General features: G+C 64.3%; 51 protein-coding genes, 1 tRNA gene and 2 pseudogenes (2 of these 54 only partly in view). 25 read left to right on the top strand and 29 right to left on the bottom strand.

The window, feature by feature from the left end:
• Together QQK95_RS22735 and QQK95_RS22730 are read left to right on the top strand one after the other, a co-directional pair.
• Positions 1-679, top strand: the 3' portion of a protein-coding gene (locus QQK95_RS22735; RefSeq protein WP_284276648.1) for an HlyD family secretion protein. Its footprint begins 617 nt before the window's first position; the window shows 679 of its 1,296 coding nt (coding positions 618-1,296); its start codon lies beyond the left edge, outside the window; the stop codon is at positions 677-679.
• Positions 676-2,221, top strand: a pseudogene (locus QQK95_RS22730) (DHA2 family efflux MFS transporter permease subunit). Before QQK95_RS22735 ends, QQK95_RS22730 begins: the two are co-directional and overlap by 4 nt.
• Before the next feature lie 206 nt (positions 2,222-2,427).
• Here QQK95_RS22730 and QQK95_RS22725 read toward each other — a convergent pair.
• The 4 genes from QQK95_RS22725 to rpmH all read right to left on the bottom strand — a co-directional run bounded on the left by QQK95_RS22725 (position 2,428) and on the right by rpmH (position 5,483).
• A complete protein-coding gene (locus QQK95_RS22725; protein ID WP_284276647.1) occupies positions 2,428-2,988 on the bottom strand; it encodes a fasciclin domain-containing protein in 561 nt (186 codons plus the stop codon).
• Positions 2,989-3,154: 166 nt separating this feature from the next.
• Positions 3,155-4,966: a membrane protein insertase YidC gene (gene yidC, locus QQK95_RS22720; protein WP_284276646.1), complete on the bottom strand. Its 1,812-nt coding sequence runs from the start codon at positions 4,964-4,966 to the stop codon at positions 3,155-3,157.
• 14 nt (positions 4,967-4,980) lie between these two features.
• Positions 4,981-5,334, bottom strand: coding sequence for a ribonuclease P protein component (rnpA, locus tag QQK95_RS22715; protein ID WP_095203792.1), 354 nt, complete (start codon positions 5,332-5,334; stop codon positions 4,981-4,983).
• Positions 5,335-5,348: 14 nt separating this feature from the next.
• Complete coding sequence (rpmH, locus tag QQK95_RS22710; protein ID WP_008833937.1) at positions 5,349-5,483, bottom strand: 50S ribosomal protein L34; 135 nt, start codon at positions 5,481-5,483, stop codon at positions 5,349-5,351.
• Positions 5,484-5,763: 280 nt separating this feature from the next.
• On the opposite strand from rpmH, the gene QQK95_RS22705 reads away from it, so the two are divergent.
• Positions 5,764-7,251 carry an ATP-binding protein gene (locus QQK95_RS22705; protein ID WP_284276645.1) on the top strand — a complete coding sequence of 496 codons (1,488 nt, stop codon included), beginning with the start codon at positions 5,764-5,766 and terminating at the stop codon, positions 7,249-7,251.
• 256 nt (positions 7,252-7,507) lie between these two features.
• Positions 7,508-7,584, top strand: a tRNA-Arg gene (locus QQK95_RS22700).
• Between the two features lie 244 nt (positions 7,585-7,828).
• Here the strand turns inward: QQK95_RS22700 and QQK95_RS22695 are convergent.
• Entirely contained in the window at positions 7,829-8,545 is a 717-nt protein-coding gene (locus tag QQK95_RS22695; protein ID WP_409371710.1) for a DUF3313 domain-containing protein, read from the bottom strand.
• Positions 8,546-8,758: 213 nt separating this feature from the next.
• Positions 8,759-9,901: a serine hydrolase domain-containing protein gene (locus tag QQK95_RS22690; RefSeq protein WP_284276643.1), complete on the bottom strand. Its 1,143-nt coding sequence runs from the start codon at positions 9,899-9,901 to the stop codon at positions 8,759-8,761.
• A gap of 66 nt (positions 9,902-9,967) precedes the next feature.
• Here QQK95_RS22690 and QQK95_RS22685 point away from each other — a divergent pair, with 66 nt between their 5' ends.
• Positions 9,968-10,597 carry a TetR/AcrR family transcriptional regulator gene (locus QQK95_RS22685; RefSeq protein ID WP_284276642.1) on the top strand — a complete coding sequence of 210 codons (630 nt, stop codon included), beginning with the start codon at positions 9,968-9,970 and terminating at the stop codon, positions 10,595-10,597.
• Positions 10,598-10,696: 99 nt separating this feature from the next.
• Here QQK95_RS22685 and QQK95_RS22680 read toward each other — a convergent pair whose 3' ends face one another.
• From QQK95_RS22680 to QQK95_RS22665, 4 genes are all read right to left on the bottom strand, one after another.
• Positions 10,697-11,221, bottom strand: a complete 525-nt coding sequence (locus QQK95_RS22680; RefSeq protein ID WP_284276641.1) for a GNAT family N-acetyltransferase — start codon at positions 11,219-11,221, stop codon at positions 10,697-10,699.
• 13 nt (positions 11,222-11,234) lie between these two features.
• Complete coding sequence (locus QQK95_RS22675; protein ID WP_284276640.1) at positions 11,235-11,792, bottom strand: helix-turn-helix domain-containing protein; 558 nt, start codon at positions 11,790-11,792, stop codon at positions 11,235-11,237.
• A gap of 143 nt (positions 11,793-11,935) precedes the next feature.
• On the bottom strand, positions 11,936-13,789 hold the full coding sequence (locus tag QQK95_RS22670) for an ABC transporter ATP-binding protein (RefSeq protein ID WP_284276639.1): 1,854 nt from the start codon (positions 13,787-13,789) through the stop codon (positions 11,936-11,938).
• A 189-nt stretch (positions 13,790-13,978) separates the two neighbouring features.
• Positions 13,979-14,509 (bottom strand): dihydrofolate reductase family protein, encoded by a 531-nt coding sequence (locus tag QQK95_RS22665; RefSeq protein WP_284276638.1) that lies wholly within the window; start codon positions 14,507-14,509, stop codon positions 13,979-13,981.
• A gap of 170 nt (positions 14,510-14,679) precedes the next feature.
• Between QQK95_RS22665 and QQK95_RS22660 the strand changes: the two genes are divergently transcribed.
• The 6 genes and pseudogenes from QQK95_RS22660 to QQK95_RS22635 all read left to right on the top strand — a co-directional run bounded on the left by QQK95_RS22660 (position 14,680) and on the right by QQK95_RS22635 (position 20,094).
• Positions 14,680-15,363, top strand: coding sequence for a glutathione S-transferase family protein (locus QQK95_RS22660; RefSeq protein ID WP_284276637.1), 684 nt, complete (start codon positions 14,680-14,682; stop codon positions 15,361-15,363).
• Between the two features lie 21 nt (positions 15,364-15,384).
• Positions 15,385-15,720 (top strand): annotated as a pseudogene (locus QQK95_RS22655) (ketopantoate reductase C-terminal domain-containing protein); the annotation flags it as partial.
• Positions 15,721-15,809: 89 nt separating this feature from the next.
• The gene (locus QQK95_RS22650) at positions 15,810-16,202 is read left to right on the top strand and encodes a lysozyme inhibitor LprI family protein (protein WP_284276636.1); all 393 of its coding nucleotides are present in this window, start codon (positions 15,810-15,812) and stop codon (positions 16,200-16,202) included.
• 227 nt (positions 16,203-16,429) lie between these two features.
• Positions 16,430-17,305, top strand: coding sequence for a glycosyltransferase family 2 protein (locus QQK95_RS22645; protein WP_284276635.1), 876 nt, complete (start codon positions 16,430-16,432; stop codon positions 17,303-17,305).
• Between the two features lie 22 nt (positions 17,306-17,327).
• Positions 17,328-18,614, top strand: coding sequence for a rhamnan synthesis F family protein (locus QQK95_RS22640; RefSeq protein ID WP_284276634.1), 1,287 nt, complete (start codon positions 17,328-17,330; stop codon positions 18,612-18,614).
• Between the two features lie 97 nt (positions 18,615-18,711).
• Entirely contained in the window at positions 18,712-20,094 is a 1,383-nt protein-coding gene (locus QQK95_RS22635) for a glycosyltransferase WbsX family protein (RefSeq protein WP_284276633.1), read from the top strand.
• Here QQK95_RS22635 and QQK95_RS22630 read toward each other — a convergent pair.
• From QQK95_RS22630 to QQK95_RS22595, 8 genes are all read right to left on the bottom strand, one after another.
• Positions 20,091-21,893, bottom strand: a complete 1,803-nt coding sequence (locus tag QQK95_RS22630) for an ABC transporter ATP-binding protein (RefSeq protein WP_284276632.1) — start codon at positions 21,891-21,893, stop codon at positions 20,091-20,093. The genes QQK95_RS22635 and QQK95_RS22630 overlap by 4 nt on opposite strands.
• On the bottom strand, positions 21,890-22,834 hold the full coding sequence (locus tag QQK95_RS22625; protein ID WP_284276631.1) for an acetamidase/formamidase family protein: 945 nt from the start codon (positions 22,832-22,834) through the stop codon (positions 21,890-21,892). The genes QQK95_RS22630 and QQK95_RS22625 overlap by 4 nt, the downstream gene beginning before the upstream one ends.
• On the bottom strand, positions 22,824-24,467 hold the full coding sequence (locus QQK95_RS22620) for an ABC transporter substrate-binding protein (RefSeq protein ID WP_284276630.1): 1,644 nt from the start codon (positions 24,465-24,467) through the stop codon (positions 22,824-22,826). Before QQK95_RS22620 ends, QQK95_RS22625 begins: the two co-directional genes overlap by 11 nt.
• A gap of 34 nt (positions 24,468-24,501) precedes the next feature.
• Positions 24,502-25,422, bottom strand: a complete 921-nt coding sequence (locus QQK95_RS22615; RefSeq protein WP_284276629.1) for an ABC transporter permease — start codon at positions 25,420-25,422, stop codon at positions 24,502-24,504.
• Positions 25,419-26,327 (bottom strand): ABC transporter permease, encoded by a 909-nt coding sequence (locus tag QQK95_RS22610; RefSeq protein WP_409371706.1) that lies wholly within the window; start codon positions 26,325-26,327, stop codon positions 25,419-25,421. The genes QQK95_RS22615 and QQK95_RS22610 overlap by 4 nt, the downstream gene beginning before the upstream one ends.
• Entirely contained in the window at positions 26,305-26,913 is a 609-nt protein-coding gene (locus QQK95_RS22605) for an ANTAR domain-containing response regulator (RefSeq protein WP_284276628.1), read from the bottom strand. The genes QQK95_RS22610 and QQK95_RS22605 overlap by 23 nt, the downstream gene beginning before the upstream one ends.
• Positions 26,910-28,004, bottom strand: coding sequence for a transporter substrate-binding protein (locus tag QQK95_RS22600; RefSeq protein WP_284276627.1), 1,095 nt, complete (start codon positions 28,002-28,004; stop codon positions 26,910-26,912). Before QQK95_RS22600 ends, QQK95_RS22605 begins: the two co-directional genes overlap by 4 nt.
• A 151-nt stretch (positions 28,005-28,155) precedes the next feature.
• Positions 28,156-29,025, bottom strand: coding sequence for a helix-turn-helix domain-containing protein (locus tag QQK95_RS22595; RefSeq protein ID WP_284276626.1), 870 nt, complete (start codon positions 29,023-29,025; stop codon positions 28,156-28,158).
• A gap of 93 nt (positions 29,026-29,118) precedes the next feature.
• Between QQK95_RS22595 and QQK95_RS22590 the strand changes: the two genes are divergently transcribed.
• Positions 29,119-30,663 carry a 4-hydroxyphenylacetate 3-hydroxylase N-terminal domain-containing protein gene (locus QQK95_RS22590; protein WP_284276625.1) on the top strand — a complete coding sequence of 515 codons (1,545 nt, stop codon included), beginning with the start codon at positions 29,119-29,121 and terminating at the stop codon, positions 30,661-30,663.
• A gap of 6 nt (positions 30,664-30,669) precedes the next feature.
• A complete protein-coding gene (locus tag QQK95_RS22585) occupies positions 30,670-31,179 on the top strand; it encodes a flavin reductase (RefSeq protein WP_284276624.1) in 510 nt (169 codons plus the stop codon).
• A 31-nt stretch (positions 31,180-31,210) separates the two neighbouring features.
• Here the strand turns inward: QQK95_RS22585 and hpaR are convergent, their stop codons facing one another.
• On the bottom strand, positions 31,211-31,687 hold the full coding sequence (gene hpaR, locus QQK95_RS22580) for a homoprotocatechuate degradation operon regulator HpaR (protein ID WP_409371705.1): 477 nt from the start codon (positions 31,685-31,687) through the stop codon (positions 31,211-31,213).
• A 133-nt stretch (positions 31,688-31,820) separates the two neighbouring features.
• Between hpaR and QQK95_RS22575 the strand changes: the two genes are divergently transcribed.
• The 5 genes from QQK95_RS22575 to hpaH are packed head-to-tail and all read left to right on the top strand — an operon-like array spanning position 31,821 to position 36,405.
• Positions 31,821-32,207 (top strand): 5-carboxymethyl-2-hydroxymuconate Delta-isomerase, encoded by a 387-nt coding sequence (locus QQK95_RS22575; RefSeq protein ID WP_284276623.1) that lies wholly within the window; start codon positions 31,821-31,823, stop codon positions 32,205-32,207.
• A gap of 12 nt (positions 32,208-32,219) precedes the next feature.
• Entirely contained in the window at positions 32,220-33,737 is a 1,518-nt protein-coding gene (gene hpaE, locus QQK95_RS22570) for a 5-carboxymethyl-2-hydroxymuconate semialdehyde dehydrogenase (protein WP_284276622.1), read from the top strand.
• A 15-nt stretch (positions 33,738-33,752) separates the two neighbouring features.
• A complete protein-coding gene (gene hpaD, locus QQK95_RS22565) occupies positions 33,753-34,733 on the top strand; it encodes a 3,4-dihydroxyphenylacetate 2,3-dioxygenase (protein ID WP_284276621.1) in 981 nt (326 codons plus the stop codon).
• Between the two features lie 8 nt (positions 34,734-34,741).
• A complete protein-coding gene (locus QQK95_RS22560) occupies positions 34,742-35,608 on the top strand; it encodes a fumarylacetoacetate hydrolase family protein (RefSeq protein WP_284276620.1) in 867 nt (288 codons plus the stop codon).
• Complete coding sequence (hpaH, locus tag QQK95_RS22555; protein ID WP_284276619.1) at positions 35,605-36,405, top strand: 2-oxo-hept-4-ene-1,7-dioate hydratase; 801 nt, start codon at positions 35,605-35,607, stop codon at positions 36,403-36,405. The genes QQK95_RS22560 and hpaH overlap by 4 nt, the downstream gene beginning before the upstream one ends.
• Here the strand turns inward: hpaH and QQK95_RS22550 are convergent.
• The 6 genes from QQK95_RS22550 to QQK95_RS22525 are packed head-to-tail and all read right to left on the bottom strand — an operon-like array spanning position 36,386 to position 42,849.
• Complete coding sequence (locus QQK95_RS22550) at positions 36,386-37,414, bottom strand: phosphotransferase enzyme family protein (RefSeq protein ID WP_284276618.1); 1,029 nt, start codon at positions 37,412-37,414, stop codon at positions 36,386-36,388. The genes hpaH and QQK95_RS22550 overlap by 20 nt on opposite strands.
• On the bottom strand, positions 37,411-38,733 hold the full coding sequence (locus QQK95_RS22545; protein ID WP_284276617.1) for an aminotransferase class III-fold pyridoxal phosphate-dependent enzyme: 1,323 nt from the start codon (positions 38,731-38,733) through the stop codon (positions 37,411-37,413). Before QQK95_RS22545 ends, QQK95_RS22550 begins: the two co-directional genes overlap by 4 nt.
• A gap of 29 nt (positions 38,734-38,762) precedes the next feature.
• Positions 38,763-40,112 carry an aminotransferase class III-fold pyridoxal phosphate-dependent enzyme gene (locus tag QQK95_RS22540; RefSeq protein WP_284276616.1) on the bottom strand — a complete coding sequence of 450 codons (1,350 nt, stop codon included), beginning with the start codon at positions 40,110-40,112 and terminating at the stop codon, positions 38,763-38,765.
• Between the two features lie 21 nt (positions 40,113-40,133).
• Positions 40,134-40,802: an HAD family hydrolase gene (locus QQK95_RS22535; protein WP_284276615.1), complete on the bottom strand. Its 669-nt coding sequence runs from the start codon at positions 40,800-40,802 to the stop codon at positions 40,134-40,136.
• Positions 40,799-42,079 carry a Tm-1-like ATP-binding domain-containing protein gene (locus tag QQK95_RS22530; protein WP_284276614.1) on the bottom strand — a complete coding sequence of 427 codons (1,281 nt, stop codon included), beginning with the start codon at positions 42,077-42,079 and terminating at the stop codon, positions 40,799-40,801. Before QQK95_RS22530 ends, QQK95_RS22535 begins: the two co-directional genes overlap by 4 nt.
• Positions 42,079-42,849, bottom strand: a complete 771-nt coding sequence (locus QQK95_RS22525; protein ID WP_284276613.1) for an IclR family transcriptional regulator — start codon at positions 42,847-42,849, stop codon at positions 42,079-42,081. The genes QQK95_RS22530 and QQK95_RS22525 overlap by 1 nt, the downstream gene beginning before the upstream one ends.
• Before the next feature lie 187 nt (positions 42,850-43,036).
• Between QQK95_RS22525 and QQK95_RS22520 the strand changes: the two genes are divergently transcribed.
• The 5 genes from QQK95_RS22520 to QQK95_RS22500 all read left to right on the top strand — a co-directional run bounded on the left by QQK95_RS22520 (position 43,037) and on the right by QQK95_RS22500 (position 48,933).
• A complete protein-coding gene (locus QQK95_RS22520) occupies positions 43,037-44,488 on the top strand; it encodes an APC family permease (RefSeq protein WP_284276612.1) in 1,452 nt (483 codons plus the stop codon).
• Positions 44,489-44,543: 55 nt separating this feature from the next.
• Positions 44,544-46,031: an aldehyde dehydrogenase gene (locus tag QQK95_RS22515; RefSeq protein ID WP_284276611.1), complete on the top strand. Its 1,488-nt coding sequence runs from the start codon at positions 44,544-44,546 to the stop codon at positions 46,029-46,031.
• Between the two features lie 241 nt (positions 46,032-46,272).
• Positions 46,273-47,127: a MetQ/NlpA family lipoprotein gene (locus QQK95_RS22510; protein ID WP_284276610.1), complete on the top strand. Its 855-nt coding sequence runs from the start codon at positions 46,273-46,275 to the stop codon at positions 47,125-47,127.
• An 86-nt stretch (positions 47,128-47,213) separates the two neighbouring features.
• Positions 47,214-48,296, top strand: a complete 1,083-nt coding sequence (locus QQK95_RS22505; RefSeq protein WP_284276609.1) for a methionine ABC transporter ATP-binding protein — start codon at positions 47,214-47,216, stop codon at positions 48,294-48,296.
• Positions 48,277-48,933 carry a methionine ABC transporter permease gene (locus QQK95_RS22500; RefSeq protein WP_172371425.1) on the top strand — a complete coding sequence of 219 codons (657 nt, stop codon included), beginning with the start codon at positions 48,277-48,279 and terminating at the stop codon, positions 48,931-48,933. The genes QQK95_RS22505 and QQK95_RS22500 overlap by 20 nt, the downstream gene beginning before the upstream one ends.
• Positions 48,934-49,081: 148 nt before the next feature.
• Here the strand turns inward: QQK95_RS22500 and QQK95_RS22495 are convergent, their stop codons facing one another.
• Positions 49,082-50,212, bottom strand: coding sequence for an aminomethyltransferase family protein (locus QQK95_RS22495; protein WP_322791225.1), 1,131 nt, complete (start codon positions 50,210-50,212; stop codon positions 49,082-49,084).
• A 54-nt stretch (positions 50,213-50,266) separates the two neighbouring features.
• Positions 50,267-51,040, bottom strand: coding sequence for an ABC transporter substrate-binding protein (locus QQK95_RS22490; RefSeq protein ID WP_284276607.1), 774 nt, complete (start codon positions 51,038-51,040; stop codon positions 50,267-50,269).
• Between the two features lie 270 nt (positions 51,041-51,310).
• Here QQK95_RS22490 and QQK95_RS22485 point away from each other — a divergent pair, with 270 nt between their 5' ends.
• Positions 51,311-52,195, top strand: coding sequence for an SGNH/GDSL hydrolase family protein (locus tag QQK95_RS22485; RefSeq protein ID WP_284276606.1), 885 nt, complete (start codon positions 51,311-51,313; stop codon positions 52,193-52,195).
• Between the two features lie 83 nt (positions 52,196-52,278).
• Here the strand turns inward: QQK95_RS22485 and QQK95_RS22480 are convergent, their stop codons facing one another.
• Both QQK95_RS22480 and QQK95_RS22475 read right to left on the bottom strand, forming a co-directional pair.
• A complete protein-coding gene (locus QQK95_RS22480; RefSeq protein WP_284277045.1) occupies positions 52,279-53,961 on the bottom strand; it encodes a hydantoinase B/oxoprolinase family protein in 1,683 nt (560 codons plus the stop codon).
• 16 nt (positions 53,962-53,977) lie between these two features.
• Positions 53,978-56,062, bottom strand: a complete 2,085-nt coding sequence (locus QQK95_RS22475; protein WP_284276605.1) for a hydantoinase/oxoprolinase family protein — start codon at positions 56,060-56,062, stop codon at positions 53,978-53,980.
• A 220-nt stretch (positions 56,063-56,282) separates the two neighbouring features.
• Between QQK95_RS22475 and QQK95_RS22470 the strand changes: the two genes are divergently transcribed.
• Positions 56,283-56,314, top strand: partial view of a ferredoxin--NADP reductase gene (locus tag QQK95_RS22470; RefSeq protein WP_284276604.1) — the beginning only. It continues 796 nt past the right edge of the window; the window shows 32 of its 828 coding nt (coding positions 1-32); the start codon lies at positions 56,283-56,285; its stop codon lies beyond the right edge, outside the window.

Here is a 56,314-nt window from a genome sequence, read left to right as displayed (position 1 = left end):
GCAGCAGGACCTGCTCAAGACCTCCACCGCCTCCAAGGCGTCTTTCGACAGCGCCCAGCACGACCTCGTCGCGGCGCGCCAGAAAGTGGATGTCGCCAAGGCGCAGGCACAGGCCACACTTGCCCAACTGGGCGGCGATGCCAACCAGCCGGTGGAGAAGAACCCGTTCTACCTGCAGGCCCAGTCGGGCGTTGACGATGCGCAGCGCAACCTCGCCGATTCCGTCGTCAAGGCGCCGTTCGACGGTGTCGTCACCAATGTCGACGCGCTTCAGGTCGGCAAATATCTGCCGGCTTCGCAGCCGGCCTTCAGCCTGGTGTCGTCGACGGATCTGTGGATCGAGGCGGAGCCGAAGGAAACCGAGTTGACCTATGTGCGGCCGGGACAGACGGCGACGATCAGCGTCGACACCTATCCGGGCGCCGTCTGGCACGGCACGGTCGCCTCGATCAGCCCGGCCTCGTCGTCGAGCTTCTCGCTGCTGCCGGCGCAGAACACCACCGGCAACTGGGTCAAGGTCGTGCAGCGCATCCCGATGCGTGTGACGGTCGACGATACCAAGGGCAGACCGCCGCTGCGCGGCGGCATGAGTGTGGTGGTCGATGTCGAGACCGGCCATGCGCGCGGCCTGCCGGACTTCGTCACCAACCTCATCGACCGGTTCGGACAGAAGTCATGACCGGCGCGACCGCGGCAGGTGCCACACCGGTGGTCGCCAATCGCGGCGCCATCACGGCTTGCGTCATCCTGGCCGTCATCATGCAGGCGCTGGACACGACCATCGCCAATGTGGCGCTGCCCTACATACAGGGCAGCGTTTCGGCCAGTGCCGACCAGATCAACTGGGTGCTGACCTCCTATATCGTCGCGGCGGCGGTGATGACGCCGCCTTCGGGCTATCTTGCCAATCGTTTCGGCCGCAAGCGCATCCTGTTGACCTCGATCACCGGTTTCGTCGTCGCCTCGGTGCTGTGCGGCTTCGCGCAGTCGCTGCCGCAGATCGTCGGCTTCCGCCTGCTGCAGGGCCTGTTCGGCGCCGCCCTGGTGCCGCTGTCGCAGAGCATCCTGCTCGACATCTACAGCGTGGAGGAGCGCGGCTCGGCCATGGCGCTGTTTGGCGTGTCGGTGATGGTCGGTCCGGTGCTGGGTCCGGTCATCGGCGGCTGGCTGACCGAGAACGTCTCCTGGCGCTGGGTGTTCTACATCAACGTGCCGATCGGCGCGCTGGCTTTCGCCGGCGTGTCCCTGTTCGTGCTGGAAACCAAGCTGGACATCAAGGCCAGGCTCGACTGGCTGGGTTTCGGCATGCTCAGCATTACCATCGCGGCGCTGCAGATGTTTCTCGACCGCGGCGAGCAGCTCAACTGGTTCTCCTCATCCGAGATCATCGTCGAGGCGCTGATCTGCGCGTCGGCCTTCTACATCTTCCTTGTCCATACCTTCACCGCCAGGAACACCTTCGTGAACCCTCGGCTTTTCCTGGACCGGAATTTCGCCGTCGGCATGATCTTCATCTTCATCATAGGCGTCACCTATCTCGCCTCGCTGGCGCTGATGACGCCCTATCTGCAGACGCTGATGGGTTATCCGGTGGTGACGGCCGGCATCGTCATGGGCCCGCGCGGGCTCGGCACGATGGCGTGCATGTTCCTGGTCGGCAGGCTGATCGGCAAGGTGGACACTCGCTGGCTGCTGCTGATCGGCCTGCTGATCACCGCCTGGGCGATGTACGACATGACCGGGTGGACGCCCGACGTCTCGCAATGGACCATCATCAGCACCGGCTTCGTCCAGGGCGCGGGGCTCGGCTTCCTCTTCGTGCCGCTGACGACCATCACCTTCGCCACGCTGGCGCCGGAACGGCGGGCGGAAGGCACCGGGCTCTACAATCTCGCGCAACATCGGCTCCAGCGTCGGCATCTCGGTGGTCACCGCACTGCTGACGCAGAACGTGCAGATCAACCATGCCAACATCGCCACCTATGTGACGCCCTTCAACCAGGCATTCAGCAATCCGGCGATCGCGCAGGCGATGAACCCCTACACCGCCGCCGGTCGCGCGGCACTTGACGGCGTGGTGACGCTACAGGCGACAATCATCAGCTACATGAACGACTTCAAGCTGATGATGATCCTGTCGCTGGCCGCCATCCCGCTCGTGCTCTTGCTGCGCAAGCCAGGCGCACCGGCCAAGGTCGACCATAGCGCCGTGATGGAGTGATGCGCTGGAAGCGGTCGAAGTTCGATCGCTGAAGTCCAGCCATCTTCACGATACGCAAAAAGAAACCGGGGCCCTGTGAGGGACTCCAGGACCCCGGCCTCGCCGATAACGACTTCCCCAAGAAACATGGCACCTCGTCATGAGGCGGGGATGGCAGACCGAGAAAGCCCCAACGACCTGCCACTGCCCCCTTTCGCCGGAAGCCGTTACTTCGGCAACAGCACCTTGTTGACGACATGGATGACGCCGTTCGACTGGTTGACGTCGGCGATGGTCACCTTCGCCTCGCCGCCGGACTCGTCCATGATGTAGAGCTTGCCCTTCTTGACCTCGGCGGTGAGCGTGTCGCCGGAGACGGTCTTCATCTCGTATTTGCCGCCCATCGCCTTGGCCTGCTTCATCATCTCGGCGCCTGAAATCTTGCCGGCCACGACATGCGCGGTCAGCACCTTGGTGAGCTTGTCCTTGTTCTCGGGCTTGAGCAGCGTGTCGACCGTGCCGGCCGGCAGCGCCGCGAAGGCCTCGTTGGTCGGCGCGAAGACGGTGAACGGACCGGCGCCCTGCAGCGTGTCGACCAGGCCGGCCGCCTTGACGGCGGCGACCAGCGTCGTGTGGTCCTTCGAATTGACGGCGTTCTCGACAATGTTCTTGGTGGTGTACATCGGCGCACCACCGACAACAGGGTTCTTGGCGTAGGCGGGGGCGGCAATCGCCACGCCGGCGACGAGGGCGGAAATGGCGATGATCCTGAATGACGGCAAGCGCATGTGGTCTTCCTCCGGGTGAGGGCTGATCGGAATTGATAGCCTTTGGAAATGCACACGCAGTCACGCCCCGCGACCGCTTGCAGTTTCGCCGATCACGGGAACGTGAACGAATACTCGCGCAAAGAAAAAGCCCGGACGAGCCGGGCTTTTTCGAGAGAGGGAGTTTCTATTCCGCCGGTGACGGTTTCTTTTTGAACAGGGCCGTCAGATTGTCCCATAGCTCGATCTTGGCGCCCTGGCGCTTCATGATCACGCCCTGCTGGAGGATCGACAGCGTGTTGTTCCAGGCCCAGTAGATGACCAGGCCGGCCGGGAAACCCGCCATCATGAAGGTGAAGATAACAGGCATCCAGGTGAAGATCGCGGCCTGCGTCGGATCCGGCGGCGTCGGGTTCATGCGCATCTGCAGGAACATGGTGACGCCCATGATCAGCGGCCAGACACCGATCATCAGCATGTGCGGCAGCGTGATCGGAACCAGGCCGAACAGGTTGAAGATCGAGGTCGGGTCGGGCGCGGCCAGATCCTGGATCCAGCCGAAGAACGGCGCGTGGCGCATCTCGATGGTGATGTAGAGCACCTTGTAGAGCGAGAAGAAGACCGGGATCTGCAGCGCCACCGGCCAGCAGCCGGCAAGCGGATTGATCTTCTCGGTCTTGTACAGCTCCATCATCGCCTGCTGCTGCTTCATCTTGTCGTCCGCGTACTTCTCGCGGATCTCCAGCATCTTGGGCTGCACCTTCTTCATGTTCGCCATCGACGCGTAGGACTTGTTGGCGAGCGGGAAGAAGATGGCCTTGACGATGACGGTGGTGGCGAGGATCGCCAGGCCGAAATTGCCGAAGAATTTGTAAAGCGTGTCGATCAGCCAGAACATCGGCTTGGTGATGAAATAGAACCAGCCCCAGTCGATCACCAGATTGAACTGGCGAATATGACGGTCCGCCTCGTAGGCATTGATCTTTGCGACTTCCTTGGCGCCGGCGAAGATCTCGGTCTCGACCGTCGCGGACTGGCCGGCATCGACATTGATCGCGTCGGTCAGGAAGTCGGACTGGTAGCGGTGGCGGCCATCCTCGAAAAAGGCGTAGCGCGGCTGGAAAGGCTGCTTTTCGGTCGGCACCAGCGTGACGGCCCAGTATTTGTCGGTGATGCCGAGCCAACCATCGGTCGACTTGCCGGGCGTAATCTGCTTGTCGGATTCGATCTTGGCGTATTTGTACTCGGCCAGGCCCTCTGTACCGGTAACGCCGATCAGACCTTCATGCAGCACATACGTGCTGGCAACGGCCGGCTTGTCGTAACGGGTGACGCGGCCGTAATTGAACAGCGAAACCGCGCTCGTGCCGGAATTCTGCACCGTGTCCGTGACCGTGAACATGTAGTTGGCATCGACCGAGAAGATGCGCTTGAAGGTCAGGCCCTTGTCGTTGGTGTAGGTGAGCGTCACCGGCGTCGACGGGCTCAGCGTCGGATTGCCGTCGACGCTCCACACCGTTTCGGCACCCGGCACCGTGCCGGTCTTGTCGTTGCCGACGAAGCCGATTTCGGCGAAATAGCCGGTCGGCAGCGCCTGCGGGTTCAGCAGTTCGATCTCGGGCGAATTCTTGTCGACGGTCTCGGTGTAGTGCTTGAGCTTGAGATCGTCGAGGCGTGCGCCGGTCAGGTTGATCGAGCCCTCGAGGCTCGGCGTGTCGATCTTGACGCGCTTGGAAGCGGCCAGCGCCTGATCGCGGCTGGCCGCGGTGACGGTGCCACCGCCGGGCGCGTTGGGAATGGCGCCTGGCGCCGGAGCCGGTGTTCCAGCACCCGGATTGGCCGCTTCGGCCGCCTTCTTCTGCTCTTCCACCCGCTGCTGCTCGATCTTGGCGGCCTCGCGCTGCTGCTCGACGCGCGGGTTCATGTAGAAAACCTGCCACAAAGTCAGGATCAGCACCGACAGCGCGATGGTGATGAAGAAGTTCCGGTTGTTTTCCATCGAGAGCCCTTGGCCTATCGTGTTCCGCGAAGTCGGCGGGAGAGTTCGGCCTTCAATTGGCCGAAGGGGGCGCGCAGCGCATCATCGCGCCCGACGATGACATAATCATTGCCGGGCACCATGTCATCTGCGGCATGGACGCGGACGGCCTCTTTAAGCCGCCGCCTGACGCGGTTGCGCACAACAGCGTTGCCGACCTTCTTGGTGACGGTGTAGCCGACGCGCGGCACCCCGCCATCGCCGCGGTCGAGGACCTCGACGAGGAAAAACCGTCCGCGTCGCTTTTCACCACGACGGACGGCCAGGAATTCCGCGCGTTTCAGAAGCCGCTTGGGATCTTGCCCCACTGGCTTGCCGGTTGCGGGCAACGATATCGTCTCGCTTAGGCGCTGAGCCGCTTGCGGCCGCGGTTGCGGCGAGCTGCGACGACGCCACGGCCACCCTTGGTGGCCATGCGGGCACGGAAACCGTGCCGGCGTTTGCGGACGAGTTTGGACGGTTGGTAGGTACGCTTCATTTGTTTTAATACCGCGGGGTGCGGCCCTTCTTGATTCTGTCACTCTGTAACAGGAGCTTTGCCGGGCCGGCTTTGGCGCGATCGAAACCGCGCCGGGACGAGTGGCCCGAGCGTGAGCGGGCTTATAGAAAGAAGGGTTTTGGAAGTCAATCCGGCGTCGGCGCGGCATGGACGCGGGCTTCATGACGGTAATTTAATGTTCCGGCCAAAGGATGAAATTGGCAAAAAAGCCGTTATCGCCTAATCTTGGCCGATCAAGTGTTCGTGAAGACAGAGTCGCATGAGCGAAACCAGCCAAGCGGGGGAAGGGAACGGAACGGCGCCCGCCGCCGTCCGCACGGTACCCCTGTCGCGCGGTCTGTCGACGAAACTGCTGCTGCTGACCATCGTTTTCGTGCTCCTGGCCGAAGTGCTCATCTTCCTGCCCTGGATCGCCAGCTACCGGCTGAGCTGGCTCAAGGAACGGCTGAGCACGGCGGCTGCGGTGTCGATCGTACTGGTGCAGGGCGAGTCGACCTCGCTATCGCGCACGGCCCAGAATGACGTCCTGATGGCGATCGGCGCCAAGGCGATCGCGGTGCGCGACGGCGGCGTCTCGCGGCTGCTGGTGGTGGCGGACATGCCGCCGCAGGTCGACGAGCACATCGACCTCGCCAGCGTCGGCATGATCAAGGGCATGACCGGCGCGCTCGACACGCTGTTCTTCGGCGGCAACCGGATGCTGCGCGTCTTCGGACCGGTCGGCGACAGCGACAAGGAGTTCGAGCTGATCATGCCGGACTACTCTCTGCGCAAGGCCATGCTCATCTATTCGCGCAACGTCGCCTTCGTCTCGCTGCTGATCTCGCTGTTCACCGCCATGCTGGTCTATGCCGCGATCGACCTGATCATGATCGGCCCGATCCGCACCATGACGCGCTCGATGCTGTCCTTCTCCGAAGCGCCCGACGACCCCGGGCGCATCATCCATCCCGCCGCCCGCTCCGACGAGATCGGCGTTGCCGAACGCGAGCTGTCGCAGATGCAGGAACGGCTGCAAAAGATGCTGTCGGAGCAGAAGCACCTTGCCGATCTCGGCCTGGCGGTTTCGAAGATCAACCATGACATGCGCAACATCCTGGCCTCGGCACAGCTGATGTCGGACCGACTGCGCCAGGTCCGGGATCCGACCGTACAGGCCTTCGCGCCGAAGCTTTTGCGCGCGCTCGACCGTGCCGTCTCTTATTCGGAAGGCGTGCTTCACTATGGCCGCACGCAGGAGCCGCCGCCTTCGCGCCGCCGGGTGCGGCTGCGCCAGCTGGTCGAGGACGTGCACGGCCTGCTCGACATCGAGGAAGGCATCGAGTTCATCAACGCCGTCGAGGCGGCTTTCGAGGTGGACGCCGATTCCGACCAACTGTTCCGGGTGCTCACCAATCTATGCCGCAACTCGGTGCAGGCGATGGCGGCCGACACCGAGAGCGCCGTGGTGCGGCGGCTGGCGGTCTCGGCCGAGCGCATGGGCAGCGTCAGCCGCATCGCCGTCACCGATACCGGCCCCGGCCTGCCGCCGAAGGCGCGCGAAAACCTGTTCGCGGCGTTCCGCGGCTCGGCGCGCAGCGGCGGCACCGGCCTTGGCCTGGCGATCGCGCATGAACTGATCCGGGCGCATGGCGGTACGGTGGAACTGGTCGAATCGATTGGCGGGCGCACCACTTTCGCCGTCACCATCCCCGACCAGCCGGTGCGGCTCGACCAGGCCCGCGGCAGCCTGCGCCGCCCGGCGTGACGGATTCGGCGCTGTTTTTCCCGAAGCTCCCTGCCTACAGGCCTGACCTTTCGCGACTTTCCCATCTCGGCCTGAAACGAGGCTCTGGCAGCGCCAAAGCCTTGGGATCCGGGCTGTCGTGATCGGATGACACATTCACGGCAAAACTTTTGCCGGATCGACTTGCTTTTCCCAAATTCAGTCGTTAGGGAACTGCACACATCGCGGCCGGTCCCAGGGATCGGATTGCGGGGCCGTCGAAAACATGGCCTGATGCGCGCCCGTAGCTCAGCTGGATAGAGCACCAGACTACGAATCTGGGGGTCAGGAGTTCGAATCTCTTCGGGCGCGCCACTAACCTCATTTATATCGTCAGGTATCTGGATCGGGCGTCTCCGTCGGAAGCCGCACGAGAGTCGATCTGTCACACCAAGGCGGATGACAAATCGTTTTTTGCGCGCCTGACGAGAGAGCCGCCATCCTGAGTCAGAACAGTTCGTCGAGCGGCACGCATGTGTCTGAGCGGCTACGGTGAGGTCGACACCGTCAATAGCCCCCTGCTTGCTCCGAGGCAGCAGAGCGCCGCTTTCCGCGGCATCTATCGGGAAACCACCGCGCCCTTGTCGGTCCAGGCGGGCGGCAGGCCAAACCGGGCGGCGACGATCCCCGGAATTCCCGGGGCCGTTCCGAACGCCTTGCAGGCGTCGTATTTCGGATTGCCGCCCAGCGAGGCCCGCAGCCTTTGCATCGATGGTATCGCCGGCATTCCCTTGAACGGGTCCTTGCCCGTGACCACCATGCGGCTGAAGTCCGAGGCGAAGGCCGAGGAGAGCGAGTATGCGTCGCCGACAGCGGACACCCTCGCCCTTGTCATGATCATGTTGGCACCGCGCGACCAGAGCATGGCTGCCCTCTGCGAACCATCCTTGTCGACCGCTTCTGCCTCGATGGCCAGGCCGCCAAGGCCGATCGGAAGGCGCGGGATTGGGACCCCAAGCCCCGCCACCGCGCCGCCGAGCGACGCAACGACGGAACCCGCCGCCGCCGTACGGTTCGTCGCAACGATGTTGGTAACCGTCGCTTGGACGATGAGGTCCGCCGGCTGGCTCGTGGCCACGACCTTGAAGCGGTCGGCAAGGTCAGTGCAGAGCGCCCGGTCGATCGCGTTGGTCACCAGCGCCAGGTCGTTGGGATCGAAGCCACGACTGCCGACCTGCGTCGAGGTCGGTACAATGCGGACCGTCTGCGCGGCGAGCACCGGCGCCGAATCCACGCGCAATCTTGCTTGCGTGAGCATGCCGCCCGATGGGCGCATTCCGGCCTGGGAATCGAGGGACGTGCCCTCGGGCAAGGATTTTACCCAGCTTAACACAACTTGACCGCGCTTGAGGTCCACCCGGCTACGCATGGACCGGCGCCGTCGCGCCCGACGCCGGCGCCATCGAGCTGTTGAGCAATTCTTACGATGTAGGCCGCCGGACACGCCGGCGGTGAACAGGACGAGCAGATGCAGTCGCCATCGGCCGCGTCATCCATAAACCGCGTTCCTGATCTCCGTCGGAAACGCGCCGGACATGCCTTCGAAAGCGGTGTTGGTGAGCGCGACGACGCAAAGACCATTCGCACGGTCGATGAACCAGCTATGGCCGTAGGCGCCGCCCCACTGCAGCGTGCCGGGCGCCTGCGGCGTGCCGGTCGGCGCAGGATCCGCGAGCACGGCCCATCCGTAACCGAAACCCCAACCGGGACCCTGCGTCTCGGCTTGGATGCCGACATGGTCGGCGGCCATTGTCTCGACCGTCCTTGGATCGAGGATCGGCGCGCCGCCCCCGCGGATCGCTTCCAGAAAGCCCAGAACGTCGCCCGCCGTTCCCGCCATGCCCGCGCCGCCGGATGGGTAGGACCTTGCGTCGAGGATACGAGAGGGAGCGAAGGATGCGGTCGCGCCAAAAATCGGCACTTGTGTCCCATCGGTCATCCGTACCGGCTCGGGGTTGCCGTCCGCATAGGCTTCGGCCAGCCGCGCGCTATCCCTGACGGTAAAATCCATGTCTACGAGGCCAAGCGGGGCCGTCACCTTGTCGCGAACGATGTCCGCGAGGCTTCGGTTCTCCAGCCTCTCCAATATGCCCCCAAGCACATCGAGGCCGAGGGAATAGCGCCAGCCCGCACCGGGCGCGAATGCCAGCGGTGCGGCGCCAAGACGCGACAGGTTCGCCTGCAGCGACAGGCCCGGCTGGTGGAGGCCGTCCGAAACGTTCAGCCTGTGATAAGGCCCATCGGACGGCTCGAGAAAGCCGTAGCCGAGGCCGGACATATGGGTCAGCAGATGATGGATGGTGATCCGCGGCCTCGTGCCGTCGAGCAGCGCGGGTCGAAAATCCGGCAGCCATCTCGTCACCGGCGCATGGAGGTCCAGCCGACCTTCTTCCACGAGCCGAATGGCGGCCGCGGTCACGATGGGCTTGGTGACGGAGGCAAGCCGGAAGATCGCATCTTCGCGCATCGGTGTCCGGGCTTCGCGATTCGAATGGCCGGCAGCGCGGCGATGGATGATCTCGCCGCCACGGGCGACGAGCACCACCGCCCCGACGAGGCGCTTGCCGGCGAGCGCCTTGTCAATCACGGCGTCGACGCGGGCAGGCGCATTGGAAAAATCAGGGAGACTCATGCTGTGCGGTCCTTTATAATCACAATGACCATTCCCGAATAACCCGTTCGGGGCGATATTTCTAGAGTGATCACTGTGGAAAATAACAAGACCGTTTCCCGGCCGCGCGGACGGCCGCGCGCCTTTGACCGCGACGAGGTGCTGGAGAAGGCCGCCGAGACGTTCTGGCGGCTCGGCTATGAAGGCGCGTCCATTTCGGATCTCACCGCGGCGATGGGGATTACGCCGCAAAGCCTCTATGCCGCCTTCACGTCGAAGGCCGATCTTTATCGTGAGGCGTTGGCCTGGTATCAGGCTCATATCGGCGCTTCGACGGCGCGCGCCCTTGAAGAGAGCGATGTGGTGTCGGCACTTGCGCGCGTGCTTCGCGAGTCCGCGCGGGAATTCACCCGGCCCGGCCGGCCGCATGGTTGTATGGTCTCGACGGCTGTGCTGACCTGTGCCGTGGAAAACGAGCCCGTCGCGCATCATGTCTCAAGTCTGCGCGGAGAAACGCTCGATGCCTTGAAAGCGCGCATCGAGCTTGGCGTTGCCGAGGGCCAGTTGAAGGGTGCGAGCAACGCGGCTGCCCTTGCTCGTTTTGTCGGTGCGATGATCCAGGGCATGTCGGTGCAGGCGCAGGACGGTGCGTCCAGGGCGACCCTCTTGGAAGTGGCGGATATTGCGATTGCCGAGATAGAACGCCACCGCCTTTGAGGCCAGCGTCAGACGCGCGCAATCGGACCTTGCGCGGCAACCAACATTCCGCCGATCACCGCGCTCATGCCGGCAAGAATCAGACCCGCCGGCACCCGGCTATATCCGCCTGAACATGTAGGTCGTCGCGTGCAGCGCCTTGCCGTCCGGGTCCCAGGCGAAGTCAGGGATCACACCAGCCACCTCGAAGCCAACGGAAGCGTATAACGGCTCCGCGGCGTCCCCGGTTCGCGTGTCGAGGGTTACGAGGGTTTTCCCCAGTTCGCGCGCGCGATCCAGCGCTTCAGTCATCAGGGCTCGCCCGATGCCGAGCCTGCGTGCTTGCGGATGGACGACCATCTTGGCGATCTCGCAGCGATGGGGCTGGTTGGGCGGCATGGCGGTGAGAAGCTGGACGGTTCCGACGATCTCGCCGTCCCGCTCCGCGCCGAAAAGCACTCTGCGTCCTGCGGCGACCTCACGCTGAACATCGCCTGACCAGAACCGAGCCGCGTCCTCGTAGGGCATGGGCGCCATGAAGCTGATAGCCGCTCCATCGGCTACGCTGTCTGCGAGAACCCTGGAAAGCTCGCCCAACCTTTTTTCGATGGCGGGACCGTCGAGTTCAATGATCTGCGCTTCCATGTATGGCGACTCCTTAAGCCATGGCGATGATGTAGCGGGCCGATTGTTCGCCGGTCTCGAAGGAAGAGGAGCCGCGCAGCCGATAGCGCAGGCAGTCGCCGGGACGCAGGTCGCGCCGAACGCCATCGACGATCAAAACAAGCGCACCCGTCAAAAGCACCAAATGGTGTTCGTGCCCCGGAAAAGCGGGCCGCTCGTAGACGATGCGCTGGTTGGGCGCGATCTCGCACTCGATCATTTCGAGCTTCAGTTGTCCGCTGGGCGGCGAAAGGGCACGGCGAGTGAAGCCTTTCTCCTGATCCGACCATATGCTCTGGTCGGCGTGGCGGACAAGCGGGGGAAAGTCCGGCTCAAGCGGTGCCAGAAGCTGGGAAAGCGGCAACGCGAAAGCCGATGCCAGACGACCAAGCGTTTCCGCTGTGGGGCTGACTTCGCCATTCTCAATCCGAGACAACGTCGCCCGACTGACCCCGCTGCTTGCCGCGAGCTCCTGAAGGGTAAGTCCACGATCTGCGCGAAGCAGACGAAGATGGTCGGCCAAGGCTTTGAAGTGGTGTGAAGCTGTTTCCATATATGGGACAATATCCCAAATCAGGGACATCGCAAGCGGATGAACCCTTGCCATCTGCAAAAAGGAAGACCCAGAGAGCGGACGGCGTAGCCAAGTCATATCCAGTGGGGCACCCACACGGAAATTCGGGGGGCGTCTCCAGGCTAGCCGATCTCTTCAGGGAGAAAACCACCTGTCTGGCGCTTCCACAGCCGTGCAAACAGGCCGTCCTGCTTGACCAGTTCGTCCGGCTTCCCTTCTTCGACGATACGGCCCCGCTCGAGCACGACGATCCGGTCCATCATGGCAATCGTCGAGAGGCGGTGTGCGATGGCGATCACCGTCTTTCCCGCCATCACGAGGTTGAGTCTCTCCTGGATGGCAGCCTCGGACTCGCTGTCGAGGGCCGAGGTTGCCTCGTCGAGCACCAGGATCGGCGCGTTCTTCAACAACACGCGGGCGATGGCGACGCGCTGGCGCTGGCCGCCCGACAGCTTGATGCCGCGGTCGCCGACGAAGGCTTCATAGCCCTTGCGGCCTTCGGCGTCCGAAAGATCGGTGATGAAGGCATCGGCGGCGGCCATCTTCGCCACCGCTTCTATCTCCTGTTCGCTCGCCTCCGGCCGGCCATAGCGGATATTGTCGCCGACCGAACGATGCAGCAGCGCGACATCCTGTGCGATGACGCCGATGGCGCGCCGAAGGCTTGCCTGGCTGACGACACGGATGTCCTGCCCGTCGATCAGGATCGCGCCATCCCTGACATCGTAGAAGCGCATGAGCAGGTTCGCGAGCGTGGTCTTGCCGGCACCCGACAGGCCGACGAGGCCGATCTTCTCGCCGGGACGGACCCTCAGCGACAGATCCTCGATGACAGGCTTTCCGGCCTTGTAGGCGAAGCGCACGTTTTCGAAACGGATCTCGCCGGTCCCGACCTTGAGATCGACCGCATCCAACTGGTCGGTGATGGTGGGCGGGGTCGTCATGACCGGCATGGCGTCCTTGATCGTGCCGATCGCCTGGAAGATCTGCTGGCCCATCTGCAGGAACGTGAAGATCTGTGTCGACAGGCGCTGGAGGATATAGATGGCGCCGACAAACTGGCCGATGGAGAGAAACCCGTTGACGAGACCGGAAAATCCGATCGAAAGCATGGTCAGCCACAGCGTCATATTGAGGACGACGACAGTCAGTTCCGAGGTGCGATAGATGCGTTGTTCGCTGTGTTGGGTGTGTACGGCCTGCTGGATGATGCGACGGATGGCGCCTGCCTCGCTGTCCTCGGCGGCGAACTGCTTGATCATCTGCATGTTGGTGTAGAGATCGGTGATGGCGCCGGCCACCATGCTACGCTGCTTGGCGGTGCGGCGCGAGCGCTCGGCAAAGGTGGGAACGACCCTGACGGTGAATGCCACGTTCAGCGCGATCCAGACGACGACCGGCAAGGCAAGCTGCCAGGACAGCGCGCTGAGCAGGACCACCGAACCAATCAACTGCAGCAGGAAGCGTGGAATGGACTGGAAGCCGGCAATGATCTGCTGCTGGACGGCGGATGCCACCTGCTGCAGGCGCGAGGCGACCTGACCGGCATAAAGGTCATGGAAGAAGGCGAGATCCTGCCGCTCCACCGCCTTGTGGCCCTGCCACTGGATAGCGGCCGGCATGCCGACGCCGAGCGTGTGCGAGGTCAGCGTGTTGAGCAGGAACGAGACGATAGGCATGGCCGGAAAGATCAGCAGGCCGAGGAATGTCAAAAGCGGCCATTCGTTGTGCAGGAAGGCGGAAGCGCCCTGTTGCGTGACGCCATCGACGATGACCGAAAGCCCCCAGACAATCGTCAGATTGATGGCTTCCATCGCCATTGAGGAAAGCGCCAGCGCAATCAGCACGCCGCGAAACATCGAAATGAAGTGCAGGAGGACGGCCACGGGCCCCTTGGAGGGCAGCGGCCGGTAGGGAATATCCAGCGGCCGGATCAGGTTTTCGAACGGACGGTAGATCGCATCTGGAATCGACATGGTGCGCTTGAGCTCAGGATGAATCGAGGGCGAGGACTCAACTGCCGCAATAGGATCACCTACCGGCCGCAACCTCAACTAGAACATCTCCGGCAAATGTCATGAAAGGGCGGCTGCTTTTTCAACAACGAGCGACCGCCCCTGCGGCAGCACAGCGCCGCCATGCGCGACATCGTCCGAGGCGCGCGCTTATGCAGGAACGTAGGTCAACCTGATCACATCCTCGCCGATCCGATCGTTGGTCATAAGGCGCAGCGGTGGCCGGGGGCCGGCGAAGTATGGCTTGCCGTGACCGAGCACGACGGGGTGCAGGTAAATCCGATACTCGTCGATCAGGCCTAGTTCGGTGAGGCTTTGCGCCAGGGTCGGGCCGGCAACTTCGATCTCCCCGTCGCGCTCGGCCTTCAACACCCGGATCGCGCGCTCAAGATCACCCTCAACGAGCCCGGCGTTGGGGCCAACCGACTTCAGCGAGCGCGAGACGACCCATTTCGGCTGGTTCCGCCACGCCGCCGCGAAGGCACGTTCCTCTGCATTCCATTCGGGATGATCGTCGTCCCAGTACCGCATTATTTCATACATCCGGCGACCATAGACACTGCCCGCCTGCGCCTGGGCCTCCGCGATGAAGTGGCGGAAGAGCGTCGGGCCTGGCGCGAATCCCGTATGGTCGACATAGCCGTCCAGGGACTGGTTCATTCCGAATACGAGCTTGGCCATACCTCTTCCTTCCTCGCCGCGCGATCCTGGTTGCGTGATGCAATCGGTTATAGGCTAAATCGACCGATTGCATTACGCAATTGGTTTTTGCAGCCACCGCTTGCAAAGCAGGATCAGTCCGCGGTTAAATAACCGCCTGCCAGCTGCAATCGGTTGGAAGGAGCGTGCGGATGATCACGGTCTTCGGGGAAGGCAGAGGCTTCCGGGTTGTCTGGCTGCTGGAGGAGATGGGGCTCGATTACCGTTTGAGGCCCGTGGACCTGGCGGCCGGCGTCCAGGACGACACGGAGTTCCTGGCCATCAACCCTGGAGGGTTCATCCCGGCTATTCGGGATGGCGACGTCGTCATGGTCGAGTCGATTGCGATCATGGAGTATCTGATGGCGCGTTATGGGCCGACGCCGCTCGCGCCAGGCCCGCAGGATCCTGCATTTCCCGCGTACCAGCAGTTCCTCCACCTCGGCGAAGCCGGCCTCGCGGCTCCCATTTATTTCGTCGGCGGCGCCCGCAATTTTGCACCCGACGTGGAGCGAAGGAACTGGAGCGCCGGCCAGGCTCTCCGCGTGTTGACCGAGGCCGCGCACCAGATGGCGTCGAACCGGCTGGCGCCGGGCCTGCACAAGCCGGGCAGCGTCGGGACTTCCGCCGGGCCGGAGGTCGCGGTGATGGCGCCGGACGGCCGGCTGCTGACAGCCGGCGAGACCGGCGAGATCGTCATTCGCGGACCCAATGTGACCGCAGGCTATGAGAAGAACCCGGATGCCAATGCCACGGCCTTCGCGCATGGCTGGTTCCACACCGGCGATCAGGGCGTGCTCGACGAGGACGGCTATCTCGTGTCACCGGCCGGCTGAAGGAGATCATCAACCGCGGCGTCGGCGCTGACCGGCTCCACGCTGGCCGCAATCGTCGCCGACGAGGGCACACGCACGCTCGCCCGCACGATGATGCTGGAGGCGCAAGCGATCGGCGAAAGCCTCGGCGTCCGTTTCCCCATCGGGGTCGACCGCCGCATCAAGGGCGCCGGCGATGTCGGCGAGCACAAGACCTCGATGCTGCAGGACCTGGAACGCGGCCGGCCGATGGAAATCGACGCGCTGGTGAGCGCGGTGCAGGAGCTTGGCCGCCTGACGGACAAGCCGACGCCGACCATAGATGCGGTGCTGGCGCTGGTGCGGCGGCTGGCGGTGGAGCGCGGATGTTACGGGTGAGGCAAACCTTGACGCGCTCACGCCCTGCCCCACCATATCGTGGGCAAGGTGCCGACAGTCCCGCCCAACCTGCGTCAAGGAACCGCCTCATGCTCCGAAATGCCTGCCTCCTCGCAATTCTGGCCATGACAGCGGCTCATCCCGCGATGGCGCAGAGCGATGCCGAAATGAAAGCGTGCGTCGACCGGTCCGGCGGCGTCACCTCGCAAATGCTGGATTGCGGGAAGACCGAGATCGACAAGTTCGATGCCAGGTTGAACGCGGCCTACAGCACCTTGATGCATCGCGAGCATGGCCCTGAACGTGCCCGGTTGCAGCGCGAGCAGCGTGCCTGGCTGAAGCATCATCTGCGGGAAACGCACCGTCTTGCCGCCGATCCCAACAACGGTTCGGCCGCCTTCCTCACTTCTCAAGGGTTTGAACTGGACGATTTGAGCGCACGCACGGCCGAACTGGAAAAGCGGGTCCGGCAAAACCCGTAGTGGCCCCCCTGTCGGCGCTTGTGCTGTGGCCGCGCGGGCCGATCTCGCGGCGGGATGCGCCTTGTCGCGCAGCCCCCGCCTGTCGGGACAGCCGCGCCGGTCATCCACTCCTTAGCCGATGGTCCCAGGAGTATTGACTCGACCACCGGAGGAGCAACGCTTAGATTGCGACGGATCACTAGCCTTTCCACGGGGAAGCCAACTGAGGTATCAGGATGGCTTTGGCAATGAACAGGTCGATAACTGCCATTACTGTGACGCATAACAGCGCGCATACCGTGCGAGGCGCGCTCGCTCGCCTGCCTCCAGGGGTGGAAATCGTATGCGTCGACAATGCAAGTACCGACGATCTTTCGACCGCGTTGTCCGGCCTTGCCGTTCATCGTATCGACAATCCTGTAAACCTCGGGTTCGGGCGCGCCTGCAACATCGGGGCGGCGACGGCGACGGGGGAGTATCTGCTGTTCATCAACCCCGACGTGCGCCTTGGGACGGACGCCGTCGATGCGCTCATGCGGGCGGCTGAACGCTATCCAAATTGCGGCGTCTTCGTGCCGCGCACCAATACGGTGGATGGGCGGCTTTGGTTTCGCGAGGAGAGCGAGATCGATCGCCTCTCCGGCGTGTCGCTGCCCACACGCATCCGGCAGGTCTGGGGAGATTGTTGCGTCCGCTTCGTCAATGGCGGCGTGTTCATGATCAAACGAACGCTCTTCCTCGATACGGGCGGGTTTGATGAAGATATTTTTCTGTATTTTGAAGATGACGACCTTTCATATCGCCTGCTGCAGCGTGACGAACCCATGATCCTCGTCAGTGGCGCGCATGCTGTCCACGACATTGGCACGTCGGTTGCGCAATCAACCCGGTCGCGTATTTTCCGGTATCGCTCGAAGATGCGATCGGAGATCCACTTGCGCAAGAAATACGGCATCGCCTATAGCCCATTTGTGGACATACTCCGTTATTCGACGAAAATAGGCTTCTACTGCCTGACGCTCAATCGAAACAGATTGATCAATTCCCTGGGCCGGCTGATTGGCATATTCGACAGCATCCTTGACCGATCGCGCGCGAATCGGAACCGCGGCTATGTCGCCTGACGCTGCCGACACGAGGGTTGCCTTGCCTGATTTCCTGTCCCGCGAGCCGCCAAAAGGCGACGGCGTCGACCCAAGCAGTGCCGTGAGCGAAATCCACATCCACGCGCCGGGACGCTATATCCTCGAGCTACGGCCAACAGAGAGGTGGATGCCGTTTCTGCGGCTCGCTGTTCGCCGCCCAGGACATGCAGACAGGATCGTCTATGTGCCGGTCACCACGCGGACGTCCTATCTGCTCAAAAGCAGCGAAGGCGGCCTGATGCTGCAATTTGACAGAGGCGACGTCGTTGCGGCGAGTGTCCGGCCCTTAAGCATCGGGGATATTGGCGCGCTGCTGAGTCGGCGCCGTCGCCACAGGCGATTTCAGCTGCCGCTTGGCGGAGGCGTCGTCCTGCAGCCTCTTTTGCACATCTCGGGACCGGAAGGGCGTGAATTGGCCCGCGCCCTCGGCAGTCTTGCCGGTTGGGGCTTTGGCACTGCGAGCGACAATCTGCAGAAGACCCTGTCGCGGCACTTTGATGGTCCGCCGGCCGAGGCTCGCGAACGCCGGCCCGCCGTCGAGCCGAAGATTGCCGTGGCGCTTCACCTGCATTACCCCGATCTCTGGCCCGAGTTCGAGGCGCTGCTCGAGGCGACCGATCGTCAGTTCCAGCTCTTTCTCACGCTGACCCGGCCTGACGCGGACCTCGCGCAACGCGTTCAGGCAAGATTTCCGGGTGCCGAGATCGCGGTTTACGAAAATCGCGGCCGCGACGTCGGCCCCTTCATCCAATTGCTTCGCGAAGGAAAGTTCGATCCCTTCGATCTCATCTGCAAGCTGCATGGCAAGAAGTCGGGGTCGAGCGGGCCGCGCATGGTCCTCGGCGAGATCTGGCGCCAGGCGACTGCGTTCGACCTGATCGGATCGCGCGACGTGGTCGACCGCATCATCGCCAATTTCGAGCGTTCGCCCGACACCCAGATGATTGGATCCAGGCGCTTTCGGCTGCCCAATGAATGGAAGGGGGAGACGGCTGCGTGGGGCGAGAACAGGGCGATGGTCCTCAATTTGCTGGAGACAATGGGGATGCCCTCCAGCTCTCGTCTCGATTTCTTTGCCGGGACGATGTTCTGGGTACGGCGCGGCGCGCTGGAACCACTCCGGCGGCTCGATCTGCCTTTGGCAGTCTTTCCCGAAGAGGCAAGCCAACAAGACGGCACGTTGCAACATGCCCTCGAACGTGTTCTTGGAATGATCTGCACAAAGATCGGCGTTGCTTCGGATGGTGACATGACGACGGAATCCCGCGAGGCAGACTCGATTGCATAGATCCGAATTTTTGATCTTTGTAGGGTCGCTCGCCAGCAGAAGCCGATGGAAGAGATTTCGACTCCGGCAACGAATTCGAGCCAGCGGCCTGTTCGATGTGTCGTGGTATCTAAGGCAGAATCCGGATGTAGCCCGCAGCGGGAAAGATCCGATCCTGCATTACATCAGGCACGGTGTCGCGGAGTCCCGGAACCCAAGTCCGAACTTCGACAACGAATACTATCTCGCGAAAAATCCCGACGTGGCTGTCGCGTCGATGAATCCGTTGGATCACTACATTCGTTTCGGCAAAATCGAGGGGCGCAGCCCCCGACGTGCTCCAGGCACAAATGCCGGCCCCATCCAAAGGCCCAGCACCTATGTGCCGCGATCCGGCGAGAGGCGACCCGCCGCTTTAAAGGCGCGCCTCATTGCCTTCTACCTGCCGCAGTTCCACCCGGTTCCCGAAAACGATGCCTTTTGGGGAAAGGGTTTCACGGAATGGACGAATGTGACACGCGCGGTGCCGCTGTTCGACGGCCACTATCAGCCCAGGCTGCCGTCGGACCTCGGCTTCTATGACCTGAGGGTGAAGGACATCCAGAAGGAGCAGATCGAGATCGCCATGCAGTATGGCATTTCGGGGTTCTGTTTTCACTTCTACTGGTTCAACGGCAAGCGCGTCCTCGAGATGCCGATCACGCAATTTGTCGAAAACGATGCGCACGAACTGGGCTTCTGCATCAATTGGGCGAATGAACCCTGGAGCCGCCGTTGGGATGGGCGCGAACAGGAAGTGTTGATTGCGCAATCGCATTCACCCGAAGACGACCTGGCCTTCATCGAACATGTATCCCGCTATTTTCGCGATCGGCGATACATCCGCATTGGCGGCAAGCCACTCCTCATGATTTACCGGCCCGGATTGTTTCCGTCAGCCGCTGAAACGGCGCAACGCTGGAGAGCCTATTGCCGGGAAGCCGGCATCGGCGAGATTTTTCTTGCCTATCCGCAGTCGTTCGACATGGACGATCCCGCTGCATTCGGATTCGACGCCGCCGTCGAGTTTCCACCGAATCTTGGTAGTTTTCCCGAGATCAGCGCCAGCATCCCAACGCTCAAGAGCGGCTTCAGGGGAAGGATCTACGACTGGACAGAGCTCCTCAATCGCAGCCGCGCCTATCCACAGGTTCCCTACACGCTGTTTCGCGGACTTTGCCCTTCCTGGGACAACACGGCGCGGAGAATGGAGGCCGGCTACATTCTGATGAACGCATCGCCGTCCCGCTACGCGGAATGGCTCGCCAACGCGGTCGTCGATACATGCGATCGTTTCGCCGATTTCGACAGCCGCCTCATCTTCGTCAATGCCTGGAACGAGTGGGCGGAGGGGGCCTATCTCGAACCTGACGCCCGCTTTGGCTACGCCTATCTGCAGGAGACGCGGGACGTGCTGTCGGCTCCGTCAGCGGCCGGCAATTTACCCAGCGGTGCGTCCTAGCCACCCGCAGCGACGAGGTGGCCGTTGCCGATATCCTGCAACGCCAGTTTCAGCGGCGCCTCGCCGATCCTGCGGGTGGCGCTCGGGATTTCCTGGTCTAGGCGGGCGAAGCGGCTTCTGCGCCGCGCCGGGTCGGGCACCGGCACGGCTTCGATCAGCCGCCTGGTGTAGGGATGGCATGGGTTGGAAAAGACCTGGTCGCGCGTGCCCATTTCGACGATCTGGCCGAGATACATGACGGCGACGCGGTCGGAGATATTCTCGACCACCGCCATGTCATGCGAGATGAAGAGATAAGCGACGCCGAATTCGCGCTGCAATTCCTTCAACAAATCGAGCACGCGCGCCTGCACCGAGACGTCGAGCGCCGACACGCTTTCGTCGGCGATGATCAGCTTCGGCCGCAAGGCGAGCGCGCGGGCTATGCAGACACGCTGGCGCTGGCCGCCGGAGAATTCGTGCGGATAAAGCTCCATCTGATCGGCCGACAGGCCGACGCGTTCGAACAGCGCCGCGACACGCTGGCTGCGCTCTTGCCTGGAGGCGATGCCATGGATGACCAGCGGCTCGGCAACGAGATCACCGACGCGCATGCGCGGGTCGAGCGAGGCGAAGGGGTCCTGGAAAATCATCTGCACGTCGCGGCGCACCGCCTTGCGTTCGTCGCGGCCGAGGCCCGACAGATTGCGCCCGCCAACGACGATGTCACCGCTGTAAGGCACCAGCCCGGCCAGCGCCTTGGCGGTGGTCGACTTGCCGCAGCCGGATTCACCGACCAGCGCCAGCGTCTCGTTGGGCGCGATCGAGAAGCTGACGCCCTCGACCGCATGAACGCGGCGGGTGACCCTGCCGAAGACGCCTCCGCGCAGGTCGAAGCGGACATGCAGGTCCTTGACCATGGCGACATTGGCCGGCGTCGCCGTCTCGACATCCCTGGATTTCTGCCGGCCGACGCCGCTACCGATGCGCGGCACGGCGGCCAGCAGTTCGCGTGTGTAGTCGGCTTGCGGCCGGGCAAAGATATCGGCCGTCGTGCCTTCCTCGACCATGCGGCCATGCCGCATGATGATGACGCGATCGGCCATTTCTGCGACCACGCCCATGTCATGGGTGATGAGGATGACGCTGGTGCCGTGCTGGCGCTGCAGGTCGCGCAGCAGTTCCAGCACCTCGCCCTGCACGGTGACGTCGAGCGCCGTCGTCGGCTCGTCGGCGATCAGCACGTCTGGCTTGAGCGCCAGGGCCATGGCGATCATCACCCGCTGGCGCATGCCGCCGGAGAGTTCGTGCGGGAACTGCCTTAGCCGGCTTTCGGCTTCCGGGATGCGCACTGCCTTCAATGCCTCGATGCCACGCTGGCGCGCCTCGGCTCGCGACAGGCTGGTATGCGCCTCGATCGATTCGGTGAGCTGCCGGCCGATCGACAGCACCGGGTTGAGCGAGGTCATCGGCTCCTGGAAGATCATGGCGATGCGGTCGCCGCGAATGCGGCGCATCCGGCGCTCGTCGAGATCAGCCAGGTCCGTATCGCCGAGATGGATCTTTCCAGATGAAATGCGGGCGGCTGGCTGCGGCAGCAATTGCATGATCGCCAGCGCGGTCATCGACTTTCCGGAGCCGGATTCGCCGGCAATGCAAAGCGTCTCGCCGCGCGCCAGCGTCAGCGACAGGTTGGACACGACCTCGCGCTCGCCATCCTCGCCGCGCACGCTGACGGAGAGGTTGGCGATGTCGAGCACCGGTCCTGCCATCGCCGGGGCGGTCGCCCCGGGCCGGTTTTTGCCAACGCCTGCGTTCATTCAAACACGCAGCGCGGGAAGTAGAAGGACACCACCCAGTTCGGCATGTCGACGATCTCGCTGATCCTGAGATCGCCGCAGACCGAGGCCAGCATGTAGGCCTCGACCGGGTCGATTTGATAGCGCCCGGCAAGCAGGTCCACCATCTGGGCAACCGCTTCCCTGGCACCGGCCATCAGATCGGGGCCGATGCCCGTCGTCACCTCATAGCCCTTCGCGTCGAGGTGACGCGTCACCGGACCGGGCGTGGTGAAGCGTGGCGTCTTCAGCCTGGCGTCCTTGACCAGATCGAGCTTGAGCATGACATCCATCGGGCTTTCGATCGCCGTGCCGCAGACCTCGCCGTCGCCTTGCGCGGCGTGCGTGTCGCCGACCGAGAACAGCGCACCGGCCACTTCCACCGGCAAATACAGCGTGGTGCCGGCGGCGAGATCGCGGATGTCGAGATTGCCGCCGACGCGCCGCGGCGGCACCACCGAGTGGAGGCCCATCTCGGCCGGCGCATTGCCAATGGTGCCGGCGAACGGCTTCAGCGGCACGCGCGCGTTTTTGCCGAACAGCGCCGGCTCGAGCGAGGCGGCATCGTATTTCCAGATGTTCAGCGCCGGCTCCTTGAAGTCGTCGGCGAGCAGGCCAAACCCCGGAATGTTCCCCGTCCAGCCGAAGCCGGACGGTTTGAACAGCTCGATCGTCACCTTCAATGCGTCACCGGGCTCGGCGCCTTCGACGAAGATCGGCCCGGTCACCGGGTTGATCCCGGCGAAATCGAGCTTCGCGATATCGGCGACCGTGCTGTCGGCCTTCAGCTGGCCGCCGGAGGAATCCAGGCACTGGAACTCGATGGTCGAGCCGGGCGCCACCCGCTCGGCCGGAGCAAAGGAATTGTCCCAGCCGAAATGGTGATGGCGCCCGTGGATGGTGTAGTCGCAGTTATTGCACATCTTTTACGTACACATTGTCATAGTTGATCGGAACGTGGACCGGGTCGACATAGAGGTTGTCGGCGCCGCCCATGCGCGCGGATTTCATGGTGAAGCGCTGTTCGTTGAAGACCGGCGCCCAGGGCGCGTCCGCCATGATCTTGGCGTAGATGTCGCTCCACATTTTGTAGCGCTCATCGGACTTCGCCGGATCAACGATCGAGTCGGCTTCGGCGGCCTTGGCATCGAGATCCTTGTTACAATACCACGACCAGTTCCAGCCGCCCGGCACCGCGCCAGCGCAGCCAAGGATCGGACCGTAGAAGTTCGAGGGGTCGGGGAAATCAGCGATCCAGCCCATGCCGCCGGACCAGATCATCGGTGCGCCGGCCTTGTCGCCGCCGGCGGCGATGACGTTGGCCTGTGCCAGGGCCTGGATGCTGGCCTTGATGCCGATCGCCGCCAGGTCCTGCTGGATCGCCTGGGCAATGCGCGGGTTGGGATCGGTGTTCATGGCGAACAATTGCGTGTCGAAGCCATCGGGGTGGCCTGCCTCGGCAAGCAGCGCCTTGGCCTTGGCAACGTCATAGGGATAGCCCTTGTATTGCTTGTCGTAGGCCGGCATCGACGGCGGCAGCGGCTGGTTGGCCGGCACGGCACGGCCATTGATGATCTGGATGATGCGCGCCTTGTTGATCGCCATGTTGACGGCCTGGCGCACCTTCACATTGTCGAAAGGCGCCATGGTGGTGTTCATGGTGATGTAGCCGGTGTGCAGTTGGCCACCTTCGACGACGCGCGCCTTCTGCTCGGGGTCGGACATCACCTCCTGGAATTTTGCCGGCGGAATGCCGTCGAGGGGCAGGTCGATCTCGCCCTTCTGCAGGCGCAGCAACGCCACGATCGGCTCCTGGCCGACCTCGAAGGTGATCTTGTCGAGATGCGGCAGGCCCTTGTGCCAATAGTCCGGATTGCGCTCGAAGACGATGCGCTGGCCGAGCGTCCACTCGGCGAGCTTGAAGGCGCCGGTGCCGACGGGGTGCTTGCCGAAATCGGCGCCATATTTCTCGACCTCTTCCTTCGGCACGACATGCGAGAAGTTGATGGCCATGACATGCAGGAAGGTGGCGTCGGGGCGGCTCAGTTCGAACTTGACGGTGTAGGGGTCGACGACGGTGACACCCGCGAGGCTGTCGGCCTTGCCGGCCGCGACATCGTCATAGCCCTTGATCGAACCGAAGAAGCCGGCACCCGGGCTCTGCGTCTTCGGGTTGGTGACGCGGTCGAGCGAATATTTCACATCGTCGGCCGTCATCTCGCGGCCATTGTGGAATTTGACGCCGTGGCGCAGCCTGAAGGTGAAGGTCTTGCCGTCGGGCGAAATCTCGTAGCTTTCGGCAAGGTCGGGCTTCAGCTTGGTCGTGCCCGGTTCATAATCCATCAACCCGTCGAACAGGCTCTTGATCATCGACCAGTTCTGCCAGTCATAGCCGATGGCAGGGTCGAGCGTGGTCACGTCGTCCTTGTAGGTGGCGATGATCTCTCCGCCCTGCTTGGCGTTGGGATCGACGGTGTCTTCAGCGCGAGCACTCGTCATGCCGAGCATCAGCGCCAGCGCCGATGCCGCCACTGTGGAGGCGAGGAATTTTTTCATTTGGTGTTCCCTTTCTCTGATTGTTTTCTTGGTTTCATCTGAGCTTGATGCGGGGGTCGATGAAGGGCGCGATGATGTCGGCCAAGAGATTGCCGAGCACGATGGCGAAGGCCGAGACCAGCGTGACGCCCATGATGATGGGGATGTCGACGCGCTGGATGGCCTGCCAGGCGAGCTGGCCGATGCCGGGCCAGCCGAACACGCTTTCGACGACGACGATGCCGCCCATGAAGATGCCGATGTCGATGCCGATCATGGCGATGACCGGCAGGATGGCGTTGGGCAGCGCATGGCGAAAGATGATGGCGCCGCGCGCCAGGCCTTTCGCACGCGCGGTGCGAACATAGTCCTGGCGCAGCACGTCGATCATCGACGAGCGCATCATGCGCGCGTACCAGCCGGCGCCGAGTATGCCCATGGTCAGCGACGGCAACACCAGATGGCGCCAGGTGCCGTAGCCGCCGATCGGAAACCAGCTGAGCCTGACGGCAAAGACGTAGAGCAGCAAAAGCCCGACCACGAATTGCGGCGCCGAGACACCGACGAAGGAGGCGACCATCAAGGTCTGGTCGGTCGCCGTGCCGCGCTTGACGGCGGCGATGAGGCCCATGCTCAGTCCAATCAGCAATTCGCACAGGATGGCGCCGACCATCAGGAGCAGGCTGGCCGGCAGCCGCGAGACGATCAGCTCGGTGACTTCGGAGCGCTGGATGTAGGAGCGACCGAGGTCACCGCTGATGAGCCTGGTCAGATAGTGCCAGTACTGGACGACAAAGGGCTGGTCGAGGCCGAGCTGCTGGCGAATGTTCTCGACCGTCTGCGGCGTGGCGCTACGCCCGGCGATCTGGCGCACCGGGTCGGCCGGCAAGAGATAGAGCAGCGCGAAGGTGATCAGCGAGACGCCAAGCAGGATCAGCAGCGTCTGGATGAGGCGGCGGCCGAGATAGGTGATCATGCCCGGCCCCTTTGCGCCGGATCGAGGATGTCGCGTAGCGCGTCGCCGATCAGGTTGAAGGCCAGCGCCAGCGCCAGGATGGCCGCACCCGGGAAGAACACCAGCCAAGGTGCCGCCTGGAAATAGGTCTGGTTCTCGAAGATGATGTTGCCCCAGGATGCTGTCGGCGGCTGCACGCCGATGCCGAGGAAGGACAGCGTCGCCTCGAGCAGCACCGTCGTCGAAATGCCGAGCGTGCCCCAGACGATGATGGTCGGCAGGAGATGCGGCAGGATGTGGCGGAACAGGATGCGCGGCGCGCCGGCGCCGATGGTGCGCTCTGCGTCGATGAACTCGCGCTCGGCGAGCGACGAGGTCTCGGTGTAGATGACGCGCGCGGTCTGCACCCAGTTGACCAGCGCGATGACCATGGCGACGATCCAGAGGCTCGGCTGGAACACCGCGGCCAGACAGATGGCGAGCAGCAGCGCCGGAAACGCCATCATCAGATCGGTGAAACGCATCAGCGCACTTCCGATCCAGCCGCGGAAATAGCCGGCGGTGACGCCGACCAAGGTGCCGATGAACAGCGCCACGCCATTGGCGACGATGCCGATGATCAGCGAAGTGCGGGCGCCGTAGAGGATGCGGGTCAGAAGGTCTCGGCCGAGCAGGTCGGTGCCGAGCCAGAATTTGGCATCCGGCGGCAGCGGCGAGCCCTCTATGGTCAGGCCGTCGAACATCTGCTCGTTGGGATCATAGCCGGTCAGCCACGGCGCCAGCACGGCGCCGGCGACGACGATGGCGACGATGACCAGGCCGAGCAGCGCCAGACGGCGTTTGACCAGCCGGCGCCAGACGCCGGCGCGCGGCTTGGCAGGCATGCGCACTGTGGCCTGGAGGTCAGGCGCGATGGGACTGGTCATCGCCGCTCTCCTCGTCTTCATCGGTCATCGCCACGATCCGGCGCGCGGCATCCTCGACGCTGATCTGCCAGCTCATCGCCAGCGAGCGTAGTTGCGCATAGGCGCGCTCGTCGTCTGAGCCTTTCGACAAGGCCGCCACCGCGCGCACGATGGTCTGCCGCTCGGCGACGCGCTGGCGCAGTGAGGCGATTTCGCCGGCTAAGTGCTTGCGCGCCTCGAAACTCTGCCTTGCGATCAATAGGGCGCTGTAGACGCCGGCGGTACCGACCGGCTTCAGTAGCTGCGCATCCGCCTTGTGCGACAATGCCCATTCGATGCGGCCGGGCGCCTCGGAGCCGATCAGCGCCACCAATGGCATCGGCGCTTCACCGGCTTTCCAGGGGAATTGCTCGTCGAAGCCGAGATCGGCATCGAAGAAGACGAAGTCGGCGGCTAGCGCCTCCGGCGGCAATTCCGGCCAGCAGTCGAGCGCGATCAGGCCGATCGCCGACAATTGCCTGGTGATGGCCTGCACGGTCGGATGCGGGCGATGCAGGATGAAGGCCCTGGCGCCGCCGAGATTGGGGATGCGCGGCGTTCTGGTCACGACACCACCCGCAGGCGCGGGCGCCCGAACGTCCTGGCGGGATCGTAGCGCGACAGATAGGGATCCGGCGCGACCTCATCCTCGCGGCTGACGACTTCGAAGAACCCATCAGCGATCCTGCCGATGATGACAGGCAGCGTCGCATGCTGGGTGTTGGCGTCGATGGCGATTGGTCCGAGCCGGGTGGAGAAGCGCCGTTCGGCGAAGGCCTTGGAGAATTCCGCCGGACCGGCTTCGGGATCACGCGAGAGCACGTCGGCCATGACCTGCACCGAGGCATAGGCGGAGGCTTCGAAGGACGAGGCGAAGGCCGCCGGCCGCGGCGCGAAATACGGACCGACGGACAGATGCCCTCTGCCCGTCTCGCCGATCGCCGGCAACTCGCCCTCGGTGAGGTTGCAGGAGATGACGGGGCAGGTTTGCGGACGGAAGGCGGGATCCACGTCGCCCAAATCGCGGTAGGCGGCGAGGAAGGCGTAGGACGAGGTACCGATCAGATTGTTGAGGATGAAGCTCGGCCGCGTTGCCCGGATCTCCCCGATCAGGCGCGACACGTCGGTCTCGCCGATGCGCAGATAACGTTCGCCCAGCACCTTGCCGCCAGCGTCGGCGATCAGGTCGCGCGCCACGCGGTTCATCTCCCAGCCCCAGATATAGTTCGAGCCGAGCAGGAAGCCGTTGGCGCCGAAGCGCGGCACGACATGGGCCATCAGCGGCACCAGATGCTGGTTGGGACAGGCGTGCATGTAGACGACATGCTCGTTGGCCTCGAACCCCTCATAGGGGCAGGCGTACCAGAGCATGCCGCCGGCCTTCTCCAGCACGGGGATCGTCTCCTTGCGGCTCCAGGAGGTGACGCAGCCGACGACATGGCGCGCGCTGCTGGTCTTGAAGATGTCTTCGCACAGCGTCGCGTAGCGATCGGCATTGCTTTGCGGATCGCGCTCGACCGGCACCAGCTCGATGCCCGAGCCGCGGTCGGCATTGATGTCGGCGATCGCCCGCATGGCGCCGATGCGGCACGCATCGGAGACCAGCTGATAGCTCCCCGAACGGGAATAAAGGATGCCGATCTCGATGCGCCGTTTCAAACAGGACCCCAGAAATGAAAAAGCCCCGCAGCCAGCGCCGCAAGGGCGAGGCATACGAGGCATTCTTGCCGCCCGGCGATCAGAGCCGGTATTTGGCCTTAGGGTATTCGGTCCGGCCGGTCAGTCAAGCGAGAAAGTGCGCGGGCTTGCCTCAGCCCTGCCGCAACTGCTTCCTTCGCCAGGCGGCAGGCGCTTCGCCGACGCGCTCGCGGAAGAACCTCGAGAAATAGGCGGGGTCGTCGAAGCCGATCTCGTAGGCGATGTCCTCGACGGTGCGAACGGTGAACAGGAGCAGCCGCTTGGCTTCCAGCAGCCGCCGCTCACTGACCACGCGCTTGACGCCGCTGCCCAGCACCACCCGCGCGGCCTTGTCGAGGAGATGCGGCGTGGTGGCGAGCGCCTCGACGTAGCGGTCGACCGGCCAGTTGTCGCGAAAATGCGCGTCCACAAGCCGGCGCAGGCCGATGGCCAGCGACGCATCGGAAGACGGTGCGGCGGCGACAGTCGCCGGCGCGAGACGTGCGATGTGGGAGAGCGCGACGGCAATCAGCGCCGGCAGGACCCTGTCATTGCCGGCCTGCGCCTCGGCGTATTCGGCGGCGATCATCTCCAGCACCGCCGCCAGCCTTTTCCACGCGGCGTGTCGCGGCAGGCCATCGGCGAAGACCGGCCTGTCCAGCGGCAATAGGCTGTGACCGGCAAGGGCAGCGAGCGCGTCGTCAGCGACGGAGACGACTATGGCATCGGTACCGGGGCCGATCGAGAAGCCATGCACGATGGTGCTCGGCACGAAGCTGACGGCGGGTGCCGAAAAGTCCCAGGAGCGGTCCTCGATGCGATAGGTGCCGGAGCCGCTGGTCCAGTAGGTGATCTGGCCCATCTGCGGATGCTTGTGCGCCGCGACCTGGCCGAGATGGATATTGCCGCGCGCAAGCACTGTCTCGACATGCAGGAAACCGACATCGAGCGGGCGCACCGGCTCGCCATAGACGAAGAAATCGGGAATGGAATTCTGGCTCATTGCGCCGGAAAAAGTCCAATCGGTTTTGTCGTTCCGTCCATAACCGATCCGCAGGCGTGGCGCTAGGATCGGCGTCATCAGTGGAGGAACGACATGCGGTCAGAAGATTTTCGTGCCGACAAAGCGCGCCCATTCACCGGGGCCGAATATCTGGAGAGCCTGCGCGACGGCCGCGAGGTCTATATCAACGGCGAACGCGTCGCCGACGTCACCACGCACCCGGCGATGCGCAATTCCGTGCGGTCGCTGGCGCGGCTCTACGATGCGCTGCACGATCCGAAGCGGCGCGAAGCGCTGACCTCCCCGACCGACACCGGTTCGGGCGGCTACACGCACAAATATTTCCGCGTCGCCAAATCCTCCGGCGAACTCGCCGCCCAGCAGACGGCGATCGCCGAGTGGTCGCGCATGTCCTATGGCTGGATGGGGCGCACGCCCGACTACAAGGCGGCGCTGATGAACACGCTCGGCGCCAATGCCGACTGGTACGGGCCGTTCAAGGACAATGCGCTTGCCTGGCACAAACGGGCGCAGGACGCCGTGCTGTTCATGAACCACGCCATCGTCAACCCGCCGATCGACCGTCACAAGCCGGCCGAGCAGGTCAAGGATGTCTTCGTCCACATCACCAAGGAGACGGATGCCGGCATCTATGTCTCCGGCGCCAAGGTGGTGGCGACATCCTCGGCGCTGACGCATTACAATTTCCTGGCGCAGGGCTCGGCGACGGTCACCGAGGACCCGTCGCTGTCGGTGATGTTCATCGTGCCGATGAACGCGCCGGGGATAAAGATGTTCTGCCGCGTCTCCTATGAGCAGACGGCCAATACGGTGGCGGCACCCTTCGACTATCCCTTGTCATCGCGTTTCGACGAGAACGACGCCATCTTGGTGCTCGACAATGTCTTCATCCCCTGGGAGGACGTGCTGGTGCTGCGGGATGCGCAGAAGATCCTGTCCTTCCATCCGGCGTCCGGTTTCATGCATGGCTATTGTTTCCAGGGCTGCACGCGCTTCGCCGTCAAGCTCGACTTCCTCGCCGGCCTGCTGGCCAAGGCGCTGCGCGCCACCGGCGGCGACGCTTTCCGCGGCAACCAGGCCGCACTTGGCGAGGTGATTGCGCTCAGGCACATGTTCTGGAGTTTTTCCAACGCCATGGCCTACAATCCGATCCCGTGGGCGAATGGCGCGGTGCTGCCCAATCTCGACGCCGCGCTCGCCTACCGCACCTTCATGTCGGAAGCCTATCCGCGCGTCATCGACACGGTGCGCCGGGTGATCGCCTCGGGGCTGATCTATTTGCCGTCGTCGGTGCGCGATTTCGATAATCCGGAGATCAACAAATACCTCGCGCAATATGTGCGCGGCTCCAACGACATGGGCCACATCGAGCGCATCAAGATCATGAAGCTACTGTGGGACGCGACCGGCACCGAGTTCGGCGGCCGCCACGCGCTCTATGAGCTGAACTATGCCGGCGCGCCGGAAGAAGTGCGGCTGCAGGTGCTGAAGGGCGCCGAACGCGGCGGGCGGCTGAAGGCCATGGAGGAACTGGTTGACACCTGCATGGCCGACTATGACGAGAATGGCTGGACTGGTGACACCTGGCTGCCGCCGCTGACTTCCACGGTCGGGTGATCGCCAATGGCCACGCAGATCTCGAAAACCGATTTCCGCGACGCCATGGCAAGGGTCTGCGCGCCGGTCAACATCGTCACGACCGATGGTCCGGCGGGGCGCGGCGGCTTCACCGCCACCGCCATGTGCAGCGTTTCCGACGAGCCGCCGACGCTGCTGGTGTGCATGAACGGCCGTTCGACGCAGGCCGCCATGTTCCTCGCCAACCAGCGCTTCTGCGTCAACGTGCTGACGCATGACCACATGCATCTGGCCGGAAAGTTCGCCGGCGCGACCAGGGACATGGAGGCGCGCTATTCGGCGGCGCGCTGGCAGACGCTGACCTCGGGCACGCCGGCGCTGTCGGACGCGATCGTCAATTTCGACTGCGAGATCGAGGACGTGCATGTCGTCGGCACGCATAATGTCATGATCGGCCGCGTCATCGACGTCCGGCACGGCAGCGGCGGTTCGGCCCTGCTCTATGTTGATCGCAACTACACGCAGCCTACGCGGCTTGGCAGTTTTGGCGGGTAGGTCGGGGCGAACGGCGCGGGACGGAGAGCGCTCAGCTCTCGCCGTCGATCAGCGTCTCCAGCAGGTCGAGCAGCTGCTCCAGCCGCTCGTGGCCGAAGCGGCGCTCGATGTCGTCGTAGATGACGCGGCGTTCGGGCGACAGGGCTTCGATCAGGGCGGAACCGGCCGGCGCGATGGTCAGCACGACGCGGCGGCCGTCGCCCTCCGCCTTGTTGCGGGTGATGAACCTTCGGCCCTCGAGCGCCTTGATGATGCGGGTCAGGCTGGGCGGCAGGACCGAGGCGCGATCGGCAAGCTCGGTCGCCTCAACCGGGCCGGCCTCGCTCAGCACGCGCAACACGCGCCATTGCTGTTCGGTCACGTCGTGCGCGGCGAGCATCGGGCGAAACCGCGCCATCACCACTTCGCGGGCATGAAGGAGCGCCATTGGCAAGGAGCGGCGGGTGTTCTCGGGCAGCAAGTGAATTCTCTCCAGCGCGCTTGCGATCGGCGGCGGGGCCTTTGCCAAGCGCTTGCCCCAAAGCCGGTCACCGTCATCCCGTATCGTCGCCTCAGGCCGGATGCAAGGCTTGACTTCGGCGGTACCACATGTAATTAACGCGTTAACTACAACAAAGCAATGTTCCAGGGAACGAGACGCGGTGCCTCACTTCTCCATCGAGTATTCAGCCAATCTCGATGCCAAGGTCGATATGGGCGAATTGTGCGCGCTGGTGCTGCGCACCGTGCTCGACACCGGGCTGTTCGAGACCGGTGCGGTGCGGGTGCGGGCCTTCCGCGCCGAGGCCTACGCCATTGCCGACAATCTGCCGGAAAACGCCTTTCTCGACATGTCGTTTCGGGTCGGGTCGGGCCGCAGCGCCGAGGACAAGAAACGCACCGGTGAGGCCGTCTTCGCGGCGGTGAGCGAATATCTGGCCCCGCTGTTCGAGACCCCGCATTTTGCCCTGTCCCTGGAGATCCGGGAAATCGATCCGGCGCTGAGCTGGAAGAAGAATGCAATCCACCCGCGGCTGCGCGGCAAGTGACGGAAAGCTGACATGTCCGACCTCGAAGGCAATCTGAAAAAGGCCGAGGCGTATCTCGCCCGTTTCAAGAAAGACGGCGTGCTGAACCAGATCGGCGGCGAAGCGGTGCCGGCCGCCGACGGCTCGACTTTCGAGACGCTGTCACCCGTCGACTTGAAGCCGCTGGCCGAGGTCGCGCGCGGCAGCAGCGCCGACATCGACCGCGCCGCCAAGGCGGCCAAGGCTGCCTTCCCCGCATGGGCCGCGATGCCCGGCGAGGCGCGCAAGAAGCTGCTGCACAAGATTGCCGACGCGATCGAAACGCGCGCCGAGGAGATCGCCTTCGTCGAATGCATGGACACCGGCCAGGCGCTGAAATTCATGGCCAAGGCGGCATTGCGCGGCGCGGAGAATTTCCGTTTCTTTGCCGACCGCGCGCCGGAAGCGCGTGACGGCGAGACGCTGCGGACGACGGGCCAGATCAACATGACGACGCGGGTGCCCATCGGCCCGGTCGGCATCATCACGCCCTGGAACACGCCGTTCATGCTGTCGACCTGGAAGATAGCGCCGGCGCTGGCGGCCGGCTGCACGGTGGTTCATAAGCCGGCTGAGTTCTCGCCGCTGACGGCGCGCCTGCTGGTCGAGATCGCCGAGGAGGCCGGCCTGCCGAAAGGCGTGTGGAACCTGGTCAACGGGCTCGGCGAACATGCCGGCAGGGCGCTGACCGAGCACCCCGACATCAAGGCGATCGGCTTTGTCGGCGAGAGCCGCACCGGCTCGATGATCATGAAGCAGGGCGCCGACACGCTGAAGCGCGTGCATTTCGAGCTTGGCGGCAAGAACCCGGTGATCGTCTTTGCCGATGCCGACCTAGAACGCGCGGCGGATGCGGCGGTGTTCATGATCTACTCGCTCAACGGCGAACGCTGCACCTCGTCGTCGCGCCTCCTGGTCGAGGCCTCGGTCTACGACCGGTTCACCGACCTTGTGGCGGAGAAGGCAAAGCGCGTCCACATCGGTCACCCGCTCGACCCCAAGACCGTGGTCGGGCCACTGATCCATCCGGTGCATGAGGAAAAGGTGCTGTCCTATATCGAGATCGGCAAATCGGAGGGCGCCGTGATCGCGGCCGGCGGCGGCAAGTTCGACGGCCCGGGCGGCGGCTGCTATGTCAGCCCGACGCTGTTTGTCGGCGCCACCAACAGGATGCGCATTGCCCAGGAAGAGATTTTCGGGCCGGTGCTGACGGCCATCGCGTTCAAGGACGAGGCGGAGGCGCTGGCGCTGGCCAACGACACGCAATACGGCCTGACCGGCTATCTCTGGACATCGGATGTCACGCGCGCGTTCCGCTTCACCGACGCGCTCGATGCCGGCATGGTCTGGGTCAATTCGGAGAATGTGCGGCATCTGCCGACGCCGTTCGGCGGCGTCAAGAATTCCGGCATCGGCCGCGACGGCGGCGACCATTCCTTCGACTTCTACATGGAAACGAAGAACATCGCCTTCGCCACGTCAGCGCACGCGATCCAGAAACTCGGCGGCTGACCGGAGGAGATCAGGATGCCCTTGCCCAAACCCAACCTCTATCCCGCCTTCAACATCGTGCGCCTCAGCCATGTCGAGCTGGCGGTGACCGACCTGGCCAGGTCGCGCGCCTTCTATGTCGATACGCTCGGCCTGCAGATCACCGACGAAACATCGGGCGCCATCTATCTGCGCGCCATGGAGGAGCGCGGCCATCACTGCATCGTGCTGCGCAAGGCGACGACGCCGGAAGCGCGCGACCTTGGCTTCAAGGTGTTTTCGGACGAGGATCTCGACAAGGCGGCGCACTTCTTCAAGGGCAAGGGCCTGCCGGTGGAATGGGTCGAGCGGCCCTACCAGTCGCGCACCTTCCGCACGCGCGATCCGCACGGCATTCCGCTGGAATTCTATGCCGAGATGGCAAGGCTCCCGCCGATCCACCAGAAATACGCGCTCTATCGCGGCGTGAAGCCGTTGCGCATCGACCACTTCAACTGCTTCTCGCCCAATGTCGACGAGTCCGTCGCCTTCTACAACGAGCTCGGTTTTCGCGTGACCGAATACACCGAGGACGCCTCGAGCGGGAAGCTGTGGGCGGCCTGGACGCATCGCAAGGGCGGCGTCCACGATATCGCCTTCACCAACGGCGTCGGGCCACGCCTGCACCACGTTGCCTTCTGGGTGCCGACGCCGCTCAACATCATCGACCTTCTCGACCTGATGGCGACGACGGGCTACCTCGCGAACATCGAGCGCGGCCCGGGCCGGCACGGCATTTCCAACGCCTTCTTCCTCTATGTCCGTGACCCAGACAACCACCGCATCGAGATCTATTGTTCGGACTACCAGACGGTCGATCCGGACCTCGAGCCGATCAAATGGGACCTCAAGGACCCACAGCGCCAGACGCTATGGGGCGCGCCGGCGCCGAAAAGCTGGTTCGAGGAAGGCAGCAGCTTTGCCGGTGCCACTGCGCGCCAGCCGGACCTGACGGCTTCGCCGATCGTGGCGCCGTGAGCAGTGCCATGAACCGGCTCGCCACCTTCACCGCCGGCGGCAAGGCGCGTTATGGCGCGGTCACTGGCAAGGGCGTCGTCGACCTCTCGGCCCGTCACAGCCAGTGGCCAACATTACGCGAGGTGATCGAGGCCGGCGCCTTGCGGCGGCTGGCGGAGGAGGCCGAGGCCTTTGCCGCCGAGTTCCCGCTCGACGCCGTCGCCTACGACATCCCGATCCCGTCGCCGGAAAAGATCATCTGCGTCGGCGTCAACTATCCGGACCGCAACGAGGAGTACAAGGACGGCCAAGCAGCCCCCTCGAACCCGTCGCTGTTCATCCGCTTTCCCCGCTCCTTCGTCGGCCATGGTGCGCCGCTGGTGCGGCCGCCGGAATCGCCGCAGCTCGATTATGAGGGCGAAATCGTCATCGTCATCGGCAAGGGCGGCCGGCGCATCGCGGAGACCGAAGCGCTCGGCCATATCGCCGCGCTCTCCTTGTGCAACGAGGGCACCATCCGCGACTGGGTGCGGCATGCCAAGTTCAACGTCACGCAAGGCAAGAATTTCGACCGTACAGGTTCGATCGGCCCGTGGCTGGTGCCGTTCACGGATGAGGCGCAGATCGCCGACATTGCGCTTTCCACCCGGGTCAATGGCGAGATGCGCCAGCAGGACCGCACCAGCCGCATGATCTTTCCGTTCCGCAAGATCATCAACTACATCTCCACCTTCACCACGCTGGTGCCAGGCGATATCATCGTCACCGGCACGCCGACCGGCGCCGGCGCGCGTTTCGACCCGCCGGTCTGGTTGAAGCCGGGCGATGTGATCGAGGTCGAGGCCGACGGCATCGGCGTGCTCAGCAACAGCGTCGTCGACGAGGCAGCTCCATGACCCCGGAGCAAGTGGAAGACGCCGCCAGCCGGCTGTTCGAGGCCGAGCGTTCGCGCCGCCAGATCCGGCTGCTCAGCCTCGATTACCCGCAAGCGACCATGGAGGACGCCTATCGCGTCCAGGCGGCGCTGGTGACGCGCAAGATCGATGCCGGGCTGAAACCGAAGGGCTGGAAGATCGGCCTGACCTCCAAGGCGATGCAATATGCGCTGGCCATCGACACGCCGGATTCCGGCGTGCTGTTCGACGACATGTTCTTCAACGACGGCGCGACTGTTCCGGCCGGCCGCTTCATCCAGCCGCGCGTCGAGGCCGAGATCGCCTTCGTCATGAAAGCGCCGCTTAAAGGGCCGGGGGTGACCCTCTTGGATGTGCTCAATGCCACCGACTACATCACGCCGGCGCTGGAAATCCTCGACACGCGCATCGAGCGCATCAATGCGGAGACGAAGAAGGCGCGCACCTTCTTCGACACGATTTCCGACAATGCCGCCAATGCCGGCATCGTCATCGGCGGGCGGCCGCAGCGGCCCGATGAGGTCGACATGCGCTGGATCGGCGCCATCGTCTCGCGCAATGCCGAGGTCGAGGAGACCGGGCTCGGCGCCGGCGTGCTCAACCATCCGGCGATGGGCATCGCCTGGCTGGCCGACCGGCTCGCGCGCTACGGCATGTCGATCGCTGCCGGCGAAGTGGTGCTGTCGGGCTCGTTCGTGCGTCCGGTCGAAGCGCGGCCCGGCGACACGATCGTCGCCGATTTCGGCAGTTCGGGAACGGTCAGCATTCATTTCGCCTGAGATAGGCGATCACCACATCGGCCGCGATGTTGGACATGCGCAGGCCGACCTCCCTGGTGATATCGCCCTCGACGCGGCTCTGCACCCAACCCAGAAACGCGAATGACCGCAGCGCGGCGAACAGCGGTAGCGCGGCGACATCCTGCTCGGTCAGGTCCCGCTCCTGCCGGTAGCCCCCGATCAGCGATGCCTCGATCAGCGGGTAGAGTGGCTCCTGCCGGTTCTGATACAGAGCAACGGCAAGGTCGTACATGTGCCAGCCATCGCCGCAATCGTCGAAGTCGATGATGCGCACCGCGCCGTTATGGAGAAGCACGTTCTCCCGCACCAGGTCGGCATGGATGATGCCGAAATTGCGAGGGCTGCGCTCATGCTGCGAAAGCGCCTTCACGGCCTTGTCCCGTGCCCGCAAAACAAGGTCGCGGCGCGGACCGTCGAGAAAGGGCGAGGTCTCGAAACGGCCCCAAGTCGGGCTCGGGCCGAAGAAGCCGTCGAAATCCCAGGCATGGCGGGCAAAGCCGGCGGGCGGCGTCCAGCCGGCGCTGATAGTATGCATCTGCGCGATGGTTCGGCCGATTGCGGTGAAGACCTGCCTCGCCTGTTCCGGCGTGTAGGCCAGGGGCACGCCTCGCGCGCCGACAGCGCGGCCTTCGAGCCAGCTCAGGCAATCGGCTTGGCGGGGCGGCCCTGAAGCATCCGTGCCGACAAGCACGAACAGATCGCCGGCCGGTGTCGGCACCGGAGACGGCGTGGCGATGCCGGCCGATTGCAGGAAGCCCATCCATTGCAGTTCCGAGCGCAGCGCGGCATCCGTGCGATAGCCAAGCCGATGGATGCGCATGGCCGCCGGTCGGCCATCAGCCAGACGGACGCGGAAGACCGCGTTCTCGCGGTATTTCAGCAGTTCCGGTTCGCCGTCGCGGACGCCCCAATAAGCGAGAGCATGCCGGGCAAGTGCCGTGACATCCGCTGCCGTCTCAGGCTCGGCTCGCTCGAAAACCGCGTTCACGCCATCACTCCGCCGACCCCACCAAGCACTTCGTCGAGCGTGCCGATCAAAAGCTCGGCATGGGCGCGGGAGAACGGCATGGGCGGGCGGATCTTCAGCACATTGCCGTGGATGCCGGTCTTGCCCATCAGCACGCCGCGATCCCGCATGGCGTTGATGGCGCGCCCGGCTATGTCGGGCGCGGGCTCGCGGGTCTCGCGGTCATGGACCAGTTCGGCGCCGAAGAACAGGCCGGCGCCCCTGACCTCGCCGATGCAGTCATGCCGGTCGGCCAGCGGCCGCAGCAGGCTAAGTGCGTAGATGCCTACGTCGCGCGCGTTGGCGACAAGGTTTTCGTCTTCCAGGACATCGAGGACGGCATTGGCGACCGCGCAGGAAACCGGATTGCCGCCAAAGGTGTTGAAGTAGCGGAAAGCGTTGCGAAACGTCGCCAGGATCTCTGAAGTGGTGACGACAGCGGCGACCGGGTGGCCATTGCCCATCGGCTTGCCCATGGTGACGATGTCGGGAACGAAGCCGGCACGCTGATGGCCCCAGAAATGGCTGCCGGTGCGGCCGAAGCCGGGCTGCACCTCGTCGGCGATGACCAGCCCGCCGGCCTCACGCACCGCCGCCACGGCGTCATCGAAGAAGCCGCTGGGCAGCGTCGGAAAGCCTTCATTGGCAAGCAGCGGGCAGAGGATCATGCCGGACAGGCCGATGCCGTCCTTTGCCAGCGAAGCGATCGCTTCGCGCACGGCGTCGCCGAACGCCTTGCCGTCGGCCATCGCGTCGGGATGGCGAAAACTGTCGGGCGCGGGCACCAGCCGGACATAGGGCGCACGGCCGCCGACCGGCGGCATGCGCGTTGAGAGCTGCGAAACCGCCGTGGTGTTGCCGTGATAGGTGGCGTCGGTGGCGATGATGCCCATCTGGCCTGATGTCGCCTGCGCCATGCGCAGCGCGATGTCGTTGGCCTCGCTGCCGGTGCAGGTGAGGATGGCGGTCGACAGGCTGGCATCGAAGGTCGCGGTCAGCCGCTCGACATAGTCGAGGATGGCGGTGTGCAGATAGCGCGTATGGGTGTTGAGCAGGCTTGCCTGCCGGCACAGCGCCTCGACGACATGCGGGTGGCAGTGGCCGACATGGGCGACATTGTTGTAGGCGTCGAGATATTGGCGGCCGTCGGCGTCATGGAGCCAAACGCCTTCGCCGCGCACCAGATGCACCGGCTCGTCATAGAACAATTGCGATTTCGCACCGAGCAGGCGGCCACGCCGGCCAATCAGCGTCTCCTCGGCCTGCGTTCCGTGCGCCGAAATCTTCCGCGGGTGTGCCATTTGTCTCTCGAAACTCCGTTGTATCCCTGTCAGACCTTCGACAGTCCGGCATCCAGCGCTTCGCCGATCTTCGCGACATCGGCGGCGCTGATGATGAGCGGCGGCGACAGGATGATGTTGTTGCCAGAGACGCGCAGCATGACGCCGGCCTCGTAGGCGGCCTCCGAAACCACGGCCATGGTCTTCTTGTCGGTGGGCTTCTTGGTTGCCCGGTCCGAGACCAGTTCCAGCGCCGCCATCAGGCCCTTGTAACGGACATCACCGACGATGGCATGTTTCGCCTTCAGGCCTTCCAGCACCGCCCCAAGCTCGACGCCGCGCGCGGCCGCATTCTCATTGAGGCGAAGCCGTTTGGTCTCGGCAAGCGCCGCCAGCCCCGCCGCGCAGCCGACCGGGTGGCCGGAATAGGTGTAGCCATGGCCGATCGACCCGAAGCTGGTCTTGTCGGCCTCGAACACATCGGCGACCTTGGCGCCGATCAAGGTCGCGCCGAGCGGGAAATAGCCCGAGGTGATCGCCTTGGCGATGGTCATGAAATCCGGCTTCACTTCCGTCAGCCGCGAGCCCGACCACGCGCCGGTGCGGCCGAAGCCTGTCACCACCTCGTCGGCGATCAGCAGGATTTCGTGGCGGTCGCAGATCTCGCGCACCAGCGGCATGAAGCTCTCATGCGGAACGATGACGCCGCCGGCGCCGAGAACCGGCTCCATGATGAAGGCGGCGATGGTGTCGCCGCCCTGGAAGGCGATCTCGTCCTCCAGCGCCTTGGCGCAGAGTTTGGCCAGCCGCGCCGGATCGGTCTCGTCGAACGGGTTGCGGAAGGTCCAGGGTGCGGGAATATGGAAGACGCCAGGCAAGAGCGGCTCGTAGTTGCGGCGGAAATTGGCGTTGCCGTTGACCGAGGCACCGCCGAAATGCGTGCCGTGATAGCCCTTCTTCAAGGCGAGGAATTTGGTGCGGTCGCCCTGGCCACGAATCTTCCAGTATTGCCGGGCCAGCCGCAGTGCTGTCTCGACCGAATCCGAACCGCCCGAGGTGAAGAAGGTCCGCACCATGCCTTCCGGCGCGAACCATTCGGAAAGCTCGTAGGCGAGTTCGATCGACGGTCCGGTCGAGGTGCCGCGAAAGCCGGAATAGTAAGGCAGCGCGCCGAGCTGGTCGGCGATCGCCTCCTTGATCGGGTCGCAGCTGTAGCCGAGATTGACGTTCCACAGGCCGCCGACGGCGTCGAGCACGCTCTTGCCATCGATGTCGGTGACGGTGACACCCTCGCCTTTCATGATCACCTTGGGCGGATTGGCCCGCATCTCGGCAGGATGCGCCATCGGATGCCAGATCGGCCTGGCATTGGTCTCGGTGAGGAAATTGATGTCGCGCATCACAAGGCTCCGCAAATGGTCTCAGGCAGCTGGGACGAGGTCGAAATGGGCAAGGGCTTCGGCATAGGACCGCGCCGGCCGGGCAACGTCGAAATGCACCGTGCGCATGCCGGCGGCACGGCCGCCATCGACATTGCGCTGCTGGTCGTCGACGAACACGCAGGCGCTGGCGGGCAGGCCGAGCGCCTCGGTAACGAAGCCATAGGCGCGCGGGTCCGGTTTCAAAATGCCGGTATAGGTGGCGTCCACGATCACGCCGAACAGGCCGAGCAGCGGCAGCCGCCGGCGAAAGTCGGCGCCGTAGAACAGGTCGAGTTCGTTGGACAGGATCGCCAGGCGAAAGCCGGCGGCATGGACGGCGCGGATGGCATGGTCGGCTTCGGGCCGCACCACCTTTTCCGGCTCGGCGCCACGCGCGCGCTGGACGAAGGTTTCCATCGCCTGCCAATCCTCGCCGACGAGCCGGCCGACCTCGCTGGTGCGGGTGCGCCAATAGTCACGCTCGCTGATCTCGTCGGCCTGCATGGTGCGCCACAGCGGATCGCTGTCCGGATCGAATGGACCGCGCCATTGCAGCGTTCCGGGCTTCAGGCCGAGCGCCTGTTCGGTCAAGGCGTGGGTCTCGAACAGCGTGCGGGTGACGACACCGCCGAAATCGAGGACGAGCGCCTGGGCCGGAACAGCACTCACGCGGCCACCCCCTTGGCCGGCAGGCCGCGCGGGATGATGCCCTCCTCGACCCAGCGGTCGAAGATCTCCAACGCCTTGGCGACGAAATCGTCGCTGTTGATATGGGCGTCGATCTCATGGAATTCGACCCCGGGAGAAATCGCCTTGCGCATCTCGTCGACGAAGGCGGCAAGCGCTTCCGGCTCATGGAGCGGCTCGCCCTGCATGTCCCACTCCTGGATGCCGCCAGAGGGCAGGATGAAGGCGGAGCGCCCTTTCGAGGCGCCGAGCTTGGCCGCGATGGTCCTGGCGACCTGGCGGCGATCATCGGCATCGACGGTGATCGAGGCGATCAGCCTGTTATGAGCATGAAAAGGACGATCGGAAAATTTAGCCGGCAAATCCTGCCAGGTCGGCAAATCGACCATGTCGACCGCGCCGGGCGCGGCGATCTGCGGAATGCCGCGGGCGCCGGCATTTTCCAGCCGGTCGCTACCGGACGAGACGACGGAACCGGCCAGATGGTTGGTGATCTCCTGCAGGCTGAAGTCGAAGACAGCGCAGAAATGGTCCTGGCCGGCGATCGATTCGAAGGCGCGGCCGCCCATTCCGGTGGTGTGGAAGACGGCGACATCATAGCCGCGCCGTTCCAGCGCCGGCTTCAGCGTCTTCATGTAGCGCAGGCAGGAGCTGCCGAGCGAGGTCATGCCGATGCTCGGCCCGGTCGCCGGGACCGAGGCACGGCTCTCCAGCACGATCCTGGCCGCGCCGACAACCGCGCCGCAGGCCTGCGACAGCACCAGCTTGCAGATCGAGTTGAGGCCATAGAGCCCGCCGGCCCAGAGGATCATCATCAGGTCGGGCGCGACGCGCTCCGGCGGGATCAGGTGCGAATAGGCGATGGTGGAGACGACGAATTTCGGCACGCCGAGCGGCAGGGAAAGCGCCACGTCGAGCGCCAGGTCTGTGCCCATCGAGCCGCCTATGGCGATGAAAGCGTCGATCTCGCCGTTGCGGTGCAGCTGGCGCACCAGTTGCACGGCCCCGCCCGCCATCAGCGTCATGGCGGTGTTCTCGTCACCGCTGGCGACGATCTCCTCGATGGTCACGTCGACGGCCCGCGCCACGGCGTGCTTGTCGTGATCGGGGCTGTAGGGCGGATTGCCCAGCACGCTGACATCCATCATCACGGCGCTGCCGCCCGATGCCTCGATGCAGGCTTTCATGAACAAGAGCTCATCGGCCTTGGTGTCGCCGGTGCCGATGACCAGGATGCGGGGCGTGGTCTCTACCGACATCAGGCCTGCCTCCTCAAGGTTTGCAGATTGTCGCCATTGAGGCGCATCGAAATCTCCCGTGCGGCCGCCATCACCGCAAGCCCGCGTTGCGTGATGTCGGCCGTCGTCGTCCTTGCCTTGGGCGCCGCCACGGCGATGGTGCCGAGCGCGAAGCCTTCCGCCGACAGGATTGCCGCCGCGACGGATATGACGCCTTCTTCCAGGCCCTGATCGGAGATCGAATAGCCGCGCTCGCGCGCCTCTGCCATGGAACGGGAGATGGCGGCCGGCTCGATCAGCGTATGCGCGGTGAAGGCCTCGAGAGGACCCGCCAGGCATGCCTTTACGATCTCGTCCCTGGCAAAGGCCAGATAGGCGATGCCCGAGGCGGTCGAATGCAGGGGCAGAAGCTGGCCGATATCGATGTTGACGCGGTTCGCCCAGGCGGGATGCTCGACATGGACGGTGACCAGCCTGTCGATGCCGAATTCCGACAGATGCACGGTCTCGGCCGTGGCGCTTGCCAGGTCCCGCACCAGCGGCACCGCGGTCTGCAGGAAGGGGAAGCGCGCCTCGCGGATGCGCGCCAGCCGTGACAGGCCGGCGCCGAGCCTGTAGTGCCGCGTGCCGGCGTCCTGCTCGACGAAGCCATGGCCCGTCAGCGCCACCAGCAGCCGCCGCGTCGTCGCCTTGTCGAAGCCCGACCGGCGCGCCAGATCGGTCAGCCCGAGTTCTGGCTCGGCCACGGTGAACAGCTCCAGAAGTGAAATCGCCTTGCCGACCGTCCCCAATGCATCCTCCCGGCATTTGCCTCCCAGCAGAAGCAATCAATTAACGTGTGAATTAACTTGACAGCAAGCCGCTTGGTTTGCAAGTCTATATTCAAAATAACGGTTCAAATAATGAACCAACATCCAGAGCCTAAGGGACAGGCCATTCGGCCGGCAAGCCAAATCGGTTTGCAAACAGGAGGGACCAATGACAGCAGTTTCGGAACAAGCGCCGCCCGCCAACAGGCTGCGCAAGAACAGCCTCGGCGTCGGCGCCATCACCTTCATGGTGATCTCGGCCGCCGCACCCCTAACGGCTGTCGCCGGCGGCACGCCGCTCGGCATGCTGATGGGCAATGGCGCGGGCTTTGCCGGCACCTACCTGATCGTGACGGTGCTGCTGCTGCTGTTCGCGGTCGGCTATGTCGCCATGTCGCGGCATGTCGGCAATGCCGGCGCCTTCTACGCCTATGCCGCGCGCGGCCTCGGCGGTCTCGCCGGCGGTGCCACGGCGCTGATCGCCATCCTGTCCTACAATGCCATGCAGATCGGCGTCATGGGCCTGCTCGGCGCTGCCACATCGGGTCTGTTTGCCGGCTGGGGCATCAACCTGCCCTGGTGGGTGTGGAGCTTCATCGCCATCGCCATCGTCGCCGTGCTCGGTTACCGCCAGGTCGACCTGTCGGCCAAGATCCTGACGGTGCTGGTTCTGTGCGAATACGCCGTGGTGCTGATCCTCGATCTGACGATCCTCAAGACCGGCGGTGACAGCGGCCTGTCGGCCGCACCGTTCAGCTGGAGCCAGATCACGTCAGGCGCGCCGGCCATCGCCATCCTGTTCTGCTTCGCCGCCTTCATCGGCTTCGAGGCGACGACGATCTATGCCGAGGAAGCCCGCGACCCCAAGGTCACCATTCCGCGCGCCACCTATTTCTCCGTGCTTTTGATCGGCGTCTTCTACATGGTCACCGCCTGGCTGATGGCGGTCGGCGCCGGTGTCGACAAATTGCTGCCGGCGCTGCAGGGCCTGCAGGATCCGACGACCTTCCTGTTCGGCCTCTCCGATCGCTACGCCGGAACGCTGCTGACGCATGCGATGAGCATCCTGTTCGTGTCGAGCCTGTTTGCCGGCGTGCTGGCGTTCCACAATGCGGTTGCCCGCTACATCTACGTCTCGGGCCGCGAGAAGCTGTTGCCGCAGTCGATCGGCGTGACGCATTCAGCGCATCAGAGCCCGCATCTCGCCTCGGTGATCCAGAGCGTGCTGGCGGCTGTCGTCGTCGGTCTGTTCGCCGTGCTCGGCCTCGATCCGGTGCTGGCGCTGTTTTCCTGGCTGACCAATGTCGCGACGCTCGGCGTCATCGTCATGATGGCTGTCGCCTCGCTTGCCGTGGTGATGTACTTCCGCGCCAATCCGTCGGCGCAGGAGAACGCGGTGAAGACCACCATCCTGCCCGGGCTGACCTTCATCGCCTTCGTCGTCATCATCTATCTGATCGTCATCAATTTCGGCAGCCTGTCGGGAGCCGGCGGCTTCCTCGGCGTGTTCCTGCCGGGGCTGGTGCTGATCGCCGCGGTGGTCGGCCTGCTGTTGGCCGGCGCCTTGCGGGGCCGCGACCCGGTCGCCTTCGAGAGCCTCGGCCTGCCGCTGAAGGATTGAGCGAAATATCTGGGCGGCCTACCAAGCCGCCCAGCCCACCTGAAACGGGAAGATCATGATCAGTCAAAATGCCATCGACACGCTGCGCAACACCGAGATCGGCGCGCGCGGCCTGTTCATCGATGGCGCACAGTCGCCGGGAACAACCGGCGCGACGCTGCCTGTCATTTCGCCGATCGACGGTCGCGCCTTCGCCAGTATCGCCGACGGGAATGCCGCCGATGTCGACCGCGCGGTGACATCGGCGCGCAAGGCGTTCGACAAGGGTTCGTGGTCGCGCGCCGCCCCTGCCTTCCGCAAGAAGGTGCTGACCAGGCTCGCCGAACTGATCGAGAAACATGTCGACGAACTGGCGGTGCTCGGCGTGCGCGACAACGGCACCGAGATCGGCATGGCCTACAAGGCGGAGCCGCTTTCGGCCGCCGGCACCATCCGCTACTACGCCGAGGCGATCGACAAGGTCTATGGCGAGATCGCGCCGACGGCGGAGAACGTGCTGGGGCTGATCCACAAGGAACCGCTCGGCGTCGTCGGCGTCATCGTGCCGTGGAACTTCCCGCTGATGATCGGCGCCTGGAAGATCGCGCCCGCACTGGCCGCCGGCAATTGCGTGGTGGTCAAGCCGCCGGAGATCGCCTCGCTGACGCTGCTGCGGCTGGCGGAACTGGCGGCCGAGGCCGGCCTGCCCGCCGGCGTGCTCAATGTCGTTACCGGCCGCGGCGCCGTCACCGGCGAGGCGCTCGGCCTGCATATGGATGTCGACACCATCGCCTTCACCGGGTCGGGGCCGGTCGGCCGGCGGCTGCTCGACTATTCCGCCCGCTCCAACCTGAAGCGCGTCTTCCTCGAACTCGGCGGCAAGTCGCCCAACATCGTCTTTGCCGATGCGCCAGACCTGAAGCAGGCGGCGGTCGTCTCGGCCAACGGCATCTTCCGCAATTCCGGCCAGGTCTGCGTCGCCGGCTCGCGCCTGCTCGTGCAGTCGTCCGTCTATGACCGTTTCATGGACGAACTTCTCCAGGCAACCACGCGGCTGAAGGTCGGCGACCCGCTCGACCTCACCAGCGACATCGGCGCGGTGTCGAGCGCGGAACAGCTGGACAAGAATCTCGGCTTCGTCGCCAAGGCTGGGCAAGAAGGCGCAAGGCTGGTCACTGGCGGCGAGCGGATCCTGACCGAGACCGGCGGCAGCTACATGGCGCCGACGATCTTCGAGAATGTCACGCAGGACATGCAGCTGGCCCGCGAGGAGGTGTTCGGGCCGGTGCTCGGCGTCATGCGCTTCGATACCGAGGAGGAAGCGGTACGCCTCGCCAACTCGACGGTCTACGGGCTGGCCTCGGCGGTGTGGACATCAAACCTGTCCACCGCGCACCGCATGGTGCGTGCCATCCATGCCGGCGTCGTCCACGTCAACACCTATGGCGGCGCCGACATCACCGTGCCGCTCGGCGGCGTCAAGCAGTCCGGTTTCGGCCGCGACAAGTCGCTGCACGCGCTGGAAAAGTATCTGGAGCTGAAGACCGCCTGGATCGCGCTTTGAGGACCCGCTGGCCTCTGAGAATCTGACCACTCCCGATGCCCTGGGATCGCAGTGCGACACCGCCGCGGTCGATCCCGTGGCGTCTTGTGCTCCCGCCCTTCAAATTTTTGAGAGAATATTCCCGGCTTCGCCGAGAATGGCGAAACATGTTCTTTGATGAAATCGATAGAATTTCTGACGATGTGACCAAGCCTGGGCAATCCGCCTTGCTGCCATGACTTCACAACCGCAGAGATCAATCATGTCCGACGCCAAAAACACTTCGCCATCTTCCCTTTGGTCAACCATCAACCGCCGCGGCGGCCTTGCTCTGCTGTTCGCATCGGCCGTCGCGGTCGGCAGTCTGATGGCGCCGCATGCGTCCTTCGCCGAGGACAAGAAGGCGATCAAGGTCGGCATCATCAGCGGCGAGGACGAGGACGTCTGGCGCGTCGTGGTCGCCCAGGCCGCCGAAAAGGGCCTGACGATCGAGACCGTGGTGTTCAACGACTACACCCAGCCCAACGAGGCGCTGGAGCGCGGCGAGATCGACGCCAACGCCTTCCAGCACCAGCCTTATCTCGACAACCAGATCAAGACACAGGGCTATCACATCGTGCGCGTCGGCTATACCGGCGTCTGGCCGATCGGCCTCTACTCCAAGAAGTACAAAGCGGTCGCCGACCTGCCGGAAGGCGCTGTCATCGGCGTGCCCAACGACCCTTCCAATGAAGGCCGGGCGCTGCGTGTGCTGCAGAACGAGGGCGTGATCAAGCTCAGGGATGGCACCGGCATTCTTGCCACCACCGCCGACATCGCGGAGAACCCCAAGAAGGTCGAGATCAAGGAACTCGACGCCGGCATCGTCGGCCGCTCGGTCGAGGATCTCGACGCCGCCGTGGTCAACACCGACTGGGCGCTGAAAAGCGGCCTGACGCCGGAAAACCGCATCGCGCAGGAACCTATTGCCGACAATCCGTACCGCAACTTCATCGCGGTCAAGGTCGGCAATGAAAACGAAGCCTGGGTGAAGACGCTGGTCGCCTCCTACCAGAACGACGCGGTCAAGGCCGAATTCGACAAGGTCTACAAGGGCACCGGCCTCAGCGCCTATTGAGACCATCAGGGCATTGATATGCCTGCTTTGATCGGGAAGGCGGTCCGCGCGATGCGCGGGCCGCAATCGCATTTCGGGATCCGCGTATGAACCAGCATTTCACCGCAACCGCCGAGCCCGCCGACAAGGCCGGATCGCAAGACGTGGTGCGCCTTGTCGATTTGAAGCGCCGCTTTGGTGCCACGCCGGCGATCGACGGTATCTCGCTGACGGTGCGCAAGGGCGAGATCCTCGGCATTATCGGCCGCAGCGGCGCCGGCAAGTCGACGCTGATCCGCTGCCTGAACGGGCTGGAGCGGCCGGATTCCGGCGAGGTCTTCATCGAGGGCCGCGAGATCAGCCAGCTCGGCGAGCGCGAGCTGCAGCCGCTGCGGCGGCGCATCGGCATGATCTTCCAGCACTTCAACCTGCTGTCGGCCAAGACGGTCGAGGACAATGTGGCGCTGCCTTTGAAGATCGAGGGCCGGCCGAAGGCCGAGGGGCTGGCACGGGCGGCGGAGCTGCTCGACCTCGTCGGCCTGTCCGAGAAGGCAAAAGCCTATCCGTCATCACTATCCGGTGGCCAGAAACAGCGGGTCGGCATCGCTCGGGCGCTGGCCGCGCGGCCGGCGTTGCTGTTGTCTGATGAAGCGACCTCGGCGCTCGACCCGGAGACGACACGCTCGATCCTGGCGCTGCTGAAAGACATCAACCGGCAGCTTGGCCTGACCATCCTTTTGATCACCCATGAGATGGAGGTGATCCGCTCGATCGCCGACCGCGTGGCGGTGATCGATGCCGGGCGCATCGTCGAGCAAGGGCCGGTCTGGTCGGTGTTTGCCGACCCGCAATCGGACATCACCAAAAGCCTGCTCGGCGCCATCCGGCCACAACTGCCAGCCGAACTGGCGGCGCGGCTGCTGCCGGCTTCCGGCGCGGAGACGATCCTGCGCGTGGACGTGGCCGGCGACGCCGCAAGCGGCCCGCTGCTGTCCGACCTTGCCACCTCTGTTCCGGGCGCCTTCCGCCTCGTTCATGGCGGCATCGACCACATCCAGCAGCAGCCCGTCGGCACGCTGTTCCTCTCCGTTCCCGGCAGCGATGCGAGCCATCTCGCCGAAATCATCACATTCCTGAAGGCCCGCCAGGCGCGGGTGGAGGTGCTTGGCCATGTCGCCAATCCTGTTTGAGCTTCTGCTGCGGTCGATCTGGGAAACGGTGCTGATGACGGCCGCCTCCGGCCTGATCTCGCTGGTCTTCGGCCTGCCGCTTGGTCTCGCGTTGATCGCTACCGAACGCGGCGGCATCGCCGAAAGCCTGTGGGTCAACCGCGTGCTGGGTGCCGTCATCAACGGCTTCCGCTCGGTGCCGTTCATCATCCTTCTGGTGGCGCTGATCCCGCTGACGCGGCTGATCGTCGGCACTTCGATCGGCACCTGGGCGGCCATCGTGCCGCTCTCGATCGCCGCCACGCCCTATTACGCGCGCATCGCCGAAGTGTCGCTGCGCGAGGTCGACCATGGCCTGATCGAGGCGGCGCGCGCCATGGGCGGCAACCGCTGGACGATCATCCGCGAGGTGCTGGTGCCGGAGGCGCTCCCCGGCATCGTCGCCGGCTTCACGGTGACCTTGGTGACGCTGATCGGTGCCTCGGCCATGGCCGGCGCCATCGGCGCCGGCGGCCTCGGCGACCTCGCCATCCGCTACGGTTATCAGCGGTTCGAGACGTCGGTGATGGTCGCGGTGGTCATCGTACTGATCATCCTGGTGTGTGGAATCCAGTGGGCGGGGGATCGATTGGTGGCGCGGCTGGATCGGCGGGGGTGAGCCGGCTGAACACTTGGGCGGAGCTTCCCTAACTTCGTCATCCACGGGCGAAGCAGCCGCGAAGCCGCGTCGCGGAGACCCGAGGATGACGAAGTAATGGGTCGTTTCGGCAAATCGCCGAGGCAACGACCCGTCGACGCGCACCAAGCTAACCCCGCAACCTCACCCCTTCCGGATCGAAGAACGGCATCGGCGCCACCACCGCACGGGTCGGCACGCCGTCAATGTCGATGCTCAGCTCAGCGCCTATCGCCGTAAACGGCAGCCGCAGATGCGCGGTCGCCAGCACCTTGCCCAGGGAATAGCCGTGGTCGCTGTAGGTGACGATGCCGGCATCCTCGCCATCGGCCAGCACCCTGGCATCCGTCGCCGCCGGTTTGTCGCCATCGAGGATCAGACCGGTCCAGCGCTCGTCGAGGCCCTCGTCGCGGATTTTGAGCAGCGCTTCGCGGCCGATGAAATCGCCCTTGTCGAATTTGATCCAGCGGTCTAGGCCGACATGGAACGGCGTGCGGGTCTCATCCATGTCGATGCCATGCGCCGGATAGGCCTTTTCCAGGCCGAGCGTGAACATCGCCAGCACGCCATAGGGTTTCAGGCCGAAGTCCTTGCCGGCCCGCATCAGCGCATCCCAGACCGAGGCGGCCTCGTCGGCGGGCACGAACAGTTCGAAGCCGAGTTCGCCAGTCACGCCAGTCCGCGAGATCAAGACGCGCGTGCCGTTGACATGGCCTGATGTGAATGCCCATCGCTTCAGATCATCGAGGTCGGTATCCGAGATCAACGCCTTCAACAGGTCGCGCGAGCGCGGGCCCTGGATGGTCGGGAAGGCTATCGCCGCGGTGATGTCGGTGACGTAGGCCTTGCGGCTCTCAGCATGGTGCTGCAGCCAGGGTAGCATCTTCAGGCGGTTGACCGAACCGGTGACCAGCATGAAATGCTCCTGTCCCAGCCGGAACACGGTGAGGTCGTCCATGATGCCGCCATCCTCGCGGCAGACCGTGGAGTAGCGCACCTGGCCTGGTTTCATCGCCGCGGCGTCGTTGACGATGACATGGTTGACCAGCGCTTCGGCCTCCGGCCCCTTGATGTCCATCTTGCCCATGGTGCTCAGATCCTGCACGCCGACATTTGCCCGCGTGTTCAGGTGCTCGTCGGCGATGCCGGAATAGTATTTGGCCGAGATGAAATCGCCGCCGACCCGACCCATGGTCGCGCCGAGCCCGACGATGCTGCTGTAGAAAGGGGAACGCCGCTCAGCCAAGAAGGTCTCCATCATTCATGAAAAACGGCAGCGCCAAGCTGCGCTGCCGGAAGGCGTTAGTTGCCGGCCTCAGTTGCCGTAGACGTCGAAGGCAAAATACTTGTCGTTGATTTCCTTGTATTTGCCGTTGGCGCGCAAGGCGTCGATCGCCGCATTGAACTTGCCGGCGAGTTCCTTGTTGCCCTTCTGCAGGGCGATGCCGACGCCGGGGCCATGGATGGCCGGATCGGCCGTCAGCGTGCCAAGCAGCTTGCAGCAGGCGCCGTCGGGCTTCTTCAGCCATTCGGTCAGGATGATCGAGCCGTCCATCATCGCGTCGAGGCGGCCATTGGCCATGTCGGTGCGGGCATCGTCGCCGGTGGGGTAGGCCTTGACGGTCGAGCCCGCATATCTCTGCTCGGCGAATTTCTGATGGATGGTGGCGGTCTGCACGCCGAGCGCCTTGCCTTTCAAATCGTCCGGCGAGGTGCCCGCGATGGTGGAATCCTTCGGCACGGCGATGGCCGGCGGCGTCTGATAATATTTGTGGGTGAACTCCACCTTCTCGGCCCGTTCGGGCGTGATGGTGATGTTGATGATGGCATCGAACTTGCCGGCTTGCAGCGCGGGAATAGAGCCGTCGAAATCCTGGACGGTGAATTCGCACTCGGCCTTCATCTGCGCGCACAGCGCCTTGCCGAGGTCGATGTCGAAGCCGCCCAGCGTGCCGTCGGCATTGGCGTAGTTGAAGGGCGGATAGGCGCCTTCGGTGCCGATCCTGAGCTTGTCCTGGGCGCTGGCGGCACCGGCGGCAAGGGTAAGGGCGACGGAAGCGGCAAGCACGAAACGACCGAAAAGACGCATGTTCCAGATCTCCGTTGACCGGCGAAGTCTACCGGCTCCGGTGCTTCCGGCGGAGACGGAAGCGACATGCGCTGCGGCGATCACGGCGCGGTGCGGATACGAAACGTCGACAACAGGGCTGCGCCTTTATTTCGCGGTACATCTTCCCCGCACAAGGAAACTTGTGGTATACATTTCCATCTCCAAAGTATCCGTAATTCTTGATTTGAAATACGATGATTTCGTCGAGGGATTTGCATTGCCCGAAGGACAATGCTCGGGAGGACGACAATGGATCAGCCGGAATTCGTGCAGCAGGCCGCGCAGCGTCGGATCGCTGAGGACATCGCCAACCGTGTGCGCATCCACCAGGCCAACATCCAGCGCCTTGCCGCCGCGCGCGACAGCGCACACACGCTGGAGGCGGCGGTCAGCAACCGCCCGCTGGTGATGCTGGCACAGGGCGATTCATGGTTCGACTATCCGCTGACCGGTAACGGATTGCCGCTCTCCGACACCGATGTGATCGCGCAACTGCGCCGGATCGGCAGCGCCCCGCCGACGATCCTCAACCTGGCGCATCACGGCGACGCGGCGACGGACGAGATGTCGCTTCCCAAGCAGGAAAGGATGATTGCAGCGCTGCGCAACCAAGCCAACTGGCTGGACGGCAAACCCGACGCCATCCTGGTCTCGGCCGGCGGCAACGACATTGCCGGCGATCAGTTCTGCATCTTCCTCGACTTCAATGACGGCCACGCCACCGGCCTGAACAAGGACCGCTTCACCAGGGCGCTTGGCATGATCGAGGCCTGTTATCTCGACCTGTTCGCCTTGCGCGACCGGGTCGCGCCAGGCGTGCCGATCTTCGGGCATTGCTACGATTTTCCGATCCCGAACGGCGTTCACCCGGCCTGCGCCGGTCCCTGGCTGAAACCTTCGCTCGACTTCTGCAACTGGACCGTGGCGCAAGGCAAGACGATCGTCCATGACACGCTGGCGGCGTTTCGCGATCTGGTGAAGGGGCTGGCCGACACGCCCGCCAACAACTTCCATCTCGTCGATACGCAAGGGACGCTGACGGCCGCCGACTGGGCCAATGAGTTGCATCCGACGCCGGCGGGTTTCACGAAGATCGCGCAGAAATTCGCCGCCGCGCTGAAGGCAGCCGTGTAGGCGCGGCCATGAGGCCGCGCGGTTCGGCTTCGACCACCCGTCAGGGGACTGTTGGAGGCCCCGGGCACCGCATATGAAGGTCGTCAGGCCCCGAAAAGGTTCCTGGCTTGCTCTTCCGTATAGTAACCAAGCCTGACGTCCTCGGCGACCAATTCCGGATCACGCTCGCGCGGATCGCCATAGCCGCCACCGCCCGGCGTGCCGACGCGCACGCGGTCGCCGGCTTTCAGCGGGATATCCTGCTCCTTGGACAGATGCGGCGGCACATGCGCCACGCCGTCACGGAAGACGGTCACGCTGTTTGGCTCGCCGTCCTTGCCGCCAAGCGCGCCTTGCGGGCCGAAGCGGCCGTGATCCATGACGAAGGAGGCCCGCGCGTCGCCGCGCAGGATCTCGACCTCATAGGCGAGGCCGAAACCGCCGCGGTGCTTGCCGGCGCCGCCCGAACCTTCGCGCAAGGCGTAGTGGCGGTAGAGCACCGGAAAAGCTTGCTCCATGATCTCGACCGGCGGCGATTTGGAGATGCCGATGGTCGAGCAGCCATTGGTCAGGCCGTCATGGCCTGAATTGCCGCCATAGCCGCCACCGGAGATCTGATACATCACATAATCGCGGCCGCGCGCCGGGTCGTTGCCACCGAGCGCGAAATTGCCGCTGGAGCCGGCGGGCGCCGCCGTCACCTTGTCGGGCAGCGCCTGCACCATGGCCGCGAACACAGCCTCGGCGATGCGCTGCGAGACCTCCGCCGCGCAGCCGGACACGGGGCGCGGATATTTGGCGTCGAGGAAGGTGCCCTCCGGACGCTTGACGATCAACGGTTCGAAAGCGCCGGCGCTGATCGGCACATCCGGGAAGATGTGGCGCATGGCGAGATAGACCGAGGACAAGGTCGTCGCCAGCACGCTGTTCATCGGCCCGGCGCAGGGTTTTGAAGAACCGGCAAAATCGAAGGTCAGCGTGTCGCCTTGTTTCTCCACCGCAAGCGCGATGGTCAGCGGCTCGTTGACCACCCCGTCGGAATCGACAAAGGCCTTGGAATGGTACGTGCCGTCGGGAATCGCCGCGATGTTGGCGCGCATCTGCTCGGCGGCGCGGCGGCGCAGTTCAGCGATTGCCTCGACAACCGTTTCGTCACCGTAACGATCCAGGATTCCATTGAGCCTATCCTGGCCGATCAGCAGCGCGGCCGCCTGCGCCCTGATGTCGCCAATGCGCTGGTCGGCGACCCGGATGTTGGAGCAGATGATGGCGTAGATCTCGGGATCGAGCACGCCCTTCTTGAACAGTTTGACGGGCGGCAGCCGCAAACCTTCCTGCTCCACGGCTGTCGCGGACGCGGAAAACCCGCCCGGCACCGAGCCGCCAATGTCGGGCCAATGGCCGGTGTTGGACAGCCAGCAGAAGATTTTCCCATCGCGGTAGACCGGCATGGCGAAGCGCACATCCATCAGATGCGTGCCGCCGAGATAGGGGTCGTTGACGATGTAGATGTCGCCGGGTTCTGGGGCTAGGCAACGCCCATCGGCGATCATCTCTATCACCGTCTTCGTCGAATATTGCATGACGCCGACGAACACCGGCAGGCCCTGCGACCCTTGCGCGATCAGCGAGCCGTCGACGGCGGAATAGATGCCGTCGGAACGGTCATTGGCCTCGGCGATCACAGGCGAGAAGGCAGCACGGGAAAAGGTCAGGTCCATCTCGTCGCAGACCTGCTGCAACGCCGCCTGGAGAACCGAAAGCGTGATGGCGTCAAGCTTTGCCATATCAATGTCGGGCATGTCAGGCCTCGCCAATGTCGATGATGATGTTGCCGTCGGCATCGCAGCAGGCGCGGTCGCCGGGTTCGAGCACGGTGGTGGCGTCCATCTGTTCGAGGATTGCCGGCCCGTCGATGACGGCATCGAGCGGCAGTTTTTCGCGTGCGTATACCGGCGTGTCGTGCCACTGGCCCGCATACCAGACCGGCCGGATCTCACGCCGCGCCTCGTCGAGTGTCGTGGCGCGCCCGGCCGGGTCGATCAGGCGAGACAGGTCGATCGCCGGCCGCACGCCCGTGACCGAGGTGTTGAGGTTAACGAGGTTGGCGCGGATTTCCGGCAGCTCGACCTTGAAGCGGGCGAAATAGGCCTTTTCGAACAGGGCCTGCAGCTCCTGCCGTGTCACTGTGGAAGACGGCAGCGGCACGTTGATGATGTGGGTCTGGCCAACGAACTGCATGTCGGCGGAGTGGGTGACGCGGATCGTCTCCGGCTTCACCGCTTCCTTGGCGATCAGCTCCTCGCCTTCGTTTCGGTGCCGTTCCAATACTTGATGAAGCTGGATTTCGTCGAGCACCGCGACCGGCTGGTTGATGGTGTTGACGAAGTCATGACGCAGGTCGGCGACGACGCAGCCGAGCGCGTTGGTGATGCCGGGACGCGCCGGCACCAGCACGCGGGGCAGGCCGAGTTCGCGCGCCAATGCCGTTGCATGCAGCGGCCCGGCGCCGCCGAAGGCGAACAGCGCGAAATCGCGGGGATCGTGGCCGCGCGACACCGAGACCATGCGGATGGCGCCGGCCATCTTCATGTTGCCGAGCCGCAGCACCGCGCCCGCAGCCTCGACGCCCGACAGGCCGGTGGCCTTGCCGATCCTGTCCTCGAAAATGCCGGTGACGCTCTCCACGGTGACCGGATTTTCGACGGCCAGCAATTTCTTCGGCGCCAACCGGCCGAGCACCAGATTGGCATCGGTGATGGTCGGCTCCAGGCCGCCACGGCCGTAGCAGATCGGGCCGGGATTGGCGCCCGCACTTTCCGGGCCGATCTGGATCAGGCCGGCCGCGTCGACACGGGCGATCGAGCCGCCGCCGGCGCCGACCGTGTGCACCGCGACCATCGGCACATGGATCGGCATGGCATACTCGATCTCGATCTCGTTGGAGACCGCCGGCTCGGCGTTGCGGATCAGCGCCACGTCGGTCGAGGTGCCGCCCATGTCGTAGGTCACAAGGTTTTCGAAGCCGGCGCGCTTGCCCGTATAGGCGGCGGCGATGACGCCGGAGGCCGGGCCGGACATGACGGTCTTGGCCGATTCACGTGTGACGAAGCGGGCCGAGATCATGCCGCCATTGCCGTTCATGATCAGGAAGTCGCGGGCATAGCCCTTTGCCGCCAATTCCTTGCGCAGCCGCTCGACATAGCGCTCGAGGATCGGCTGCACCGAGGCGTTGACGGAAGCCGTCACCCCACGCTCGAATTCGCGGGCTTCCGACAGCAGCGCATGGCCCGTGGTGATGTAGCCGTTCGGCCAAAGCTCCGCGGCGATCTCGGCGGCGCGCCGCTCGTGCAACGGGTTAGCGTAGGAATGCAGGAAATGGATGACGAGGGATTCGCAGCCGGCCGCGATCAGCGCCTTCACCGCATCGCGCATTTCGGCCTCGTCGAGCGGCGTGCGCACCGCGCCGGACGCCTCGACGCGCTCCGACACTTCGAGCCTGAGATTGCGCGGGATGACGGGAACGAAGGTGCCGGTCATGCCATAGGGTTGCGGCCGGGTGCGCCGGCCAAGCTCGATCACGTCGCGAAAGCCGCGCGTGGTGATCATGCCGGTCCTGGCCAGACGGCGCTCCAGCACGGCATTGGTGGTGGTGGTCGTGCCGTGCACGATGAGGTCGATGCCGTCGATGGCAAATCCGGTGGCGCCAAGTGCCGAAACCACGCCGAAGGCCTGGTTGTCGACCGTCGTCGGGGTCTTGGCGATATGCACCTTGCCGCCGTGCCTGCCGTCGATCAGAAGCAGGTCGGTAAAGGTCCCGCCGACATCGATGCCGGCCACGACGCTGCCCAGGGAATCCGGCGGCTGCACCGAAAAATTCTCTTTCATTGTCGAAACCCGAAATGCTGGGACTACGGATATGGCACAGTTTGGAAAGGTGTTTCGCGACGGTATCTTGACGCAAATATCGTTTGTATACTAATAAATTCCGGACACAAGAGCTTACCGCTTTGGAGTGTGCGAGCAGCACGCCGGGACCTGAACGGTCCGGGCGAGCAGGTGAAAGTTTGGCGCCCGCGTCCCCGGCTGGGCCAGAAAGTTGGATTTGATGAACACCACGTCCGCCTTCAACACCGCCGG

The sequence above is a fragment of the Mesorhizobium huakuii genome (assembly GCF_030160235.1).
Classification (GTDB): domain Bacteria; phylum Pseudomonadota; class Alphaproteobacteria; order Rhizobiales; family Rhizobiaceae; genus Mesorhizobium; species Mesorhizobium huakuii.
This window is presented reverse-complemented; position numbering and strand designations above follow the sequence as displayed.

Excerpts from the sequence above, each read along its gene's own strand:
- QQK95_RS22665 (WP_284276638.1), bottom strand. The coding sequence starts at position 14,509 with ATGGCCAAGCTCGTATTCGGAATGAACCAGTCCCTGGACGGCTATGTC.
- QQK95_RS22490 (WP_284276607.1), bottom strand. The coding sequence starts at position 51,040 with ATGCGTCTTTTCGGTCGTTTCGTGCTTGCCGCTTCCGTCGCCCTTACC.
- yidC (WP_284276646.1), bottom strand. The coding sequence starts at position 4,966 with ATGGAAAACAACCGGAACTTCTTCATCACCATCGCGCTGTCGGTGCTG.
- QQK95_RS22660 (WP_284276637.1), top strand. The coding sequence starts at position 14,680 with ATGATCACGGTCTTCGGGGAAGGCAGAGGCTTCCGGGTTGTCTGGCTG.
- QQK95_RS22615 (WP_284276629.1), bottom strand. The coding sequence starts at position 25,422 with ATGATCACCTATCTCGGCCGCCGCCTCATCCAGACGCTGCTGATCCTG.
- QQK95_RS22520 (WP_284276612.1), top strand. The coding sequence starts at position 43,037 with ATGACAGCAGTTTCGGAACAAGCGCCGCCCGCCAACAGGCTGCGCAAG.
- QQK95_RS22545 (WP_284276617.1), bottom strand. The coding sequence starts at position 38,733 with ATGGCACACCCGCGGAAGATTTCGGCGCACGGAACGCAGGCCGAGGAG.
- QQK95_RS22650 (WP_284276636.1), top strand. The coding sequence starts at position 15,810 with ATGCTCCGAAATGCCTGCCTCCTCGCAATTCTGGCCATGACAGCGGCT.
- hpaH (WP_284276619.1), top strand. The coding sequence starts at position 35,605 with ATGACCCCGGAGCAAGTGGAAGACGCCGCCAGCCGGCTGTTCGAGGCC.
- QQK95_RS22590 (WP_284276625.1), top strand. The coding sequence starts at position 29,119 with ATGCGGTCAGAAGATTTTCGTGCCGACAAAGCGCGCCCATTCACCGGG.
- QQK95_RS22695 (WP_409371710.1), bottom strand. The coding sequence starts at position 8,545 with ATGCGCCCATCGGGCGGCATGCTCACGCAAGCAAGATTGCGCGTGGAT.
- QQK95_RS22475 (WP_284276605.1), bottom strand. The coding sequence starts at position 56,062 with ATGAAAGAGAATTTTTCGGTGCAGCCGCCGGATTCCCTGGGCAGCGTC.
- QQK95_RS22500 (WP_172371425.1), top strand. The coding sequence starts at position 48,277 with ATGTCGCCAATCCTGTTTGAGCTTCTGCTGCGGTCGATCTGGGAAACG.
- QQK95_RS22625 (WP_284276631.1), bottom strand. The coding sequence starts at position 22,834 with ATGTGCAATAACTGCGACTACACCATCCACGGGCGCCATCACCATTTC.
- QQK95_RS22505 (WP_284276609.1), top strand. The coding sequence starts at position 47,214 with ATGAACCAGCATTTCACCGCAACCGCCGAGCCCGCCGACAAGGCCGGA.
- QQK95_RS22495 (WP_322791225.1), bottom strand. The coding sequence starts at position 50,212 with ATGATGGAGACCTTCTTGGCTGAGCGGCGTTCCCCTTTCTACAGCAGC.
- QQK95_RS22530 (WP_284276614.1), bottom strand. The coding sequence starts at position 42,079 with ATGTCGGTAGAGACCACGCCCCGCATCCTGGTCATCGGCACCGGCGAC.
- hpaD (WP_284276621.1), top strand. The coding sequence starts at position 33,753 with ATGCCCTTGCCCAAACCCAACCTCTATCCCGCCTTCAACATCGTGCGC.
- QQK95_RS22595 (WP_284276626.1), bottom strand. The coding sequence starts at position 29,025 with ATGAGCCAGAATTCCATTCCCGATTTCTTCGTCTATGGCGAGCCGGTG.
- QQK95_RS22585 (WP_284276624.1), top strand. The coding sequence starts at position 30,670 with ATGGCCACGCAGATCTCGAAAACCGATTTCCGCGACGCCATGGCAAGG.
- QQK95_RS22480 (WP_284277045.1), bottom strand. The coding sequence starts at position 53,961 with ATGGCAAAGCTTGACGCCATCACGCTTTCGGTTCTCCAGGCGGCGTTG.
- QQK95_RS22705 (WP_284276645.1), top strand. The coding sequence starts at position 5,764 with ATGAGCGAAACCAGCCAAGCGGGGGAAGGGAACGGAACGGCGCCCGCC.
- rpmH (WP_008833937.1), bottom strand. The coding sequence starts at position 5,483 with ATGAAGCGTACCTACCAACCGTCCAAACTCGTCCGCAAACGCCGGCAC.
- QQK95_RS22510 (WP_284276610.1), top strand. The coding sequence starts at position 46,273 with ATGTCCGACGCCAAAAACACTTCGCCATCTTCCCTTTGGTCAACCATC.
- QQK95_RS22620 (WP_284276630.1), bottom strand. The coding sequence starts at position 24,467 with ATGAAAAAATTCCTCGCCTCCACAGTGGCGGCATCGGCGCTGGCGCTG.
- QQK95_RS22485 (WP_284276606.1), top strand. The coding sequence starts at position 51,311 with ATGGATCAGCCGGAATTCGTGCAGCAGGCCGCGCAGCGTCGGATCGCT.
- QQK95_RS22515 (WP_284276611.1), top strand. The coding sequence starts at position 44,544 with ATGATCAGTCAAAATGCCATCGACACGCTGCGCAACACCGAGATCGGC.
- QQK95_RS22610 (WP_409371706.1), bottom strand. The coding sequence starts at position 26,327 with ATGACCAGTCCCATCGCGCCTGACCTCCAGGCCACAGTGCGCATGCCT.
- QQK95_RS22540 (WP_284276616.1), bottom strand. The coding sequence starts at position 40,112 with ATGCGCGACATCAATTTCCTCACCGAGACCAATGCCAGGCCGATCTGG.
- QQK95_RS22560 (WP_284276620.1), top strand. The coding sequence starts at position 34,742 with ATGAACCGGCTCGCCACCTTCACCGCCGGCGGCAAGGCGCGTTATGGC.
- QQK95_RS22725 (WP_284276647.1), bottom strand. The coding sequence starts at position 2,988 with ATGCGCTTGCCGTCATTCAGGATCATCGCCATTTCCGCCCTCGTCGCC.
- QQK95_RS22630 (WP_284276632.1), bottom strand. The coding sequence starts at position 21,893 with ATGAACGCAGGCGTTGGCAAAAACCGGCCCGGGGCGACCGCCCCGGCG.
- QQK95_RS22670 (WP_284276639.1), bottom strand. The coding sequence starts at position 13,789 with ATGTCGATTCCAGATGCGATCTACCGTCCGTTCGAAAACCTGATCCGG.
- QQK95_RS22645 (WP_284276635.1), top strand. The coding sequence starts at position 16,430 with ATGAACAGGTCGATAACTGCCATTACTGTGACGCATAACAGCGCGCAT.
- QQK95_RS22690 (WP_284276643.1), bottom strand. The coding sequence starts at position 9,901 with ATGAGTCTCCCTGATTTTTCCAATGCGCCTGCCCGCGTCGACGCCGTG.
- QQK95_RS22675 (WP_284276640.1), bottom strand. The coding sequence starts at position 11,792 with ATGGAAACAGCTTCACACCACTTCAAAGCCTTGGCCGACCATCTTCGT.
- hpaE (WP_284276622.1), top strand. The coding sequence starts at position 32,220 with ATGTCCGACCTCGAAGGCAATCTGAAAAAGGCCGAGGCGTATCTCGCC.
- QQK95_RS22680 (WP_284276641.1), bottom strand. The coding sequence starts at position 11,221 with ATGGAAGCGCAGATCATTGAACTCGACGGTCCCGCCATCGAAAAAAGG.